General features: G+C 62.6%; 54 protein-coding genes (2 of these 54 running past the window's edge). 26 read left to right on the top strand and 28 right to left on the bottom strand.

All coding sequences use genetic code 11. From position 1 onward, the window contains the following. The 3 genes in view from ACELLULO517_RS06740 to ACELLULO517_RS06730 are tightly spaced (at most 9 nt apart) and all read left to right on the top strand, a layout consistent with a single transcriptional unit that may run on beyond the window. Positions 1-435, top strand: partial view of an ABC transporter ATP-binding protein gene (locus tag ACELLULO517_RS06740; RefSeq protein ID WP_227306535.1) — the 3' end only. 1,131 nt of this gene lie to the left of the window's left edge; the window shows 435 of its 1,566 coding nt (coding positions 1,132-1,566); its start codon lies off the left edge, out of view; the stop codon is at positions 433-435. Positions 436-444: 9 nt separating this feature from the next. Continuing rightward, positions 445-1,548 carry an ABC transporter permease gene (locus ACELLULO517_RS06735; RefSeq protein ID WP_227306534.1) on the top strand — a complete coding sequence of 368 codons (1,104 nt, stop codon included), beginning with the start codon at positions 445-447 and terminating at the stop codon, positions 1,546-1,548. Beyond that, entirely contained in the window at positions 1,545-2,471 is a 927-nt protein-coding gene (locus ACELLULO517_RS06730; protein WP_227306533.1) for an ABC transporter permease, read from the top strand. Before ACELLULO517_RS06735 ends, ACELLULO517_RS06730 begins: the two co-directional genes overlap by 4 nt. Here the strand turns inward: ACELLULO517_RS06730 and ACELLULO517_RS06725 are convergent, their stop codons facing one another. The 6 genes from ACELLULO517_RS06725 to ACELLULO517_RS06700 form a co-directional block, all read right to left on the bottom strand. Further along, entirely contained in the window at positions 2,472-3,983 is a 1,512-nt protein-coding gene (locus ACELLULO517_RS06725; RefSeq protein WP_227306532.1) for a sensor domain-containing diguanylate cyclase, read from the bottom strand. Between the two features lie 171 nt (positions 3,984-4,154). Then, positions 4,155-5,447 carry an amidohydrolase family protein gene (locus tag ACELLULO517_RS06720; protein WP_227306531.1) on the bottom strand — a complete coding sequence of 431 codons (1,293 nt, stop codon included), beginning with the start codon at positions 5,445-5,447 and terminating at the stop codon, positions 4,155-4,157. 3 nt (positions 5,448-5,450) lie between these two features. Then, positions 5,451-6,404, bottom strand: a complete 954-nt coding sequence (locus ACELLULO517_RS06715) for an isopenicillin N synthase family dioxygenase (protein WP_227306530.1) — start codon at positions 6,402-6,404, stop codon at positions 5,451-5,453. A 40-nt stretch (positions 6,405-6,444) separates the two neighbouring features. Beyond that, positions 6,445-7,107 carry a hypothetical protein gene (locus tag ACELLULO517_RS06710; RefSeq protein ID WP_227306529.1) on the bottom strand — a complete coding sequence of 221 codons (663 nt, stop codon included), beginning with the start codon at positions 7,105-7,107 and terminating at the stop codon, positions 6,445-6,447. Further along, complete coding sequence (locus ACELLULO517_RS06705) at positions 7,107-7,526, bottom strand: RusA family crossover junction endodeoxyribonuclease (protein WP_227306528.1); 420 nt, start codon at positions 7,524-7,526, stop codon at positions 7,107-7,109. Before ACELLULO517_RS06705 ends, ACELLULO517_RS06710 begins: the two co-directional genes overlap by 1 nt. 77 nt (positions 7,527-7,603) lie before the next feature. Next, positions 7,604-8,827, bottom strand: coding sequence for a CaiB/BaiF CoA transferase family protein (locus ACELLULO517_RS06700; RefSeq protein WP_227306527.1), 1,224 nt, complete (start codon positions 8,825-8,827; stop codon positions 7,604-7,606). Positions 8,828-8,990: 163 nt separating this feature from the next. Between ACELLULO517_RS06700 and speB the strand changes: the two genes are divergently transcribed. Together speB and ACELLULO517_RS06690 are read left to right on the top strand one after the other, a co-directional pair. After that, positions 8,991-9,959, top strand: coding sequence for an agmatinase (gene speB / locus ACELLULO517_RS06695; protein ID WP_227306526.1), 969 nt, complete (start codon positions 8,991-8,993; stop codon positions 9,957-9,959). After that, positions 9,956-10,567, top strand: a complete 612-nt coding sequence (locus ACELLULO517_RS06690; RefSeq protein ID WP_227306525.1) for a flavin reductase family protein — start codon at positions 9,956-9,958, stop codon at positions 10,565-10,567. Before speB ends, ACELLULO517_RS06690 begins: the two co-directional genes overlap by 4 nt. A gap of 55 nt (positions 10,568-10,622) precedes the next feature. On the opposite strand, the gene ACELLULO517_RS06685 is transcribed toward ACELLULO517_RS06690, so the two are convergent. Then, positions 10,623-11,117 carry a hypothetical protein gene (locus tag ACELLULO517_RS06685; protein WP_227306524.1) on the bottom strand — a complete coding sequence of 165 codons (495 nt, stop codon included), beginning with the start codon at positions 11,115-11,117 and terminating at the stop codon, positions 10,623-10,625. A 177-nt stretch (positions 11,118-11,294) separates the two neighbouring features. Between ACELLULO517_RS06685 and ACELLULO517_RS06680 the strand changes: the two genes are divergently transcribed. From ACELLULO517_RS06680 to ACELLULO517_RS06670, 3 genes are read left to right on the top strand one after another with little or no spacing between them, the layout of a single operon-like run. Then, a complete protein-coding gene (locus ACELLULO517_RS06680; RefSeq protein ID WP_227306523.1) occupies positions 11,295-12,608 on the top strand; it encodes a paraquat-inducible protein A in 1,314 nt (437 codons plus the stop codon). Then, on the top strand, positions 12,605-14,299 hold the full coding sequence (locus tag ACELLULO517_RS06675; RefSeq protein ID WP_227306522.1) for a PqiB family protein: 1,695 nt from the start codon (positions 12,605-12,607) through the stop codon (positions 14,297-14,299). Before ACELLULO517_RS06680 ends, ACELLULO517_RS06675 begins: the two co-directional genes overlap by 4 nt. Then, positions 14,296-14,874 (top strand): PqiC family protein, encoded by a 579-nt coding sequence (locus tag ACELLULO517_RS06670; RefSeq protein WP_227306521.1) that lies wholly within the window; start codon positions 14,296-14,298, stop codon positions 14,872-14,874. The genes ACELLULO517_RS06675 and ACELLULO517_RS06670 overlap by 4 nt, the downstream gene beginning before the upstream one ends. Here the strand turns inward: ACELLULO517_RS06670 and ACELLULO517_RS06665 are convergent. Together ACELLULO517_RS06665 and iolG are read right to left on the bottom strand one after the other, a co-directional pair. Then, positions 14,871-15,695, bottom strand: a complete 825-nt coding sequence (locus tag ACELLULO517_RS06665) for a sugar phosphate isomerase/epimerase family protein (RefSeq protein ID WP_227306520.1) — start codon at positions 15,693-15,695, stop codon at positions 14,871-14,873. The genes ACELLULO517_RS06670 and ACELLULO517_RS06665 overlap by 4 nt on opposite strands. 15 nt (positions 15,696-15,710) lie before the next feature. Continuing rightward, entirely contained in the window at positions 15,711-16,703 is a 993-nt protein-coding gene (gene iolG, locus ACELLULO517_RS06660; protein WP_227306519.1) for an inositol 2-dehydrogenase, read from the bottom strand. A gap of 257 nt (positions 16,704-16,960) precedes the next feature. Here iolG and ACELLULO517_RS06655 point away from each other — a divergent pair, with 257 nt between their 5' ends. The 9 genes from ACELLULO517_RS06655 (at position 16,961) to ACELLULO517_RS06615 (ending at position 29,376) form a co-directional block, all read left to right on the top strand. Further along, the gene (locus ACELLULO517_RS06655; protein ID WP_227306518.1) at positions 16,961-17,911 is read left to right on the top strand and encodes a MurR/RpiR family transcriptional regulator; all 951 of its coding nucleotides are present in this window, start codon (positions 16,961-16,963) and stop codon (positions 17,909-17,911) included. 119 nt (positions 17,912-18,030) lie between these two features. Then, positions 18,031-19,944, top strand: coding sequence for a bifunctional 5-dehydro-2-deoxygluconokinase/5-dehydro-2-deoxyphosphogluconate aldolase (locus tag ACELLULO517_RS06650; RefSeq protein WP_227306517.1), 1,914 nt, complete (start codon positions 18,031-18,033; stop codon positions 19,942-19,944). A 26-nt stretch (positions 19,945-19,970) separates the two neighbouring features. Next, positions 19,971-21,842 (top strand): 3D-(3,5/4)-trihydroxycyclohexane-1,2-dione acylhydrolase (decyclizing), encoded by a 1,872-nt coding sequence (gene iolD, locus ACELLULO517_RS06645; protein ID WP_227306516.1) that lies wholly within the window; start codon positions 19,971-19,973, stop codon positions 21,840-21,842. Between the two features lie 284 nt (positions 21,843-22,126). Beyond that, positions 22,127-23,011 carry a myo-inosose-2 dehydratase gene (gene iolE, locus ACELLULO517_RS06640; protein WP_227306515.1) on the top strand — a complete coding sequence of 295 codons (885 nt, stop codon included), beginning with the start codon at positions 22,127-22,129 and terminating at the stop codon, positions 23,009-23,011. Further along, positions 23,011-23,811: a 5-deoxy-glucuronate isomerase gene (gene iolB / locus ACELLULO517_RS06635; protein WP_227306514.1), complete on the top strand. Its 801-nt coding sequence runs from the start codon at positions 23,011-23,013 to the stop codon at positions 23,809-23,811. The genes iolE and iolB overlap by 1 nt, the downstream gene beginning before the upstream one ends. A gap of 53 nt (positions 23,812-23,864) precedes the next feature. Continuing rightward, on the top strand, positions 23,865-25,358 hold the full coding sequence (locus ACELLULO517_RS06630) for a CoA-acylating methylmalonate-semialdehyde dehydrogenase (protein ID WP_227306513.1): 1,494 nt from the start codon (positions 23,865-23,867) through the stop codon (positions 25,356-25,358). Between the two features lie 190 nt (positions 25,359-25,548). Continuing rightward, the gene (locus tag ACELLULO517_RS06625; RefSeq protein ID WP_227306512.1) at positions 25,549-27,135 is read left to right on the top strand and encodes a sugar ABC transporter ATP-binding protein; all 1,587 of its coding nucleotides are present in this window, start codon (positions 25,549-25,551) and stop codon (positions 27,133-27,135) included. A gap of 177 nt (positions 27,136-27,312) precedes the next feature. Further along, positions 27,313-28,314 carry an ABC transporter permease subunit gene (locus ACELLULO517_RS06620; protein WP_227306511.1) on the top strand — a complete coding sequence of 334 codons (1,002 nt, stop codon included), beginning with the start codon at positions 27,313-27,315 and terminating at the stop codon, positions 28,312-28,314. A 99-nt stretch (positions 28,315-28,413) separates the two neighbouring features. Continuing rightward, on the top strand, positions 28,414-29,376 hold the full coding sequence (locus tag ACELLULO517_RS06615) for an ABC transporter substrate-binding protein (protein ID WP_227306510.1): 963 nt from the start codon (positions 28,414-28,416) through the stop codon (positions 29,374-29,376). 104 nt (positions 29,377-29,480) lie between these two features. Here ACELLULO517_RS06615 and ACELLULO517_RS06610 read toward each other — a convergent pair whose 3' ends face one another. After that, positions 29,481-30,605, bottom strand: coding sequence for a Gfo/Idh/MocA family protein (locus ACELLULO517_RS06610; protein WP_227306509.1), 1,125 nt, complete (start codon positions 30,603-30,605; stop codon positions 29,481-29,483). A 134-nt stretch (positions 30,606-30,739) separates the two neighbouring features. Between ACELLULO517_RS06610 and ACELLULO517_RS06605 the strand changes: the two genes are divergently transcribed. Further along, positions 30,740-31,813, top strand: a complete 1,074-nt coding sequence (locus ACELLULO517_RS06605) for a threonine aldolase family protein (RefSeq protein ID WP_227306508.1) — start codon at positions 30,740-30,742, stop codon at positions 31,811-31,813. A 59-nt stretch (positions 31,814-31,872) separates the two neighbouring features. Here the strand turns inward: ACELLULO517_RS06605 and ACELLULO517_RS06600 are convergent, their stop codons facing one another. After that, complete coding sequence (locus ACELLULO517_RS06600; protein WP_227306507.1) at positions 31,873-32,652, bottom strand: CbtA family protein; 780 nt, start codon at positions 32,650-32,652, stop codon at positions 31,873-31,875. 15 nt (positions 32,653-32,667) lie between these two features. Then, complete coding sequence (locus tag ACELLULO517_RS06595) at positions 32,668-32,874, bottom strand: CbtB domain-containing protein (protein WP_227306506.1); 207 nt, start codon at positions 32,872-32,874, stop codon at positions 32,668-32,670. Positions 32,875-33,065: 191 nt separating this feature from the next. Between ACELLULO517_RS06595 and ACELLULO517_RS06590 the strand changes: the two genes are divergently transcribed. After that, a complete protein-coding gene (locus tag ACELLULO517_RS06590) occupies positions 33,066-33,644 on the top strand; it encodes a histidine phosphatase family protein (RefSeq protein ID WP_227306505.1) in 579 nt (192 codons plus the stop codon). Between the two features lie 42 nt (positions 33,645-33,686). Then, on the top strand, positions 33,687-34,394 hold the full coding sequence (locus ACELLULO517_RS06585) for a glutathione S-transferase (RefSeq protein WP_227306504.1): 708 nt from the start codon (positions 33,687-33,689) through the stop codon (positions 34,392-34,394). Here ACELLULO517_RS06585 and ACELLULO517_RS06580 read toward each other — a convergent pair. The 3 genes from ACELLULO517_RS06580 to ACELLULO517_RS06570 all read right to left on the bottom strand — a co-directional run bounded on the left by ACELLULO517_RS06580 (position 34,384) and on the right by ACELLULO517_RS06570 (position 36,734). Beyond that, on the bottom strand, positions 34,384-34,872 hold the full coding sequence (locus ACELLULO517_RS06580) for a CreA family protein (protein WP_227306503.1): 489 nt from the start codon (positions 34,870-34,872) through the stop codon (positions 34,384-34,386). The two genes, ACELLULO517_RS06585 and ACELLULO517_RS06580, sit on opposite strands and share 11 nt — an antisense overlap. 18 nt (positions 34,873-34,890) lie before the next feature. Further along, positions 34,891-35,517 (bottom strand): LysE family translocator, encoded by a 627-nt coding sequence (locus ACELLULO517_RS06575; protein WP_227306502.1) that lies wholly within the window; start codon positions 35,515-35,517, stop codon positions 34,891-34,893. Positions 35,518-35,594: 77 nt separating this feature from the next. Continuing rightward, positions 35,595-36,734, bottom strand: a complete 1,140-nt coding sequence (locus ACELLULO517_RS06570; protein ID WP_227306501.1) for a ceramide glucosyltransferase — start codon at positions 36,732-36,734, stop codon at positions 35,595-35,597. Positions 36,735-37,019: 285 nt separating this feature from the next. On the opposite strand from ACELLULO517_RS06570, the gene ACELLULO517_RS06565 reads away from it, so the two are divergent. Continuing rightward, positions 37,020-37,556, top strand: a complete 537-nt coding sequence (locus ACELLULO517_RS06565) for a hypothetical protein (protein WP_227306500.1) — start codon at positions 37,020-37,022, stop codon at positions 37,554-37,556. A 62-nt stretch (positions 37,557-37,618) separates the two neighbouring features. Here ACELLULO517_RS06565 and ACELLULO517_RS06560 read toward each other — a convergent pair whose 3' ends face one another. After that, positions 37,619-38,749, bottom strand: coding sequence for a M20/M25/M40 family metallo-hydrolase (locus tag ACELLULO517_RS06560; protein ID WP_227306499.1), 1,131 nt, complete (start codon positions 38,747-38,749; stop codon positions 37,619-37,621). A 264-nt stretch (positions 38,750-39,013) separates the two neighbouring features. Between ACELLULO517_RS06560 and ACELLULO517_RS06555 the strand changes: the two genes are divergently transcribed. Then, on the top strand, positions 39,014-39,862 hold the full coding sequence (locus tag ACELLULO517_RS06555) for a hypothetical protein (RefSeq protein WP_227306498.1): 849 nt from the start codon (positions 39,014-39,016) through the stop codon (positions 39,860-39,862). Between the two features lie 300 nt (positions 39,863-40,162). On the opposite strand, the gene ACELLULO517_RS06550 is transcribed toward ACELLULO517_RS06555, so the two are convergent. From ACELLULO517_RS06550 to ACELLULO517_RS06505, 10 genes are all read right to left on the bottom strand, one after another. Further along, the gene (locus tag ACELLULO517_RS06550; protein ID WP_227306497.1) at positions 40,163-41,059 is read right to left on the bottom strand and encodes a LysR family transcriptional regulator; all 897 of its coding nucleotides are present in this window, start codon (positions 41,057-41,059) and stop codon (positions 40,163-40,165) included. Between the two features lie 72 nt (positions 41,060-41,131). After that, the gene (locus ACELLULO517_RS06545) at positions 41,132-42,505 is read right to left on the bottom strand and encodes an amidohydrolase family protein (RefSeq protein ID WP_227306496.1); all 1,374 of its coding nucleotides are present in this window, start codon (positions 42,503-42,505) and stop codon (positions 41,132-41,134) included. Positions 42,506-42,508: 3 nt separating this feature from the next. Beyond that, positions 42,509-43,171 (bottom strand): aspartate/glutamate racemase family protein, encoded by a 663-nt coding sequence (locus tag ACELLULO517_RS06540; RefSeq protein ID WP_227306495.1) that lies wholly within the window; start codon positions 43,169-43,171, stop codon positions 42,509-42,511. 3 nt (positions 43,172-43,174) lie between these two features. After that, positions 43,175-43,972 carry an ABC transporter substrate-binding protein gene (locus ACELLULO517_RS06535; RefSeq protein WP_227306494.1) on the bottom strand — a complete coding sequence of 266 codons (798 nt, stop codon included), beginning with the start codon at positions 43,970-43,972 and terminating at the stop codon, positions 43,175-43,177. 5 nt (positions 43,973-43,977) lie between these two features. Continuing rightward, on the bottom strand, positions 43,978-44,862 hold the full coding sequence (locus ACELLULO517_RS06530) for a polysaccharide deacetylase family protein (protein WP_227306493.1): 885 nt from the start codon (positions 44,860-44,862) through the stop codon (positions 43,978-43,980). Next, a complete protein-coding gene (locus ACELLULO517_RS06525; protein WP_227306492.1) occupies positions 44,849-45,670 on the bottom strand; it encodes an ABC transporter substrate-binding protein in 822 nt (273 codons plus the stop codon). The genes ACELLULO517_RS06530 and ACELLULO517_RS06525 overlap by 14 nt, the downstream gene beginning before the upstream one ends. Before the next feature lie 19 nt (positions 45,671-45,689). After that, positions 45,690-46,457, bottom strand: coding sequence for an amino acid ABC transporter ATP-binding protein (locus tag ACELLULO517_RS06520; RefSeq protein WP_227306491.1), 768 nt, complete (start codon positions 46,455-46,457; stop codon positions 45,690-45,692). Then, positions 46,454-47,314, bottom strand: a complete 861-nt coding sequence (locus ACELLULO517_RS06515) for an amino acid ABC transporter permease (RefSeq protein ID WP_227306490.1) — start codon at positions 47,312-47,314, stop codon at positions 46,454-46,456. The genes ACELLULO517_RS06520 and ACELLULO517_RS06515 overlap by 4 nt, the downstream gene beginning before the upstream one ends. Further along, positions 47,311-48,138, bottom strand: coding sequence for an ABC transporter substrate-binding protein (locus ACELLULO517_RS06510; protein WP_227306489.1), 828 nt, complete (start codon positions 48,136-48,138; stop codon positions 47,311-47,313). Before ACELLULO517_RS06510 ends, ACELLULO517_RS06515 begins: the two co-directional genes overlap by 4 nt. Before the next feature lie 29 nt (positions 48,139-48,167). Beyond that, positions 48,168-49,109, bottom strand: coding sequence for an N-carbamoyl-D-amino-acid hydrolase (locus ACELLULO517_RS06505; protein ID WP_227306488.1), 942 nt, complete (start codon positions 49,107-49,109; stop codon positions 48,168-48,170). Between the two features lie 343 nt (positions 49,110-49,452). On the opposite strand from ACELLULO517_RS06505, the gene ACELLULO517_RS06500 reads away from it, so the two are divergent. Next, entirely contained in the window at positions 49,453-50,943 is a 1,491-nt protein-coding gene (locus ACELLULO517_RS06500) for an MFS transporter (RefSeq protein ID WP_227306487.1), read from the top strand. A 72-nt stretch (positions 50,944-51,015) separates the two neighbouring features. Here the strand turns inward: ACELLULO517_RS06500 and ACELLULO517_RS06495 are convergent, their stop codons facing one another. Both ACELLULO517_RS06495 and ACELLULO517_RS06490 read right to left on the bottom strand, forming a co-directional pair. Beyond that, positions 51,016-51,435, bottom strand: coding sequence for a GNAT family acetyltransferase (locus ACELLULO517_RS06495; protein WP_264481365.1), 420 nt, complete (start codon positions 51,433-51,435; stop codon positions 51,016-51,018). Between the two features lie 35 nt (positions 51,436-51,470). Continuing rightward, positions 51,471-52,070 carry a TetR/AcrR family transcriptional regulator gene (locus ACELLULO517_RS06490; RefSeq protein ID WP_227306485.1) on the bottom strand — a complete coding sequence of 200 codons (600 nt, stop codon included), beginning with the start codon at positions 52,068-52,070 and terminating at the stop codon, positions 51,471-51,473. Between the two features lie 86 nt (positions 52,071-52,156). On the opposite strand from ACELLULO517_RS06490, the gene ACELLULO517_RS06485 reads away from it, so the two are divergent. The 3 genes from ACELLULO517_RS06485 to ACELLULO517_RS06475 all read left to right on the top strand — a co-directional run. Next, a complete protein-coding gene (locus tag ACELLULO517_RS06485; protein ID WP_319796416.1) occupies positions 52,157-53,188 on the top strand; it encodes an NADP-dependent oxidoreductase in 1,032 nt (343 codons plus the stop codon). A 141-nt stretch (positions 53,189-53,329) separates the two neighbouring features. Further along, positions 53,330-54,205 carry an MBL fold metallo-hydrolase gene (locus ACELLULO517_RS06480; RefSeq protein ID WP_227306484.1) on the top strand — a complete coding sequence of 292 codons (876 nt, stop codon included), beginning with the start codon at positions 53,330-53,332 and terminating at the stop codon, positions 54,203-54,205. Between the two features lie 881 nt (positions 54,206-55,086). Beyond that, on the top strand, positions 55,087-55,767 hold the 5' portion of the coding sequence (locus ACELLULO517_RS06475) for a GDSL-type esterase/lipase family protein (protein WP_227306483.1). Its footprint extends 51 nt past the window's final position; the window shows 681 of its 732 coding nt (coding positions 1-681); its start codon is at positions 55,087-55,089; the stop codon falls past the right edge of the window.

The following is a 55,767-nucleotide window of genomic DNA, read 5'->3' as shown; positions in this document are numbered from 1 at the left end:
GTGCCGGCATTGTCCGGCCGCAGGCCCGAGAAACGCTATTGGGTGACGAAGGGCTGGATGCGCGGCAGGGCCGAAGGCTCCATCCGCGATTACGAGATCGCGGGCGGTGTCGCCGATACCCAGGCGCGGCTGCTCTCGGGCGGCAATGCCCAGAAGCTGATTCTGGCGCGTGAGTTCGAGGGGGATTTTTCCATCCTCATCGTCCATTCGCCCGTGCGCGGGCTGGACGTGCGGGCGGCGGCCGCCGTGCAGAACCGCCTGCTGGCGGCGGCCGCGCGCGGCGTCGGCGTGCTGATGATTTCCGAGGACCTGGACGAAGTGCTGGCCTTGTCCAGCCGCGTCGCGGTCCTCTCTCACGGCCGGCTGTCAGACGCCATGCCGATCGAGCAGACCGACCGCGCCGAGCTTGGCCGGTTGATCCTGGAAGGTCACTGAGTGTCCGTGATGCCCTATCGCCTTGTTTTGTCGCCGCGCCTGGCCGTGCCGCGCTGGCTGACGGCCGCGACCCTGATCGGCGGCATCGTCTTCGGGCTGTTCTGTTGCGCGATCTTTCTGATCGCCTTCGGCGTGCCGGCCAGCGATCTAGGGAACGAGTTTGTTCTCTATGTCTTCGGCAATAGCGCTGGGCTTGACCAGACATTGACCCGGGCGATTTCGCTGACCCTCGTTTCCATGTCCGTTGCCCTTTGTCTGCGCATCCGCTTCTGGAATATCGGCGTCGAAGGTCAGCTCTGGATGGGCGCGCTGGCGGCCACCGCCGTCAGCATCTATCAGATCGGCCCCTGGTTCCTGCGCATGCCGCTGATGATCGTCGCGGCCATGGTGGGCGGCGCCTTGTGGTGCGGGCTCGCGGCTGTCGCCAAGGTGCGGCTGCGCGCGGATGAGGTGATCACCACGCTGTTGCTGAACTATGTCGCCTATCTGCTCGCGCAGGATCTGCTGTACGGCCATTGGCGCAACCAGGCTGACCAGTTCCCGACGACGCCGATCTTTCCGAAATTCGAGCAACTGCCGAATTTCGGCGGCTGGCATTTGCACTACGGCGTGTTTATCGCGCTCGTCGTCGTCGTCTTCTGCTGGTGGCTATGCCGCTACAGCCGGTTCGGCCTGCTGTCCAAGGCAGTCGCGGAGAACCGCACCGCGTCGCGCGCGCTGGGCATTCCGGTGGCCCGTATCACGCTCACGACGGCCTGCCTGGCCGGCGCCGTCTCGGGCCTGGCCGGGTTCAGCATCATCTCCGGCGAGGAGCACAAGCTCACGCAATTCGTCGGCAATGACTTCATTTTCCCCTCCATCGCCATCGCCTATCTGGGCCGCGCCAATCCGATCGGTGTCTTGATCGCCGCACTCGCCGTCGCGGGCCTCTATACGGCAGGGGATTCGCTGAAAGCCTTCTACCAGCTGCCCGATACGGTGGTGGTGACGATGGAGGCTTTCCTGCTCATGACCGTCGCGGCCTTTGACGTTTTCGTCCGCTACCGTATTTCCATTCTGCGCCAGCGACCGAAAGCGCCCGTTGCGGTACCTGTCGAAGGACAGAAAGCATGAACGGCTTTCTGGGCGATTGGATCGGCGCCATTCCTGTCTTCGCCGCGCCCTATCTGCTGGCGACGACGGGCCTGATCATCAACGAACGGGCCGGCGTGATGAATCTGGGCGCCGAGGGCATCATGTCCATGGGCGCGGTCGCGGCCGTCATCGCCATGCTGTCCGGCCTTGGCCTGCCGGCGGCGATCCTGCTCGGCTGCGTCGCGGCTGTCGGCATGACGCTGCTGTTTGCATTGCTGGCGGTGGTGCTGCGGCTGGAACAGGTTCTGTCCGGCCTGGTCATCTTCGCCTTCGGCGTGGGGCTGAGCGGCGTCATTGGCGACAGTTTCGCCAATCAGCCGATCAAGGCGCTGGGGCCGGTCTTCCCTTCGGCCTTCGCGGGCATGCCACGCTGGCTGGCGCATCTGCTCGATCAGGATCCGCTGACCTATTTCGCCTTCATCCTGCCCTTCATCGTCTGGTGGGTGATGGAACGGACCGAGCTTGGCCTGCGCTTGCGGTCGGTGGGGGAAAATGCCCCAGCGGCCGACGCGGCGGGCGTGAATGTCATGGCCATGCGCATAGGCGCGGTGCTGGTCGGCGGCATCGTGCTCGGCCTCGCGGGCGCCCATCTCAGCCTTGTCGGCAGCCAGGTCTGGGTGACGGGCATGGTCAGTGGCCGTGGCTGGATCGCCGTCGCTTTGGTGACCTTCTCACGCTGGAATACCTTGCGCGCCATCGGGGCGGCGGTGCTGTTCGGCGCCGTGCAGGCGGTTATTCCGCTGCTGCTGTCGAGCGGACTGCATGTGCCGATCTATCTGATCCAGATGATGCCCTATCTGGCGACAATCGCGGTGCTGGCGGCTTCCGGCATGGGCCGGCTGCGGGCCAGCGCCCAGCCGGAAGATCTGGCGCGGCCCTTCCTGCGCGAGGAACGGCGATAATCAGCGCGGGCGGCTGCGCCTCTCGGGCGCTGCCGCATCGGCCGAGCCGCTATAGTAGCTCTGCTTGGCGTCATACATGGCCTGGTCCGCGATGCGGATCGCCTGTTCCAGGCGCATGCCCTCCCGCGCGGTCGCGCAGCCCATCGCGGCCCGCAGCGGCGTGCTGTAGAACTGGTTATTGATCGCGAAGAGTTCCTCGATCTGCATCATCAAAGTATGGGCCGCGGCCTCATCCGCCTTTGGCATCAGGATTGCGAATTCGTCGCCGCCGATGCGGCAGGCGAAGCTGGGTTCGGCCACCGCCTTGTTCAGCACTTCGCCCGCGCGGCGCAGTAAGGCGTCCCCGGCCTGATGGCCCCAGTCGTCATTGACCTCCTTCAAGCCGTTGAGGTCGATCATGATGATGGAGATGGGATATTGGCCCCGACGCTCCAGCCGGTTGATCTCCTCGACATGGAAGGACCGGTTGTAGAGCTTCGTCAGTTCATCATGCTTGCCGAGGAATTCCAGATAGGCCTCGGCCTTCTTGCGTGCCGTGATATCGGTCAGCGCGATCAGCACCATGGCCCAATCATCCTCATGTCCGGGCATGACGGAGAATTGCAGGTGGAGATAGATCTCCTCGCCGGTCAGGCTGTAATTGATCACCTCAAGCTGATGAAACAGATGGCCGTCCCAAAGATGCTTCAGCTGCTCGGCAAAAGGCCGCTCCATCCTGTCCCGGAAGATGTCACGCGTGCTTTCCAGCAAAGTCTGCCGATCCGGCGCGCGGAACAGGCGCAGCGTATAGTCATTGACGTCGATGACCCGAATTTCGCTGATGCAGCGATGAATGAATTCGTTGTGGACATCGAGGAAGACGGGAAAGTCGACGATGCCGCGCTGCCGTACTTCGGTCAGAAGTCGGCGAATGGCGCTGAAATCCTCGACCCAGAGTGAGACCGGGGAGAATTCAAAAAGCCCGCGCGCATAGCGCTCACTTGTCAGAAGCTGGCGGCGCGCCTGTTCGCGCTCGGTGATATCCTGCACGGCGACCAGAACGCGCCCAAGGCTTCGTTCGTAGCCGGGCAGGACGGTGCCCTTGATCTCCACATCCAGCCGCCGGCCGGACAGCGTGTAGTTCACGGTCCGGCTGGAAAACGCGGTTTGGCCGTTCCAGAGGGCGACAAGCTCCGTCGCATGAACGGCGAGGGAATCGACGCCGAAGACGCGATCCAGATTACCGACCAGATCGTCCAGCCCCTGGGCCTCGAACAGATCCAGCGTGCACTTGTTGACCTTGATGACATGCAGCCGCGCCGCGCAGGCGCTGATACGCGCGGCGTCTTCCGCGAAATAATCGGCCAGCGAGGTCACGCCCTGGACGCGCAGCGCCTCGAAATGGGCCCTCAGATCGCTATAATCTTCAAGCCAAAGAGAGACCGGCGCGAGATCGAAGGCGTCCGTGTCGAAGGCGGTGATAAGATCAGCCACCAAAGTCTCGCCCTGCTTATCTTGGACTTGGTCAACCATGGCGCCGTTTCATTGCAGTGAAAAATGATGGGAATGATAGCATCGCCGATGGGACTAGGCCAACAGCAGGGTAAAGCCATCGCCCATCACTTTGTGACCGCAAAGACCTCCCGACTGATCGGCAGGCTGGGAATCTGGTTTAATCTCTGATTCAGCGCATTATCCGCGGGGCTAAGAGCAGATCCGCGGCGCATAGCTGGCGGGGTTCACATGCGCGGGCCTGCCGGGCAAGGACAGCACAGCTTCGCGCGGCGGCGTGCGCGCGATCACGCGGCCGGCGCGAATAACCGCCAGCCGCGTCGCGCGCAGCCGGATCGCTTCCACAGGATTGGCCGCCTGCAGCAGTACCATATCGGCCTTGCAGCCGGGTGCGATGCCGTAGCCTTCCAGACCCATGGTCTTGCCGGAATGCGTCGTCACCGCCTCGAAACAGGTCGCCATGGCATCTTGAGAGGTCATCTGTGCGACATGGACCGCCATATGGGCCACCTCCAGCATGTCGCCTGATCCCAGCGAATACCATGGGTCCAAGGCGCAATCCTGGCCGAGCGAGACGTTCACCCCGGCGGCCAGCAGTTCCGGCACCCGCGTCATGCCACGGCGCTTGGGATAGGTATCGTGCCGGCCTTGCAGGGTGATGTTGATCAGCGGATTGGCGATGACGTTCATGCCGGATTCCGCGATCAGCGCGATGAGTTTGGAGGCGTAGTAATTGTCCATCGAATGCATCGATGTGGTGTGGGATGCGGTGACACGGTCGCCCAGCCCGTAGCGCACCGTCTCGGCCGCCATGGTCTCGACATGGCGGGACAGCGGGTCGTCGCTTTCGTCGCAATGAATGTCGACGCGCAGACCACGGTCAGCCGCGATGCGGAACAGCGCTTCCACCGATTGCCGTCCGGCCTCCATCGTCCGCTCGAAATGCGGAATGCCACCGACGATCTCGATGCCACGGTCAAGCGCTTCGTTCAGCAGAGCGACGGCGCGGGGCGCGCGGTAATAACCGTCCTGCGGGAAAGCGACGAGTTGCAGGTCGATATAGGGTTTCACACGCTCCCGCACGTCCAGCAGCGCATCGACGGCGATGAGCGAGTCACTGATATCGATATGGCTGCGAATGGCGAGCAGCCCTTGTGCCACGGCCAGGTCGCAATAGCGCATTGCGCGCTCCACCAGTGCCTCATGCGTCAGTAGCGGCTTCAACTCGCCCCAGAGGGCGATGCCTTCCAGCAATGTGCCGGACCGGTTGATGCGCGGGATGCCGAGCGACAGCGTCGCATCCATATGGAAATGCGGATCGATGAAAGGCGCCGAGACCAGCTGGCCGCCAGCCTCGATCACCTCGGCAGCCTCGGCCGTGATAGCGCGCTCGACCGCGACAATGCGTCCGTCGCGCATTGCGATGTCCTGGCTCGTGCGGCCGTCGGGCAGGGTGGCGCCGCGAATGAGAAGGTCGAGGGTCAAGCGTCAGTTTCCGGTCTTGAGATGATCGTAGGTGGCCGTCAGTCGTTCGCGCAGATAATCCGCGCAGATAATGGCGGGATAGCGCGCTGCCTCCCCCGGCGCCAGACAGGTCGGCAGCGTTTCGACCAAGGCATCGGGATTGGCGTCCGCGAAGAAGGCGACCGAATAGCGCTCGGCCTTCGGCCGCAGGACGCGATGCGGGGTCGAGACATAGACGTCGTTCGTCCAGCGCATCAGGCAGTCGCCGATATTGCAGACGAAGGCGCCGTCGATATGCGGGGCATCCAGCCAGACGCCGTCACGGCGTTGCACCTGCAAGCCCGCAACGCCGTCGGTCGCGAGGATGGTGACATTGCCGTAATCGGTATGCTGGCCGGCGCCGATTTCAGCCCCTTCGCTGGCCTCGCCCGCCGGGTAATGCAGCAGGCGCAAGGTCGCGATCGGCCGATCCATCTTATCGGCGAAGAAATCCTCGGCGATCCCAAGGTCAAGCGCGAAACCGCGATGAATGGTCAATTGCAAGGTCATGCAGGCGTCGTAATAGGCCAGAACCTGATCGCGCCAGCCGGGAATGTCGGGCCAGAGATTGACGCCGCGAAAGGGTTTGCCGGCGAGAACGTCAGGGTCATCGGGCGGCAGTTCGAAACCGATATTGAAGGCCTCCTTCTGGTCGGGGCTTGCCTTGGCATCCAGCCGCTCGCCCGCGACACCGACATAGCCACGATTATGCGCCGAGCGTTTGATGGACAGCTGTTCTTTCGTTTCCGGTGGCTGTGCGAACAAGGTTCGGGATGCATCGAAAATGCCGCGCGCGACCTTGTCCGGGATGCCGTGGTTCTTCACGTAGAAGAAGCCGACGTTCCGGCAGGCAGCACCCAGCGCCGCCGCCGCCGCACGGCGTTCCTCCAGGTCCGAAGAGCGCAGACCGGCAAGGTCGATGATCGGGATGTCGGTCATGGGGCGTTCCGTGGGGCGTCGGGATAAGAGATCTTACCTATCAAACAGCGTCGGCAGGTTCGGTCAATTCCAGCAGGACGCGGGTCACGGCGATAAGCTGTTCCAACTGTGCCGGCGTTATCGTGACATCAAGCTTGCCATGAGCAGCCTGATTTCTTCTCCGCCCTAAATCTCGGAGCAGATCCGCCTCATCCGGCGTTACGGCACCGCTGAATGCCAGCGTTTCCAGCATTCGGGACGGTGATTGCGGCCGCTCAAAATCATCAGGCATAAGCCGCCGAGCCGCAGCTTCGAAAGCGGACCAGCCCGTCAGCAACGCGGCAACAGCCCCACCTTGATCGAGAAGAGACGGCAAGCGGCGTAGAGTGGCGAAGATTGCCTCTTTCGGTTCCGGTGCAAGATCAGGATCGGAAGAGGAGGGAGGTGCGTAGAGAATCTGAAACTCCCAATCGCGCTGGGAAGCGAAGATTGCTTGTATTTTCTGTAACGCTGGACGATTAGGCCTATCGCCGCCACCCGCCGTGACTTCGATCGCAATCTTTCGTCCCGGTTTCAAGGCAATGGCGTCGGGCCGGTAGCCCGCCATGAAAGGGGGCAGAAGTTGAGCGCCCGGTTGAAGGAAGACCTCGAAACCTTCAGCCTCCAGACCGGGAATGACGGCTTGCAGGACCGCGCGCTCCCGCTGTCTTGGCGATTTGGTCATCAGCTTAGTTCCTCTGACGGATCGTCGGAAAGCCTCACGTAAAGCAGCGGTTTCGGCGCCTTGATCGCCTGTTCGAGGATAGGCGAGGCTTCCCTGAACGCGAAGGTTTTTTCCGGGTCGAATCTCTGTATCAAAATCCGCTCCACCTGTCTGTCATCCAGGTAGATGTGCTGAGAGAAAGCATCGAGGACCGGTTTGACGATATTATCGATATCACCCTGCATATCCTCCAGGGGGAAATAGAACAGCGTGACCGAAATACGGCCAGCGCTGCAGAAATGCCCCTCAGGGAGGGCGCTCATGCTGGCCCTGCGGATTTTGGCTTTCCACGCATCCTTCGCGGCGCTGCGCTTCGTCTGCAAAGACACCGGCGTCCCGTCAACAACAAACTCCAAGGGGAAAGCAATTTCCACGGTCATCGTCAGGCCTGGATCCAGTTCTGCCCTTTGCTGGTGGCACAAAACCGCAGGAAAAGAAAATTCAATTCGATAGCAGATCAAACAACCCCCTTCGCGATCAGCAGCGCGATCGCTGCCTCATCCAGGCCGAGCTTTTCCGCCAGAACGGCTTTCGTGTGCTGGCCCAATGTCGGCGGGGCGCTGCGGTATTCCGGCGGGGTTTCGGACATGCGGATGGGATTGGCGACCAGCGCCACATCCACGCCCGCCGCATGGGGCAGGGTGACGCGCGTGCCGCGGCTGATCACCTGCGGGTCCTCGAAAACCTCGGCCAAAGTATTGATAGGCCCGCAAGGCACGCCGGCGGCCTCAAGCGCGGAAATCCAATCCTTGGTCGTGCGGGTTATCGAAACAGCCGTGAAAGCCGCCACGAAGGCGGCACGATTTTCCACCCGCGCGCGATTGGTGGAAAATTCCGGCTTCAGCGCCCAGTCCGGATGCCCGGCGACGATCGCGAGCTTGGCGAATTGCCCGTCATTGCCGACCGCCAGGATCATGGCGCCGTCCAGGGTCGGGAAATCCTGATAGGGCACGATATTCGGATGCGCATTGCCCATGCGCTGCGGGCTGCGGCCGGTGGTGAGGTAGTTCATCGTCTGGTTGGCAAGGCTCGCCACCTGCACATCCAGCAAGGCCAGATCGATATATTGCCCGCAACCGGAAATATCCCGGTGGAGAAGGGCGGCCAGGATGGCGTTGGACGCATAAAGCCCGGTCATCACATCCGTCAGCGCCACGCCCACCTTCTGCGGCCCGGCGCCGGGCTCCCCCTCGCGCCGTCCGGTAATGCTCATCAACCCGCCCATGCCCTGGATAAGAAAGTCATAGCCCGCGCGCTCGGCATAAGGACCGGTCTGGCCGAAGCCGGTGATGGAACAATAGACGAGGCCGGAGTTGATCGCGGCGAGGCTCTCATAATCGAGCCCGTATTGGGCGAGGCCGCCGACCTTGAAATTCTCCAGAACCACGTCCGACTGGCGGGCGAGGTCGCGCACCAAAGCCTGCCCCTCGGGCTTGGTGAAATCGACGGTGACCGATTGCTTGTTGCGATTGGCGCAGAGGAAATAGGCGGCGTCGCGCGTATCCTGGCCCTCGGAATCCTGCAAAAACGGAGGTCCCCAGGCGCGGGTATCGTCGCCGCTGCCCGGCCGCTCGATCTTAATGATCTCGGCGCCCAGATCGCCCAGCAACTGGCTGGCCCAGGGGCCGGCCAGCACGCGGGACAGATCAAGCACCCGAATATGAGACAGCGCACCGGCCATTCCTGACTCCAATCCCAGACCCGCCTGCCGATCAGGCGCAGGTGACTGGATAGCACGGGCCGCCGTTGATCAAGACAGTCGTTGATCACGAGGGGCGTTGCCCAGGAATGGGGCGCATGCTCTGTGGCCGTCAGACGCTTGCGATGGATCGAGGAACAGCCCGATGACGAATTTCAATCAGCCGGTCGATGCCGCGCTCGTGCCGCGCTTCGCCGGCCATTCCACCTTCATGCGCCTGCCGGCGGTGGAAAGCCCGGGCGGATTGGACGTCGCGCTGATCGGCGTGCCGTTCGACGGCGGCACCACCAACCGGGCCGGCGCCCGTCATGGCCCGCGTGAGATCCGCAACCAGTCCAGCCTCATGCGCCGCGTCCATCACGCGACCGGTGCGGCGCCCTATGACACGCTGCAGGTGGCCGATCTGGGCGATTGCCCGGTGAACCCGATCGATCTGCGGGACGCACTGGCGAAGATCGAGGCGTTTTTCGCCGAGGTCGTGGCGGCCGGCGCCTTGCCGCTGTCGGCGGGGGGCGATCACCTCATCACCCTCCCCATCCTGCGCGCGGTCGGTAAGCGCGCGCCCGTCGGGCTGATCCATTTCGACGCGCATTCCGATACCAACGACACCTATTTCGGCGATAATCCCTTCACCCATGGCTCACCCTTCCGCCGGGCGATCGAGGAGGGCGTGCTGGACCCGAAGCGTATGGTGCAGATCGGGCTGCGCGGCTCGCTTTATACGAGTGACGATCACGGCTGGGCGCAGGCGCAGGGCATCCGCCAGATCTATATCGAGGAATTCGCCAGGCGCGGCGTCGATGACGTGATGGACGAAGCGCTGGCCATCGCGGGTGACGCGGCCACCTATATCTCCTTCGACATCGACAGCCTGGACCCGTCCATGGCGATCGGTACCGGCACGCCGGAGATTGGCGGCTTCACGACGCGGGAAGCGCAGTTCATGCTGCGGCGGCTTGGCGCCGTTAACATTGTCGGTGCCGATGTCGTGGAGGTCGCACCGCCCTTCGACCCGTCCGGCCTGACGGCGCTGACCGGGGCGACGATGATGTTCGAATTGCTGTGCGCCATCGCCGCCGGTCGGGCGGCGGCAAGACAGGAGGCTTTGGCATGACCGAGACCCATTTCTACCAGCCCGAACAGGGCCATCGCCTGCCGCATGATCCGCTGAAGGCGATCATCGCACCCCGGCCCATCGGCTGGATTTCGACCGTCAGCACATCGGGGCACGTCAACCTCGCGCCCTATAGCTTCTTCAATATGGTCTCGGACATACCGCCGATGGTCATGTTCAGCAGCAACGGCTGGAAGGACAGCGTCCGCAATGCCGAGGAGACCGGGGAATTCGTTGCCAATCTGGCGGTGGAGGCGCTGGCGAAGCAGATGAACGAAAGCTGCGTCGCGGTGCCGCATGACGTGGATGAGTTCGAACTGGCGGGGCTCGCCAAGGCGCCATCTGTCCTTGTCGCGCCGCCGCGCGTGGCGATCGCCCCGGCGGCGTTGGAGTGCAAATGCGTCTCCATCCAGCAGTTGCAGGGGCTGGGTGGCGTGCCGTCATCCAACTACATGGTCATCGGCCAGATCGTCGGCGTCCATATCGACCCGGCTTTTCTCAAGGACGGAAAATTCGATACGGCGGGCGCTATGCCGCTGGGCCGCTGCGGCTATCGCGGCGACTATGTCTCCGTCTCCAGCCTCTTCGAGATGGTACGCCCGCGCTGAGACGGGCCGCCCGGCGAGGCTGGCCTCGCCGGGAATTTCGCGTTATTTGCCTGCGCTATTTGAAGGTGATGACCACGACATCGCCGCCCAGGCTGAGCATCAGTCCCGTCCGCTTGGCGTGCAAATGCAAAATCACGCCATCATTATTCTTCAGCCATAGATCGCCGCTGCTTTTGTCGCCAAAGGCAAAGCCGTAGCGTCCCTGCACGTAGGAGCCGGGAAACTGCTTGACGGTTTTCAGCCCATAAACCTCGCCGGTCGCATCGATGGTGGAAGCACCGATGCCGCCGATGCCCAAGCCGCCCACGTTGAAGTTATAGCTCTGACCTTGGTAATTCAGCGTGCCGTAGCCGCCATTGCCGCTGCCGATGAAAGCGGCCTGGACCTGGTGCATGACCAGCGTGCCGTCCGGCGTCTGTCCGTCGACGGTCTTCGGCCCGGCGCCGGAATGGCTGCAGGCGGGCAGGGCAGCGACGGAGAGAAGGCCCGCCAGCATCAAGCCGAGACGGATTGCCTTTTTGCTGCTGCGGCCTGTGCTTATGGTCGTCATGTCTCGTTCCCTTTTCACACCGTTTACCGTGCCGCGGGATAATCCCCAGAGGTCAACCCGCATCATCGTCGCAACTTCGCTTGACACCCGTTTGTGATATCTATCATTTCGAGCATAGGGTGAATAGGAGCTTCGGCTTCCAAATGCGGAGAGCGACGTGAGATTCGGGCGGGCGCTATGACGCATTGGCCGCCTTCGATGGTGACCGAAGATGCTGTCGGCGACATTAGTCCTTCGCACCCGATCATCTGTCGATATTGCGGCTTATTGCAGCAGGTGCCCGCACTTGTCGCGCCGGCGACGGCGTCCTGCGCCCAATGCGGCGTAACGCTCCGCCGCGTGCAAAGAAACGCGCTGGGTCGCGCTTTGGCTTTCTCGCTGTCAGGTCTCATGCTTCTCCTTATGTCCTGCATCATGCCGCTGATGCAGGTCAGCACGTTCGGCATCGTGCTCGGGGCGGATATGTTTTCTGGCCCCAGACGGCTGGAAGACCAGGGCGTGTGGGAATTGGCGCTGGTGGTCCTATTCACGACCGCCATCGCCCCGCTTCTGAAACTGGCCGGTACTGCCTATGTTCTTCTGGCAATACGTCTGCCGCAGCCGCCGAAGCATGCGCGTGTCGTCTTCACCTGGATGGGCAAGCTCGGCGCCTGGTCCATGGTGGAAGTCTATCTCCTCGGCGTTTTCGTGGCCTATGTGAAGCTTGTCGATATTGTGCATATCGATGTCGGCGTCGCGGTCTTCGGCCTGGTCGGCGTGATGATCGCGACGGTCGCCGCCGATGCCTTCCTGGATCGTCAGGCGGTGTGGGAGACGTTGGAGCGCAAGGGCGTCGTCGCGCATCGTTTTGTACCGGCGATGGTCAGCACGCCGCAGACAGGCACCGCGTCATTCCTTGCCTGCGAGACCTGCCAGAAAGTGTCGCGCGTCGTGGGGCAGGGCGGTCATGACTGTCCGCGCTGCGGCAGCCATCTGCATGCGCGTAAACCGAATGGTATTGTCCGCTGCTGGGCTTTGGTGATGGCGTCGATCGTTCTCTATATCCCCGCCAATCTTTACCCGGTGCTGACGGTGGTGCAGATGGGCGCGGGTGAGCCCAGCACCATTCTGGGCGGGGTGGAGGAGCTGTTGGCGGCCAAAATGTATCCGCTGGCGGCACTCGTGTTTTTTGCCAGCATCATGGTGCCGATGCTCAAACTCGTCGGGCTCATCATCCTGTTGTTGATGACGCAGTTCGGCAGCGCGGCGCGGCTGCTGGATCGCGGGCGTTTATACCGCATCGTCAGCGTCATCGGACGCTGGTCGATGATCGACATTTTCATGATATCGATCCTGGTGGCCCTGGTGCATTTCGGAGCCCTCGTCACGATCGAACCCGGCCTCGGCGCCGTCGCCTTTGCCGGCGTCGTCATTCTTACGATTTTCGCTGCCGAATCCTTCGACCCACGGATGATGTGGGACGCGGCAGCCAGCCCAGGCGAACGCGCATGAGCGATATGTCATCTCAGATCCCGAGCGCCGCAGTCCAGAAGAAGGGACGCAAACGGGTGTCCCTGATCTGGGGCATTCCCGTCATCACCGTGCTGATCGGCGGCTGGCTGGTTTGGGACACCTATTCCAAGCGCGGCCCTTTGATCAGCATTACCTTCGACCAGGGGATGGGGCTGACGGCCGGACAATCCGTCGTCAAGCATCGCGATGTGACGCTCGGTACCGTCACATCCGTGAAGCTGACGCCCGACATGAACCATGTCGTCGTGAAAATTCAGATGACGCGGGATGCGACGCCGCTGATTTCGGACAAGACGAAGTTCTGGATCGTGCGGCCGCGCTTTTTCGCCGGCAGTCTGTCGGGGCTCGGCACTTTGCTCAGCGGTCCCTTCATCGATCTGCTGCCGTCGCCGGACGCCGGCAAGCCGCAGACGACCTTCGTCGGGTTGGAAGATCCGCCGGTGCTGCAATCCGTCGTGCCCGGCCGCAACTTCGTGCTGCAGGCCGATCACATCGGCTCGGTGTCTCTGGGCGCGCCGATCTTCTACCGGGATCTGCAGGTCGGCCAGATCCTCGGCTGGGATATCGGTGACATGGCGAAAAGCGTCACCATCCATGCTTTCGTCCGCGCCCCTTATGACGCCTATGTGCATGCGGATTCGCGCTTCTGGAACGCATCCGGCCTCGCCGTGAAGCTTGGCGCGGATGGTGTGCAGGTGAAGATACAGTCGTTGGATGCTTTGCTGCTGGGCGGCATTGCCTTTTCCACTTCCGATGATGACGCGACCGGGACCGAAGCAAAATCGGGAACAAGCTTTCCGCTTTATGACAGCCAGGACGCGGCCGATCAGGCGAGCTATGATCGCCGGGTGCCCTTCGTCGCCTATTTCTTGGGATCCGTCGCGGGGCTTGGGCCGGGTTCGCCCGTCACCTTCCAGGGCTTGAGGATCGGCGAGGTCAAAAGCGTGGATATGGAATATGACGGCGCCACCAACACCGTCCGCGCGCCTGTGCGGTTTGAGGTGCAGCCGCAACGCATCAAGAACATCAACACGGTCGCCGCGCGTGGGCCCTTGGCCAATGTCCAGCAGCTGGTTGCCAGCGGGTTGCGCGCACAGATCCAGAAGTCGAATTTTTTGACCGGACAAAGCGAGATCTCGCTGGTCATCCTGCCGAATGCGCCTAAGGCCAGCGTGACCTTTCAGAATAATGAGATCGTCTTCCCGACGTCATCGGGTGCCTTCGATTCCATCACCACATCGGTCACGACACTCCTCGCTAAGATCAACAATATGCCCTTCGATCAGATGTCGGCCAGCCTGACCTCGGCCTTGGCGGGCCTGTCCAACCTCACCAATGGGCAGCAGACGAAACAGGCTGTCGCGTCGCTTGCCGGCACGCTCGCGGCCTCCCAGGATCTGGTAAAGAACCTGAACGCCGAGGCTGGCCCGGCGCTGAAAAGCCTGCCCGCACTGGCCAAGCAGCTGAAAGCGGCCTCCGGAAACCTCAATCTCTTGCTTGTCTCGGCCAATAGCGCCTATGGCGGCGACAGCCATTTCAGCCGTCAGCTGGAACAGCTGATGACGCAGCTGAACGATATGGCGCAATCCTTCCGTGCGCTGTCCGATCTTTTGACAAGCCATCCGGAAGCGCTGATCCGCGGGCGCGCCAATTCAGGGGTTGAGCAATGATGATCTCGCGACGCTCTTTTTCCTTGGCCTCTCTGGGGCTGGCGGTCTTGCCGGCGGCCTGTGCCTCGACCGCGCCGGTGCTCTATACGCTGGATGCGGCGCCGGGTGCGGTGCTGACTGGCGCGCCGCGCGTCATCATTCTGCAGGATGTCGGCCTCGCACCTTATCTCAATCGCAAGCCCATCGTGCGCTCCTCCGGCGGCTACCAGATTGCGGTCGAGACCAATAATTGGTGGGGTGAGACGCTGTCATCCATGATCGGCCGCGTGCTGGTGGCGGAGCTTGATCAGCGTCTGCCGGCGAGCCAGGTCTTCTCGGAAAGCAGCACGGTGACACCGCAGGCGCAGGCGACGGTCGCCCTGAACGTCACGCGGTTCGACCGGAATGAGAGTGGTGCGGTGGTTCTGGCCGCACAGCTTGAGGTGACGCGCACGGACGGTTCCAAGCCGCCTGTGGTGGACAGCCTGCGCTTCGTCGCACCCGCATCGGGTACGGATATTCCAAGCCAGGTTCAGGCGATGAGCGTGGCGCTGGGGCAATTGGCGGATGCCATTGCCCAGGCGCTGGCCGGCTAACGCGCCGCCAGCCAGGTCCGGCTTTCGCCCAGGAACATTTCCAACTCTGCCACGTAGTCTCCATCCTTCACCGGCGTGAAGGGATTGGGGCCGGACGCCGTGCATTCCACGATGATCGACCCGCTATACCCGATGTCATCCAGCGCCTTCAGCACGGCGTCGAAATCCGTATGCCCGCGCCCGACCGCTTCGCGGTTGGAATCGGCGACATGGAAAAGGCCCAGCGCATTGCCCACCGCGCGGATTGTCGCCGGCAGGTCCTGTTCCTCGATATTCATGTGGTAGGTATCAAGCAGGATGCGCATCGCCCTTGCGTCGGCATCCTGAAGCAACTTCAAAGCCTGCCGGCCCGTATTGATAAGATGGGATTCGTAGCGGTTAAGGACTTCATAGACCATAGGCACGCCAGTGGAGGCTGCATAGGCATCGACCGCGCGCACGCTCTCGACCAGATAGCCATATTCGGCCTCCTGGCTTTTCACGGGCTTGATGCGCGTGACCTGGCCGTGGAATGACACGATCGGCTGGCTACCGGTTTCCTGGCGCACGGCAGCCGCGAAGTCGATCAACTCGCGATAGTAGCCGATCGCGGCTTTGCGCGTACCGGCATCGGGATGGGCCGGATCACAATCGGCCGGTGTCAGGGACAGGATGGAAAGACCATGATCGGCGAGAAGGCGCGCGGTCTCAACGGCGTCGAAACTGCCAAGATCGCCGTGCAGTTCCACCCCGTCAAAGCCGAGCCGGGCGAGGGAGGCGGCGACCTCCGACAGCGCACGAGGGCCATAGGTCCAGGTGCAGACACCAAGTTTGCGTTTCATGGCGTTTATCTCCGCTTAGCCGAGCTTGACGACGCGGCCGGTGTTGAAGCTTTCCAGCGCGGCATCCGCCAGGCGCAACGCTTCCGCGCCATCCCGGAAGCTGGTCAGCGGCGTCTTGCCGGCCGCCACGCTCTCGACGAAATTCCCGATCTCGGCCGCATAGGCATCGGCATAGCGTTCGATAAAGAAGGGCAGCACGACATCGCCCTGCGCTGTGCCGGCGGCCGAGAAGGACTGCACGCTGGTTGCGGTCTTGTTGCCGGCGATCAGCATGCCCTTTTCGCCGAAGGCTTCCAGCCGCTGGTCATAGCCATAGGACGCGCGGCGGCTGTTGTTGATATGGATCAGCACGCCGGAGGCCGAGCGCATCGTCACCATGGCCGCATCGATATCGCCGGCGGCCTTGATTGCAGGATCAACCAGATTGCCGCCGAAGGCTTGAACCTCGACGATGTCACCCGCGAAATAACGGGCGAGATCGAAATCATGGATCGTCATGTCGCGGAATAGCCCGCCGGAGACGTTGATATAGCTGATCGGCGGCGGTCCCGGATCGCGGCTGGTGATGATGAGCTGTTCCAGCTTGCCGATTTCGCCGGCCGTCATGCGGTCATGCACGGCGCGGAAGGAGGGGTCGAAGCGGCGATTGAAGCCGATCATGACGGTCGCGTTCAGCGCGCTGATTTCCGCCCAGCAGGCCTTGACCTTTTCCATGTCGAGCGCGATCGGCTTCTCGCACAGGATCGCCTTGCCGGCGCGCGCGGCGCGGGTGATCAACTCCACATGCGTATCCGTGCTGGTCGCGATCAGAACCGCGTCGACCTCGCTATCCGCCAGAACCTCATCCACCGATTGCGCGGCGCGGACACCGAGTTCGGCCGCCATGGCGTCGGAGGCTTTCGTGAAGACATCGAAGACCGAGACAAGCTGCGCCTGGGGGTGGCGTGCCAGATTGCGCGCATGCATGGTGCCGATGCGGCCGCAGCCGAGGACGGAGAAACGAATCATGGAAGGCTCTTTCTTGTCGGACGATTCTTATTGAGACGGCCTTACCTGCCATCGAAACGACACCCCAGGCCCGCAGTCATCTCACAGTGTCGTGTGACATGATCGGAATGCGCCTATGACGGCTTGTGCAGGCGACGGGGTATAAGCGGCTAAGGTCCCCTTGCGCTTGGAGCGTCTTGATTTCTTGATGGAAGATATAGAAGAGATATTCCATTTGGGGTATCTCTTGTCAACGGGAGAACGTTTGGATTGGGGCGATGACTGACAGCGACGGCGAGCCGCAGACGATGAGGGATGACGAGGTGCTGTCCGCCGACATCGGGGCGGAGTCCGCGCCGCGTGATTTCCGTACACTGCGCGCGCTGATCGTGGAGCGGCGCGGCCAATTGCCGAAACGGCTGGTCCAGGTTGCCGATTTCGCGGTTCAACATCCGCAGGAGATTGCCTTCGGCCGTGTCGCGGAACTGGCGAAGCGCGCCAATGTGCAGCCTTCGACCATGATTCGCTTCGCCCAGGCGCTCGGCTATTCCGGCTTTTCGGACCTGCAGCTCGTTTTCCAAAGCCATGCCCGCGACCGTTGGCCCGATTACAATGTGCGGTTGGAAGCGCTGCATGACGGCAATCAGAACGGCGATGTCTTGAGCCTGTTGGATGGTCTGGTCGAGGCGTCCTGCGCTTCCGCGCGGGATTTTCGTCAGAGCATCGATGTCGAGGCCTTGGAACTCGCGGTGCAGCGTCTGGCCGCGGCGCGTACCATATATGTGGTGGGTGTCCGCCGCGCCTTTCCCGTCGCCGTCTATCTTGTCTATGCGCTGCAGAAGCTCGGCGTTCGGTCCGACCTCGTCGATCAATTGGGTGGTCTTGGCGGTCGGCAGACCGATCTGATCACGCCCGAGGATGCGCTTCTGGCGCTTAGCTTTACGCCCTATGCGACCGAGACCTTGACCTCGGCGCGTGCGGCCTTTCAACGCGGCGTGCCGGTGATCGGCATTACCGATTCGCCCTTCTCTCCGCTGGTGCAGGTCTCGACGACCTGGCTGGAAGTGGCGGAGGCCGATTTCGGCGGTTTCCGCTCGCTCTCGGCGTCTTTCGCGCTGGCGACGACGCTGTCCATCGCACTCGTCAGCCAGCGCACGGGTGATCTGCCGCCGGTTAACCTGCGGAACAAAAAGGAATATAAAAACCAGATTGACGAAAATTTGGAATAATGGTTTTATTTACCCCTAAGCAAAAGCGGCGCCAAGCCGTTTAGTCAGGAAACGTCCGGCCGTTTGATGAGGCTCTTTCGGTCTTGGCCGGGCCGCTCCTCCAGAAGAAGGGGTTTCCCATGGCCGCACCGATGCTCGACCTGATCACGATCGGGCGATGCTCCCTGGATCTCTACGGCCAGCAGATCGGCGGGCGGCTGGAAGATATGGGGTCCTTCAGCAAGGCCATCGGCGGTTGCCCGGCCAATATCGCGGTCGGCACGGCGCGGCTGGGCTTGCGGTCCGCGCTGTTGACGCGGGTGGGTGACGAGCAGGTCGGCCGCTTCATCCTGGAACAATTGGCGCGGGAAGGGGTGGAGACCAAGGGCATTGCGGTCGACCCCAAGCGCCTGACAGCCCTGGTGCTGCTCGGCGTGCGCGACAGCAGCACATTCCCGCTCGTCTTCTATCGCGACAATTGCGCCGATATGGCGCTGTGCGAGGATGATGTGGATGAGGCTTTCGTCGCCTCCGCCGGCGCTGTCGTGGTCACCGGCACGCATTTCGCGACAGCAAGCACGGCGGCCGCGCAGAGCAAGGCGATCCGCATCGCCAAAGCCCATGGTCGGCGCGTCATCTTTGACGTCGATTACCGCCCCAATCTTTGGGGTCTGGCAGGCCATGATGCGGGGGAAAGCCGCTATATTCAATCCGATGAGGTGACCGCTCATCTGGCGCCCGTTCTGGCGCTTTGCGACCTCATCGTCGGCACCGAGGAGGAGTTGCATATCGCCGGCGGATCGCAGGACACGCTGGCGGCCATTCGCGCCATCCGTGCGCAGTCCGCGGCCGTCATCGTCTGCAAGCGTGGCCCGATGGGATGCGTGGTTTTTCCGGGTGAGATTCCGGCAAGCCTGGATGACGGCGTGCGCGGCCCTGGCTTTCCGGTCGAAGTCTACAATGTGCTGGGTGCGGGCGACAGTTTCATGTCCGGCTTCCTGCGCGGCTGGCTGCGCGGTGAGACGCTGGAAACCTGCTGCGCCTATGCCAATGCCTGCGGCGCCTTCGCCGTCTCCCGCCTGCTATGCTCGCCGGAAATCCCGACCTTTCCGGAACTGGAATACTTTCTGGCGCATGGCAGCAAGCACCGCGCGTTGCGGCATGACCAGGATATCAACCATATCCATTGGGCGACGACGCGCAGCGCCAGCCCGCCCGGCATCATGGCGCTGGCCATCGACCATCGCATCCAGCTGGAAGCGGTGGCGAAGGAGGTCGGTGCGCCCTTCGAGAGGATTTCCGCTTTCAAGGTTCTGGCCGTGCAGGCGGCCGCGCGTGTGGCCAAGGGCCGCCCAGGCTTCGGCATGTTCATCGACGGGCGCTATGGGCGCGAGGCGCTGTTTCGCGCGGCCGACCACAAGCTTTGGGTCGCGCGTCCGGTGGAGCGCACAGGGTCGCGCCCGTTGGATTTCGAGGCCGGCGGCAGTCTGGGCGCGCATCTGACGGAATGGCCGCTGGCGCAGGTCGTGAAATGCCTGTGCTTCTATCACCCGGATGACCCGGAGGAGCTGCGCCTGCGGCAGGAGCGGGAGCTGGCGCGGGTCTATGACGCCTGCCGCAGCACGGGCCGTGATGTGCTGATCGAAATCATTGCCGGCAAGCACGGCCCGCTGCTGGATGACACCATCCCGCGCGTCGTTCAGCGCCTGTACGATCTCGGCATGAAGCCCGATTGGTGGAAGCTGGAGCCGCAGACAAGTGCGGCCGCCTGGACCCAGATCAATGACGTCATCACCCGCAATGACGGCTATTGTCGCGGCGTGCTGGTGCTGGGGCTGGAAGCGCCGATGGCCGATCTGGCGGCGTCCTTCCGCGCTTGTGCCGGCGTGCCGGTCGTGAAGGGCTTCGCGGTCGGCCGTACCATTCATATCGACCCCGCCCGTGCCTGGCTTTCGGGTAAGATCACGGATGAAGAGGCCCTGGACCAGATGGCCAGCCGCTTCCAACAATTGGTGGATGCCTGGCAGGACGCGCGCCAGGTCAAAGCCGCCTGAGACAAAGAACGGGATAGAGACGAGCGATGCGCACAATTCGCCTCACCATGGCTCAGGCTTTGGTTCGCGCTATGGCCGCCCAGAAGACGGTGGTTGAAACCGAGGACGGGCGGGCGAGCACGCTGCCCTTTTTCGGGGGCGTCTGGGCCATTTTCGGCCATGGCAATGTCGCGGGGATGGGGGAGGCGCTGTACGGCATCCGCGACAGCCTGCCGACCTTCCGCGCGCATAACGAACAGGCCATGGCCCATGCCGCCATCGCCTATACCAAGGCGCTGCGCCGCCGCCGCGTCATGGCCTGCACCAGTTCCATCGGGCCGGGCGCGCTGAACATGGTCACGGCCGCCGCCGTCGCCCATGTCAATCGCCTGCCGTTACTGCTGTTGCCGGGGGATGTCTTCGCGACCCGCCGGCCGGACCCGGTTCTGCAGCAGATCGAGGATTGGCAGGATGGCACGGTCAGCGCGAATGACGCTTTCCGTCCGGTCTCCCGCTATTTCGACCGCATCACGCGGGCCGAGCAGATCATCCCGGCCTTCGCGCGCGCCATGCAGGTGTTGACCGATCCCGTGGAATGCGGCCCGGTGACGCTCGGCCTCTGTCAGGATGTGCAGACCGAGGCTTACGATTTCCCTGTTTCATTCTTCGACGAGAAAATCTGGGTGCCGCGTCGTCCGCGCCCTGATGCGTCTGAACTGGCGTCGGCCGTCAGCCTGCTGCGGGAGGCGAAACGCCCCTTCATCGTCTGCGGCGGCGGCACGCTTTACGCGCAGGCTGAGGGTGATCTGGCCGCTTTCGCGCTGACGCATGGCATTCCGGTGGGGGAGACCCAGGCCGGCAAATCCGCGCTCGCGACCGGTCACCCGATGAATATGGGCGCCATCGGCGTCACCGGTACGGGCGCGGCCAATGCCATGGCGGCCGAAGCCGATGTGGTGCTGGCGGTCGGCACGCGGTTGCAGGACTTCACCACCGGGTCCTGGGCTTTGTTCCAAGGTGAGGGGCGGCGGATCATCGGTCTGAATACCCAGCCTTTCGATGCCGGCAAGCATCAGGCGCAGCCGCTGGTGGCCGATGCGCGGGCAGGGCTCGGGGAGCTCGGCGCGGCGCTCGGCCCATGGCGGGCGGATAGCGTGTGGACGATGCGGGCCGAGAGGGAAAAGTCGACCTGGTATGAGACGGCGGCGGCCTATACCGACGCGCCGGCCGAGAGCGGCAATGCGCTGCCGTCCGACGCGCAGGTGGTGGGCGCGGTGCAGCGTCAGGCGCAGCCGTCCGACGTCGTGCTGTGTGCGGCGGGCGGTCTGCCGGGCGAGTTGCACAAGCTGTGGCAGGCTGGCGCGCCCGGCGGCTATCACATGGAATACGGCTTTTCCTGCATGGGCTATGAAATTGCAGGTGGTCTGGGCGTGAAGATGGCGCAGCCGGAGCGTGAGGTCTTCGTCATGATCGGTGACGGGTCATACCTCATGCTGAATTCCGAGATTGCGACCAGCGTCATGATTGCGCGCAAGCTGATCCTCGTCATTCTCGACAATCGCGGTTTCGGCTGCATCAACCGCTTGCAGCATGCGACCGGCGGGGCCGGCTTCAACAACCTGTTGCAGGACAGCCGGCATGAGGTGATGCCGGAGGTCGACTTCGCGCTGCATGCGCGCAGCCTGGGCGCCGTCACCGAGAAGGTCAGCGATCTGGCCGCACTCTCCCAGGCCCTCGTGCGGGCGCGGGCCAGCGACCGCACCTATGCCGTCGTCATCGATACCGATCCGCTGATCTCCACCGATGCCGGTGGCCATTGGTGGGATGTAGCTGTGCCGGAAGTCTCGACACGCAGCGAAGTGCAGAGCGCGCGGGCTGATTATGTCGCGGCTTTGACGCGCCAATTCGTCGGCAATTGAATGGGCGCGGAGCCTTAAAAACGGTCAGCCGCGGACTTGTTCCGCGGACCTACCCGCGGCGGCGGCACCAGGTTCTGCCCGCGGCAAGGGTTAGACCCGCGGGTCAAGCCCGCGGGCGACTATTTCTAGAGCGTTTCCTGTTCGCTTACGCTCACAGATACCGCTCTAGATTATTGTTTTTGCGAGCATCTTCACCCGGCCAGATGATTCCATCTGACCGGGATCTGCTCTAGATGGTTGGACGACATGGACAAGAACAAGATCAACAAAGGGCCTTTCGTGCGATGACCATTCGTATCGGCGCCAATCCCATCTGCTGGGCCAATGACGACATGCCCGAGTTGGGCGGCGACACGACCCTGGAAACCATCCTGACCGAGGCCAAGCAGATCGGTTTCGAAGGCATGGAACTCGGCAAGAAATTCCCCCGCACGCCGGACGGGCTGAAGGCAGCGCTCGCGCCCTACGATCTCGCCTGCATCTCGGGCTGGTATTCGGCCAAGCTGCTGACGCGCGACGGCGACGCGGAATTCGACGCCGCGCAGAAGCATTTCAATCTGCTCAAGGCGCAGGGATCGACCGTCATGGTTGTCTGCGAAACCTCCAATACCATTCAGGGGGAGATCGACACCCCGCTCTCCCGCCGCCCGATGCTGACCGGTGATGCGTGGCAGACCTTCGGCGCGCGGATGACGGTCTTCGGCGACCGGCTGGCGGCACAGGGCATGCGCATCGTCTACCATCACCACATGGGCAGCGTCGTGCAGAGCCCGGAGGATATCGACGCCTTCATGGCCCATACCGGACCTTCGGTCGATCTGCTGCTCGATACCGGCCATGCCGTCTGGGGCGGGGATGACCCGGCGCGCCTCGCCACCCGCTATCGCAGCCGTATCGGCCATGTCCACACCAAGGATATTCGGGAAGCGGTTCGCGCGCAGAGCGAGGCCGAGGATTGGAGCTTCCTCAAAAGCGTCCTCAACGGCGTCTATACCGTGCCGGGTGACGGCAGGATCGATTTCCGCGCGATGTTCCGCGCTTTGCCGGGCTATTCCGGCTGGGTGGTGCTGGAAGCCGAGCAGGACCCGGCCAAGGCCAATCCGTTTACCTATGCGAGCCTGGGCTACGCCAATCTGAAGACCTATCTGCGGGACGAGGGGCTTATCTGATGGCATCGAAACTTCTCGTTCATCCGCATGCGCCGGACCGGGATGGGTTTATCCACCACATCACCCCAGCCTCCGCCGGCTGGTTCCATGTTGGCTTCTCGGTCCTGCAACTGTCGCCGCAGAAGGTCGTCTCCCGTCCCACGGAGGGGAACGAGGTCTGCCTCGTCATCCTGTCGGGCCGCGTGCGCATCAGCGCCGGGGATATCGATTTCGGGCTGCTGGGCGAACGGGAGTCGGTCTTCGACGGCCTGCCCTGGTCGGTCTATATCCCCGCCAAGTCGAGCTGGACGGTAGAGGCGGAAACGGCGGCCGAAGTCGCGGTCTGCGCCTCACCCGCCGAGGGGAAGCTGCCGGCCCGCATCATTCCGCCGAGTGAGGTGGGGGAGGAGGTGCGCGGCAAGGGCACCAATACCCGCCACGTCCGCAATATCCTGCCCGATACGGCGGTCGCGGAATCGCTTCTGGTCGTGGAGGTGGTGACGCCGGGGGGCAACTGGTCTAGCTACCCTCCTCACAAGCACGATGTGAACGACCCGCCGCGTGAGACCTATCTGGAAGAGACCTATTACCATCGCCTCAAGCGCGGATCGGGCTTCGCCCTTCAGCGCGTCTATACCGATGACCGCTCGTTGGATGAGACCATGGCGATCGGTGACGGTGACGTGGTTCTTGTTCCGCGTGGCTATCACCCGGTCGGTGCGCCGCACGGGTTTGATCTTTTCTACCTCAATGTGATGGCGGGACCTGTGCGCGAATGGCGCTTCACCATGTCCCCAGATCACGCTTTTCTGACGTGGTAGCAACTCACGCCTGGTAACTGCCAGGCGTCCGCCGCCTTAATTCGGAGACGATCATGGACATTGTTCAGCATTATATCGGGGGGAAGCTTACCTCCGGCACCTCAACCCGAACGGCCAATGTCTATCAGCCGGCCGATGGCTCGGTCGCGCGCCAGGTCGTGCTGGGCAATGCCACCGACGTCGATACCGCGGTGAAGGCGGCCGAGGCGGCGTTTCCGAAATGGGCGGCGACCCCGCCGCTGGCCCGCGCCCGCGTCATGTTCCGCTTCCGCGATCTGATCGAGCAGAAGGCGAAAGAGATCGCCGCGATCATCACCTCCGAACACGGCAAGGTCCTGTCGGATGCGCTGGGCGAAGTGACGCGCGGCATGGAAGTGGTGGAATTCGCGACCGGCGTGCCGGAACTGCTGAAGGGCGATTTCACCGAGCAGGTCGGCCGTGACATTGACGCCTATTCCATGCGTCAGCCGCTCGGCGTCTGCGCCGGCATCACGCCCTTCAACTTCCCGGCCATGGTGCCGCTGTGGATGCTGCCGACCGCGATCGCCTGCGGCAATTGCTTCATCCTCAAGCCGTCCGAGCGTGACCCTTCGACCTCGCTGTTCATCGCAGACCTGTTGAAGCAGGCTGGCCTGCCGGACGGTGTCTTCGGCGTCGTGCATGGCGACAAGGAAGTGGTGGACGCGATCCTGGACCATCCCGGCATTCATGCCGTGAGCTTCGTGGGCTCCACCCCCATAGCCGAATATATCTACACCACCGGCACCCGCAACGGTAAGCGCGTCCAGGCTTTGGGTGGGGCGAAGAACCACGCCATCATCATGCCAGATTGCGATCTGGATAAGACGGTCGATGCGCTGATGGGCGCGGCCTACGGCTCGGCCGGTGAGCGTTGCATGGCGATTTCGGTCGCGGTCGCCGTGGGCGGCATCGGCGACAAGCTGGTGGAGACCATGGCACCCCGCGTGCGCGCGCTGAAGATCGGGCCGGGCACCGATAACAGCAATGAGATGGGTCCGCTGGTCACCAAAATCCATCTCGACAAGGTCAGCGGCTATATCGATGCCGGTGAGAGCGAGGGCGCCAAGCTGGTTGTGGACGGGCGCGGGCTGAAGCTGCAGGGTTATGAGGACGGCTATTTCATCGGCGGCACGCTGTTCGATGACGTGACGCCCGAGATGAAGATCTACAAGGAAGAGATCTTCGGGCCGGTTCTGGCCGTGGTCCGCGCCGATACTTTCGATGAAGCGCTCGACCTCGTGAACAAGCATGAGTTCGGCAACGGCACGGCGATCTTCACGCGCGATGGTGATTCCGCCCGTACTTTTGCCAGTCGCGTGCAGGCGGGCATGATCGGTATCAATGTGCCGATTCCGGTGCCGATGGCCTTCCACAGCTTCGGCGGCTGGAAGCGCTCGCTGTTCGGTGATCACCACATGCACGGGCCGGAAGGCATTCGTTTCTTCACGCGCTACAAGGCCGTGACCGCGCGCTGGCCGACGGGCATCCGCTCCGGTGCTGAGTTCATCATGCCGACTCTGGGATGATGTAAATGCTCTGCCGCGTGCAAAAGCCCGCACGCGGCAGTCCTGTCTTTACTGCGCTGCAACATGATATAAGACCTGCGTTTTTTGGCAGGTGACTTGACTTTGCTCCGGACGACTTGACTTTACTGCAGGGACTGCCAAACGTCCTTCAAGACTAAAAAGTCAGGGCAATTGCCCGGGGAGACAGGAAATGACCGGCCAGACAACAAAAGTGCTGGACAATGTGCCGCCGGCCCCGGCTGTTTCCGGGCAGCGTTCCGTCGCGCTTGAAATGCGCGGCATCAGCAAGACATTCGGCCCTGTTCGCGCTTTGGCCGATGTTTCTCTCACCGCTTATTCCGGTGAAATTCATGCTTTGATGGGAGAAAATGGCGCCGGCAAATCGACATTGATGAAAATCCTGTCCGGTGCCTATCACGCCGATCCGGGCGGTGAGATCAGGATCGACGGCAAACCCTTGCAGATCGGCAGCCCGCTCGCCGGCCGCCGCAGCGGCATTGCGGTGATCTATCAGGAACTGGCGCTGGCGCCGAACCTGACGGTCGCCGAGAATATGTTCCTGGGCGAGGAGATGCGGCGCCACGGCATGATTGACCGCACATCGATGAACGCGGCGGCACAGCCCTATCTGGATCGTCTGGCGGCGCCCTTCAGCCCGTCTTCCAAGGTCGCGTCCCTGTCCATCGCCGAACGCCAATTGGTCGAAATTGCCCGCGCGCTGGCGGGGCATCCGCATATTCTGGTGATGGATGAGCCGACAACGGCATTGTCGGCGCGTGAGGCCGAGAAGCTGTTCACCATTATCCGCACGCTGAAGGATGAAGGCATCGCCATCATCTATATCAGCCACCGCATGGCCGAGGTCTACGAACTATCAGACCGCGTCAGCGTTTTGCGCGACGGCAGCATGGTCGGAACCTTGATGCGGGACGAGCTGAACCCGCAGGCGCTGGTGCGCATGATGGTAGGGCGTGAATCGTCATCCTTCTACAAGAAGGAGCATCGCGCACCGCTGAGCGACCGCAAGATCGCGCTGGAAGCGCGCGGCATGGATGACGGCAACCGTGTCCATGATTGTTCCTTCAGCGTCGCGGAAGGCGAGGTTTTGGGTATCGCCGGCCTTGTCGGCTCGGGCCGGACAGAATTGGCGCGGTTGATCTATGGCGCCGACCCCAAGAAGCATGGCCAGGTTTTCGTCAACGGGCAGGAGCGCAGCATCCATAACCCGCGCGACGCGATCGATGCCGGCATCGTCTACCTAACCGAGGACCGCAAGGTCCTGGGTCTGTTTCTGGACATGAGCATCAACGGCAACGTCAATATGAACGTGCTGGATGAGGATGCGCGCGCCGGCGGGGTCTTGAACCTTGCCGCCGCCAAGCGGCGCGCGAATGAGGCCATCAAGAAGCTCGGCGTGCGCGCCCCCAATGCCGAGATCAATGTCGGCAGTCTCTCGGGCGGCAATCAGCAGAAGGTTCTGTTGTCTCGTCTCCTGGAAACCAATCCGCGCGTGCTGATCCTGGATGAGCCGACGCGCGGCGTCGATATCGGTGCCAAGTCGGAAATCTACCGCATCATCGATCAATTGGCGCGGACGGGGGCGGCGATCGTCGTCATTTCCAGCGAATTGCCGGAAGTGATCGGCGTGTCCGATCGCGTCGTCGTCATGCGTGACGGCCATCTGGTGGGCGAGGTGGTGGCGCAGGCCGAAGCGCCGATCACGCAGGAAGCGATCATGGCCATGGTGACCGATATGGGGAGCGCGAAAGCCGCTTGATTGACGCATGGCTTAGCTCCGGTTTGGTACTTTATGCCAAGCCGGCTGGCGTGTATGGTTCCGGAAATTGCCGGCACTAACCGGATGACGTGACGGAAATTACAATAAGGCTAAAACCGGTCAAAAGGCCGGGATATCGCGGCTCACGCGAAACGATTGCAGTGGTGAGGAAGTTCTATGGCTGACGTTGCGAATGAAACCGTGGCGACACGGCAGGCGTCGATATCGCACCAGCAGCGCCTGCGCAATCTGCTCCAATATGCGGGCATGTTGCCGGTGCTTATTATTCTGTGCATCGGCTTCGGTTTAGAGAATGAACGTTTCTTCAGCCTGACCAATGCTTCGATTGTTCTTCAGCAGGCCGCGATCAATACTGTGCTCGCGGCCGGCATGACCTTCGTCATTCTGACCGCAGGTATCGATCTCTCCGTCGGCTCCATCCTGGCCGCCTCCGCCATGGGCGCGCTGCTCGTCTCCCTGGTGCCCGATGTCGGCATGCTCGGCATTTTGGCCGGTCTTCTCATCGGTCTCGGCTTCGGTGCCATCAACGGCTTTCTGATCGCGGTGATCAGGCTGCCGCCCTTCATCGTGACATTGGGGTCGCTGACCGCCGTGCGCGGCATGGCGCGTCTGCTCGGCGCGGACCGCACGGTCTTCAACCCCAGCCTGCCTTTTGCCTTCATCGGCAATGCGACCCTGTTCGGCGTCTCCTGGCTTGTCATCATCGCCATGATCGTGGTGCTGCTGTCCTGGTTCATTCTGCGACGGACCGTGCTGGGCACGCGCATCTATGCGGTCGGCGGCAATCCGGACGCGGCAAGGCTGACGGGCATCAAGGTCGGCCGCATCCTGATGTTCGTCTATGCAACCTCGGGCCTGCTGGCCGGGCTCGGCGGCGTCATGTCGGCCTCGCGTCTTTATGCCGCGAACGGATTGCAGCTTGGCCAGAGCTATGAACTTGACGCCATCGCCGCCGTCATCCTGGGTGGCACCAGTTTCACCGGCGGTATCGGCTCCATCTGGGGCACGTTGATCGGTGCGCTGATCATCGCCATCCTGACCAATGGTCTGGTGCTCTCGGGCGTCTCCGACATCTGGCAATTCATCGTCAAGGGCCTGGTCATCATCGGCGCCGTGGCGCTCGATCGTTATCGCCTGGATCACAAGGGTCGCACCTGACCCGATCCATGCTCAGACATTCGCATGCGGAGACAGCGTTATCTCCGCGTGAGAACAAGCGCCGACAATAACAACAATATTCTCAAGTGAGGAACGACCATGAAGCTTGCACGTTATGGATTGTCGCAGATTGCGCTGGGCGCGCTATTGACCGCCGGCCTGTCGGGCACCGCGATGGCGAAGGATATCACCACCGTCGGCATTACCGTGGGCTCCCTCGGCAACCCGTATTTCGCGGCGACCGATAAGGGTATCGAGGCGCGGTCCAAGGAAATCACCCCCGGCGCCAAGACCATCGCGGTCTCGTCGGATTACGATCTCAACAAGCAGTTCACGCAGATCGACAATTTCATCGCGGCCGGTGCGCAGGTCATCATGGTCAATGCGGCCGATCCGGTAGCGATCGCTCCGGCGTTGATGAAGGCGCATAATGCCGGCATCGCCATCGGCGCTTTCGACGTGGCCGCGACGGGCGCCGACGTCACGGTGATGACGGATAACGTCAAGGCGGGTTCCCAGTCCTGCCAGTATATCCTCGATCATCTGCCGAATAAGACGGGCAATGTCGTCATCGCCAATGGCCCGCAGGTCTCCTCCGTCATCGATCGCGTCAAGGGCTGCGAGGATGTGCTGAAGGCCGCGCCGGGCATCAAGATCCTGTCCGACAATCAGAACGCCATGGGCTCCCGCGACGGCGGCTTCGCCGTCGGCCAAAGCCTGCTGACGCGCTTCCCCAAGATCGACGCCGTTTTCGCGATCAACGACCCGACCGCGATCGGGTTCGAACTGGCGGCCAAGCAGCAGAACCGTAAGGAGTTCTTCATCACCTCCGTCGACGGCGCGCCGGATATCGTGCCGGAAATCAAGAACAAGGACGGTCTGATCAAGGCCTCCTCCGCGCAGGACCCTTACGGCATGGCTGGCAAAGCCTATGCCTATGCGGTTGACGTCGCCAACGGCAAGGCACCGCCGGCCAAGGTTATTCTGCTCTCGCCGACGCTGATCACCATCGACAATGTCGACAGCTACAAGGGTTGGGACCCGACCGCCGCGACGAAGTGATTCTTTCGTTGGAATGATGTGTCATCCCCGGGCTTGATCCGGGGATCCACTCTTTGGTTCCGCCCGCGAAAGCGGATGACAAAGAAAATTGCGGCGTTACTGCCCTACAGCCTGACCCAGGCCTCGTTCTTCGAGGATAGCAGCGCGGCATCGATGACGCGCTGCACCTCGTAGCCTTCGCGGAAATCCGCGAAGGGCTTTGGCCCGCCGGCGAGGGCGCTCAGGAAATTGCGGATTTCGATGACCTTGAGGTCGTTGAACCCGATCTGATGGCCGCCCGCGATGCAGAAGGCGCCGTAAGGTGCGTGTTCCGGCCCTGCCAGAATGGTGCGGAAGCCGTTGCGGCTGCGGTCGGCCTCGGTCTTGTAATAGCGCAGCTCGTTGAAACGCTCCTGGCTGAAGACCAGCGCACCTTTCTCCCCGATCACCTCGAATTCCAACTGCATCTGCCGGCCGGAGGACAGCCAGCTGGTTTCCAGCGTGCCGCGGCAGCCATTGCCGAAGCGCAGCAGCAGCCTTGCCTGATCGTCCACCGCGACCGCGCGCATCTCATCCGGCTGGCCGGGCAGGGGGCGGCGGTCGATCACCGTCTCCACATCCGCGCAGACGGCCGCGATGGGTCCCAGCAGAAACCGCGCCATGCCGATGATATGGCTGCCGATATCGGCAATGGCACCGGCGCCGCCGGCCGGGTCCAGCCGCCAGGTCCAGGGCGTCTGGCGGTTGGCCATGAAATCCTCGGCATGGATGCCGCGAAAGCCCCAGACCTGACCCAATTCGCCGGAAGCGATCATCTCCCGCGCCAGAACCAGCATGGGGTTGCAGATATAGTTGAAGCCGACCTGCGTCACGACGCCGGCACGCTCGGCGGCTTCCGCCATAACCCGCGCGTCCTCGGCGGTCGGCGCCAAGGGCTTTTCGCAATAGACCGGCTTGCCCAAAGCCAGTGCGGCCAGAGCGATCGGCGCATGCAGCTTATTGGGCGCTGTGATATCGACGACATCGACGGCAGGGTCCGCGACCAGCGCCTGCCAATCGTCGGTTGCGCGGGCAAAACCGAAGCGCGCGGCCGCAGCCTCGGCCAAGGGCCGCGTCGCATCGGCCAGAAGTTCCAGCTTCGGCACCAAGGGCAGATCGAAAATCCGGCCGACGCTGGCCAAGCCCAGCGCATGCGTGCGCCCCATGAAGCCCGAGCCGACGAGGCCGATGCCGAGTGATTTCTTATCCAAAATTCCATTCCTCCGGATTTTTGGAATTCTTGTCGCATAAAGCGCGGCGCCGGTCATGCGAATTTGGGAAAACGACCGGCTCGTGGCAGGCTGTTTGGACGATTTATCGGTCAGACTGGTTGGAGTGAGATCGCGTGGCGACTGTCGGCAAGAGCGACTGGAATTTTTGCAGTGACAACGTGGCGCCGGTCGCGCCCGAAATCCTGGCCGCCATGGGCCAGGCCAATCAGGGCAATATCTCCTCCTACGGCGAAGATCCCTGGACCGAGGCGCTGACGCAGGATCTGCGCCGCATCTTCGAGAAACCCGATCTGATCGCTTTTCCGGTCGCGACCGGCACGGCGGCCAATGCGCTGGCCGTCAGCACCATGGTGCCGCCCTATGGCGGGATCATCTGCACCGAGGACGCCCATATCAATACTGACGAGTGCGGCGCGCCGGAGTTTTTCAGCGGCGGCGCCAAGCTGCTCTCGGTGCCGTCCCCCGACAGCCGGTTGAGCCCGGCGCAGATTACGGCCCGCGTCCAGGCGGCGCGGGAACACGGCGTGCATGTCGTGCAGCCGCATGCCGTCAGCATCACGCAATCCACCGAATGGGGCGCGGTCTACGGGCTGGACCAGTTGCGCGCCATCGGCGATGTGGCTGCCAGCCATAAGCTCGGCCTGCATATGGATGGCGCGCGTTTCGCCAATGCCTTGGTCCATATCGGCTGCTCGCCGGCCGAGATGACCTGGAAGGCGGGCATGACCTCGCTCTCCTTCGGGGCAACCAAGAACGGTGCGATGGCGGCGGAGGCGGTGATTTTCTTCAACCCGGCGCAGGCACGCGGCTTTGCCGAACGGCGCAAGCGGGCTGCCCATCTCTGGTCCAAGCAGCGTTTCATGAGCGCGCAGCTGCTGGCCTATCTGAAGGATGATCTCTGGTTGCGGAATGCCCGCCACGCCAATGCGGTCGCGCAGATTTTCGCACATGGTCTGGCGGCTATTCCGGGTGTCCGGCTGCTGCATGAGGTTCAGGCGAACGAGGCCTTTGTCGTGTTGCCGGAAGGCGTCGTCGCGGCGTTGGAGGGGGAGGGGTTCGGCTTCTATCGCTGGCACGCCGACACAGCGCCGGGTGAGGTCGCGATCCGCCTGGTGACCTCCTATGCCTCCGCGCCCGAGGCTGCTCAGGCCCTGGTCTCGGCGGCTGCGCGCTTCGGCAATCGCTGACCTGTTTACAGAAAAGGCCCCGGCATGCCGGGGCCTTTCATCCGTTTCGCGTTTGGCGATTACCGCCAGACGAGCTTCGGGGTCAGGCGTGGATGATAGAGACCCTTGGCCAAGAAGCTGCGTTCCGTCAGCGCGCCGAAGCCAAGGCCGAGAACCGCCCACATGATCGCCTGCATCGTCAGGCTATCGATGCGGAAGTGCCAGAGAACGACCGCCGGGAAATCCGACGGCACTTCGTTGATCGGCGGCAGGATGGCGGCTACCACCAATACAGCGATGACGTAGAAAGCTGCGCCGATCAGCGCGGCTTCCCAGGCGCCCAGCTTGGGCGCCAACCGTTTGCGCAGCACCGCCGCCACAGCCATGGCCGCGATCGAAAGTGCCATCATCGCGAAGTAGAGTTCCGTGCGGATGGTGATGCTATCCGGATGTCCGACCGAAGGCGGATTGGCCGGGTATTTGAGGTTCGGCACCATATAGAAGGCGATGAAACCGGTCAGCGCCAGCAGGGCGGAGACGGCACGCGGCCCCAGGTTGGTGGCGCGTCCATTGGCGAAGGCGAAAACCAGCGCGAACAGACCGCCGAAGGCCGTCGAATAGACCATCACGCCGGTCAGCAGGCCGAAGCTCGCCTGCATCGGGCGGCTGACGAGTTCCGGCTCGGGCATGTCATGAATGCCCTTCGCGGCGTCAGCCTTCATTTTGGCATCGTCCATCGCCGTCTCGAAGGCGATGGCGTGATCGACCTGCGGTTCACCGAAGACCTTGGCGAAGCCGAAGACCAGCAATCCCGCGACAAAGCCGACCAGCATGCCGCGAATGAGAAGAGATCTGACCATGATTGGTGCTCCCCGTCAGTGGCAGGGGAAACCAAGCAGATGACGGCTGTCATGCACCCATTCATGCACATACATGCCCTTGATGATGGAAGTGGCCCCTTCCTCGGCGCCGACGAAATAAATCGCCAGCATCATCACTAGGCCGAAGATGATCCAGGGCAGGATCTCGCGCACGGGAATCGGTGCCGAAACGGAATCGGGGCCGATAATGCGATCGGACAAAGCTTTTACTCCCAGGGATCCAGCGTCCCGACGGATTGATGTGAGCCATGACCGGGTCTGACTTTCGGAAGACGAAGCATTCGGCTTCCGATTACAGTGGCGCGACCGTGCCGGGCTTTCACCGGCTTCCGAACCATGACTGTTACCAGTGCTAGGGGCCGGCCGACCGGCTGTCAAACGGATTAGCAACGATGAGCCTTCGCCTGACCCTGATCGCCCATGCGGCAAGCACCGCCACACGCCAGGCGTCTTTCCCCTTGGACGAGGGGCTGGAGCCGCAAGGATGGCAAAAAGCCCAGGCTTTGGCCGGCTCTTTGGGCCGGGTCGATGGCGCCTGGACTGCCCCGTCGCTGCGGACGCGGCAGACGGCGCAGGTCCTGGGGCTGGTCGCGCAGATGGAACCGGCCTTGGCGGATATCGACCTTGGCGCCTGGGCTGGCCGCGCCTTGGCCGAGGTGGCCGCGGCGGAACCGGAAGGGCTTGCACGATGGACGGCAGACCCTGCCGCCGCGCCGCACAGTGGCGAATCGGTCCTGGACCTTCTGGCGCGCGTGGCGTCCTGGCTCGCGGGGCTGCAGGGACAGGACGGACGCTTTGTCGCTATCACCCATGCGGCCGTTATCCGCGCTGTTCTGATCTCGGTACTGGAGGCCGATCCGAAATCCTTCTGGCGGATCGACGTCGAGCCGCTGTGCTTCGCGCGCCTGCAGGCCCATGCCGGGCGCTGGACCTTGCGTTCCCTGGGTTGGAATGCTGGCGAGGCGGCATAATCTAACGGATCGGCTGCCATTCTTTGCGGGGAAAGACCTGAGATGTCCGATTACGATCTCTATTACTGGTCCGTGCCGTTCCGCGGTCAGTTCGTGCGGGCCGTTCTGACCCATGCCGGCAAGACCTGGCGGGAAGGCGGTGACGAGGCGATCGTGACGCTGATGGGCAAGCCGGTGACTGAAATGCCGGTGCCCTTCATGGGGCCGCCGTTGCTGATCGACAAGGCAGCGGATGTCGCCATCGCCCAGATGCCGGCGATCATCCTCTATCTGGGGGAAACGCTGGACCTGCTGCCGAAAACACCGGCGCTGCGGGCCATGACCATGAAGATCGTCCATGACGCGAATGACGTGATCGATGAGATCACGCTCGATGGCGGGCGCGAGATGTGGACCGAAAAGCGCTGGCATGACTTTGTGCCGCGCCTGACGAAATGGATGTCCTTTTGGGAGGAAACCGGTAGCCGCCACGGTCTGACCGCGGAAAGCGGCTTTCTGCTCGGTGGCGACAAGCCCGGTATCGCCGATGTCGTGACGGCCGTGTTGTGGTCGACCATGACCGAGCGCTTCCCGACCATCGGCGCGCTATTGGACGAAACGGCGCCAAAAACCGCCGGTCTGGCGCAGCGGGTCAGCGCTTTGCCGCCTTTGGCGAAGCTCGCTACCCGCGCCCGCAAAGACTACGGCGATGCCTATTGCGGTGGCCAGATCGAGGCATCGCTCCGCAAGGTTCTGACGGTTAAGGCGTAGGCCCGGTCGGTACCGCCGTGATGGAGTTATAGGGGCTGCCGTCTTTCAACCGGCTGCTGATGACGACATAGAGGATCACCTTTTTGTCCGCGTCCAGCAGCCGGTAGACTTCCAGCGTCTTGAAGAAGACGGAGAGGGAGCTTGTGAAGATGCGCTGCTTCTTGGGCAGGTTGGTCGGCCAGGAAACCGGCCCCACGGCCCGGCAGGCGATGGAGAAGCGCGACGGGTCCTCGGCCAGGCCCAGGCTGCCCTTCACGCCGCCGGTTTCGGCGCGGGAGACGTAGCAGGAGACGTTGGGCACGTCTGGATCGTCATAGCGATCGATCACCACCCGATCATTGGAGCCGAGGAAGCGGAAGGTTGTATCGACCCCGCCGATACGGGTCTGCGCCTTTGCCACCGTGCCGCTGAACACAAGGCCAAGCGCCAGCGCCGCTGCCAGATATTTCACGCCAAATCCTCCGCCGGTCATCGTCATCGGCGATGCCTTAGCACATCAGCCGGTCGCGCGGCGCCATCCGGCAGCGAAAAGCCCGGCCCCGATGAGCAGTGATCCGCCGGTGCGGTTGACGGCGCGCTGCACGCGTGGCGCGCGCAGCCTCTCCCGCGCGGCTGCCGCCAGAAGGGCGAACATCGCGGCATTCAAGGTCGCCAAGGTCACAAAAGTCGCCTCCAGAATAACGACCTGATGCAGGAAGGGGCGGCTTGCCTGGAGAAACTGCGGCACGAAAGCGACGAAGAAGATGATGCTCTTCGGGTTCAACGCGGTCACTGCATAGGAATGCGCCAGCATGCGGAGAGGATTGGCTTTCGGGCTATCCGCCAGCGCCGCGCTTTGCACCGGCGCGCGCCACAGCTTGATGCCGAGATAGATCAGATAGGCGCCGCCAATCCACCGCAGCGCGGTGAAGATGACGGCCGAGGTCGCCAGCACGGCACCGAGACCGAGCATGGAGGCGGTCATGGCCGTCAGATCGCCGAGTGCGACGCCGGCGACGATGGCCGCCGCCGGCTTGCGGCCATGGCCGAGCGCGTAGGAGATTATCAGCAGCACGGTCGGCCCGGGGATTGCCAGCAGCACGGCCGAGGCCGCCACAAAGGCCAGCCAGTGATCGAAGGACATGGTTCGCTCCCTATAGGAAGCCGAGCCATCCACAGGCTTGCGCTATAAGCAAGCCCTTCGCAGGGAGACGGGCTGGACTATTCCAGTTCTTCCGCCACCACCTGTTTCACATTCACCGTATTGCCGCGCCAGACGTAATCCTGTTGCAGCCAGGCCACGACCCAAAGCGGCGGCAGCAGGAAATCCCGCAGTGCGCAGGCCAGCAGCATGCGGGAGGAGAAGTGCCAGCCGGCGATGCGGGCCAGCAAAGCCTCGGACCCGAACCACAGCGCGGCCAGAACCGCGGCCACCACCGCGACGTTCACATTCGCGTCCCAGGCGGCATAGATGCCGGCGACGATGGGGAAGAAACCGCCGGTCACCAATTCGGGCAAGTACATCAGCGGAAAGGTCTTGCGGCGCAGCATCGCCCAGCGCGCCTGACGGGACCAGACTTCCTGACCGGTGCGTGCGCCCAGTGGCTGGGCGAAGGGCGCATTGACCAGATGCACATGCAGCCCCGACTGGCGCACCAGCTTGGTGAAGGCCGCATCCTCGGCGATTTCAGCGCCCAGCGTCTTCAGCAAGCCGCCGCCGGCCTCCACGATATCGCGGCGCATCAGCATGGATTTGCCCTGGGCGAAGCCTTGGCCCAGGCTCTCGCCGACATATTGCCAACGCGCCTGAAAGGTATTGAGGAAGGCGCATTCGATCTCGGCCCAGAAATTATCGGGGCGAGTGCCGATGGGCATGGAACAAACCAGGCCGGTCTTCTCCGTCCAGCGGCCCATCATCTGCTGGATATAGTCGGACGGCATCAGCACATTGCTGTCCGCCATGATGATCCAGGGGTTTTCGGCTGCGTCCCAGCCCTTCAGGCAATTATTGAGCTTGGGGTTTTTGGTGCGCCGTTCCTGCCCGATCAGCAATTGGGCCCGAACCTCCGGGAATTTTTCCATGAGGTTGTAGACCAGCCCGGCCACTGGATCATTGCCGTCTTCCAGGCAGAAGATGATGTCATAGCTTGGGTAATCGAGCATGAAGGTGGAGGCGAGCGTCTCCCGCTCGTAATTATTGATGCGGCAGAGCGGCCGGATGATGGTCACGGCCGGCGCATCGGCGGGTGTCGGCCGCGGCTTACCGCGCGGGCGCAGTCGCACGGCGGCGATGGCCAGGCCGCCGAGATTGAGGGCCGTCGCCACCAGACAGAAAGCCGCGGCGCAAAGGGTGAACGTCATTCGCCAGACCACTCCAAACTTGGGCGCCGCTGCCTTCGACCCACGTAGCGGTGATTCGAAAAGCCCGTGTTTTGAGCCAGATCGTCCCAGTTTTGTCCAACGCTTCCGCGCATTTTCGCGTGACAAACGGAAGACATTCGCAAGGTCCTGCGCGGAACGGGTGCGGCTTCCGCCAAGATCCCCTCACGGCCTGTTGAGGCTGAGATGGCAGTTTTTCCATGCGTCGCGGGTTACGCTGCGGCCTGTCGCACGCACATGACGAGCACAAATTCGTCAGGAGGTGACATGCGTCGGAACGCTATTGTGCTCGCGACCCTCGCGTTGACCGGATGTGGCTATGGGGCGTCCCGTGACGCGCATCTGGCGCAGATCAGTATGATCGGGATGAGTTCCGCCGATCTTCTCTCCTGCGCAGGGCCGGCAGCCAAATCAACCAAGATCAATGATGTCGCGCATGTCGACACCTATCTATACAATCCGGCGGCGACGGGGGGCTTTAACGTCACTCTGCCGCTCACTTTGGGCGGCGTGTCCTTGGGCGGATCGGGCACCGGTTGTATCGCGGATGTCCGTGTCGTTCACAATAAAGTCACTGAGGTCCATTATACCGGACCCAATGATATGACAATCGGCAGCGACGGCGTCTGCGACCCCATCTTCCGTGGTTGCCTCCGTCAGCCGGAAGCGACGATGCAGCCGGTCAACGGTACCGACTACGACCATTCCTCCGGCTTCCATTCGCCGGCCGTGCCGCCGCAGACGAGCGAGGCCGAGGATACGGAAACCACGACCACACCAGCGACCACGACGCCCAAGAAGTAGCATCTGCGTCGCGGGCCGACCGGGTATCGTTGTGTCATCAGCGATACCCGGTGGATGACAGATCAGCTCAGTTCAAGCAGCAGCCCCGCCATCAGCCGCGCGCGTTCGGCCAGGCTCGCGATCTCGACATGTTCGGTCAGAGTATGACCGCCGCCGCCGACAAGGCCGAGCCCGTCCAGGCTGGCGAGGCCCAGGGCGCCGGTGAAATTGGCGTCGGACCCGCCGCCGGCGCTGTGATGCGGCAGCGTGAGGCCGAGGCGCGCGGCCACCGTTTGCGCCGTCTCATACAGGGCCATGCAGGCATTGTTCGGCTCCCAGACCGGGCGGGTGACGGTGCGGGTGGCGGTGAAGCGCGTCTCGGGCGTGCTGCCCGTCAGTGCCAGCATCTTTGCCACGCCGGCATCCAGATCGGCCTGGCGCTTGGCCATGCTCAGCGCTTCGCCGACACAGGTCGTCGCCACGCAATTGACCCATTGGCCGCCATGCACGACGCCGACGCTAAAGGTGCAGTCGGGCGTCGTCATCTCCTCGATCGCCAGGATCTGCTTGGCCATTTCCCGAATGGCCGAGCGGCCTTCGGCGAGCGTGGCACCGGCATGGCTGGGCCGGCCGCGGCTTTCCAGGTGGAAGCGGGCGATGGCATAGCGGCCGGTGATGACGCCACGGTCCTGCGTCGCGGGCTCCGGCACCAGAATATAGCGATGGCGCCGTCCTTCCGCCTCGATCAGATCGCGGGTCGAGGGGCTACCGACTTCCTCGTCGCTCGTCAGCAGCAGGGTGACGGGCAGGGGGCTTTGCAGCCCGGCGGCGGCCAGGGTGCGCACGGCCTCCAATGCCGCGAAAGTGCCGCCCTTCATGTCCCAGATGCCGGGGCCGAAGCATTGTCCGGCCTCTTCCCGAAAGGGCAGGTCAGCCAGCGTGCCGATAGGATGGACGGTGTCGAGATGCGCCATGATCAGGATGCCGGGCGTGCCGGCTTTCGGATGGGGAAAGCTTGCGCGGATGCAATCCCCGAAACCCATGCGGCCCGGAATGCGCTCGACGCGGGCGCCGCTACCCACCAATTCCCAGGCCGCCAGATCCATCATGCGACCGACGGCGGCCGGATCATGGGTCGGGCTTTCGCACAGAATCCAGGGTTTCAGGCGCTGCAGCATCTCTGCGCTATCGAAAGTTAGGCTATTCAAATCCATCACGGCTCATCCTGGTAGTGAACGGTTTCGAGGATTAAGCCTGACGGCAGCGCCTCGACGCCGATTTCCTAGCAGGTTTCGTGCCTTCCGCGATCACGCGCTCGGGAATGGTATCGCCCCCAAGGACATCTAGGAATGCGAAGCGCGCATCCCACCTTCTGACGACAAACAACAGGAGGAAGCGATGCCCATTCTTCTTTGGCTTTTGGGCGTTCCCATCCCGATTATTCTGATTCTTCTTCTGCTTTGGCATTAGGAGCGGTCATGTCTTTCACAAGCACCGAACCTGGGCTCCGGCTTGCCGCACGCCCGGGTCTGTCCTGGGGCGCGGTTTTCGGTGGCGCGGTGGTAGCGACGGCCGTGACTGTCATGTTGACGGCGGCGGGCTCGGCCTTTGGTCTCGCCTGGATTTCTCCGGTTTCCAGCGACAATCCATCGCCGGTGACATTTACCGTGGTGGCCGCGATCTGGCTGATCATCGTGCAATGGGTCGCGTCGTTCTTCGGCGGTTATCTGGCGGGGCGCTTACGCCCGGCACTGCCCGATATTCATCGCGACGAAGTAACGTTCAGGGATACGGCATCGGGCTTCGTTGCCTGGGCGGTTACCGCTCTGTTCATCCTGGGCCTCGTCGCCTCGGGCATCGGGTCCTTCGCGGGCTCATTTGCCAAAGCGGCTGCCGCGGTCACGGCTTCCGTCGATGCGGGATCCGCCTCGATCGCCGCACAGCCTGGTGCGCCGACCGGTTACGACCTCGATAAGCTTTTTCGGCCGAGCCGGAATTCCGCCCAGACCAGCAACCCGCAGGCCAAGGCGGAAGCCGGCCGTATTCTGGCGACGGCGGCGGTCGGTTCGGTGAGCCAGCCGGATCATGATTATCTCGTCCAACTTGTCGAAGCGCAGACGGGTTTGGCCCAGGCCGATGCCTCGGCCAGAGTCGATCAGGCGATCATTGACGAAAACCAGATGATCGCGAAGGCGAAGCAGGTCGCCAATGCAGCGCGCAAAGCGGCGGGGTCCTTTGCGGCCTATACCTTCTTTTCGATGCTGATCGGCGCCTTCATTGCTTGCGTGGCTGGTGCCATCGGCGGGCGCCAGCGCGACGCTTTTTGAGGTGATTCCCCTCCGAAGGCGGAAGCCAGGAGGGGGTCTGCTCATCAATCGGCAAGTCTCAAAAAATTTACATTGAAGGATTGCCGTTTTTTAGAGGAAAACTCTCCATAGTTTTCGCACAAAAAAATTATTGCCTTAATGATGGACTAATCTAATTGACAGATAAGTCTAGATCGATAGGTCTAAACTAGCTGCGGCGGCGCCACTGGCTAAGTAAGCCGCCGGCCTTCTATCGGCGCAGGCAGACAACGTGCTTGACATTAACCAATCTGTCTTCCTGTCCGCGGCGTCTTCCCTCTTTCAATCCAATAGGCCGTCAGTTCTGGCCGCTTGCCTGACTTCCCGGATGAAGGTCTGGCAGGTGCGGGAGAGCGGCCTCGCTTCCGACCATAAGACATGCGCCTTCACCGGTGTCACCGGACGGAAGGGGCGGATCGCCAATTGCCTATTATCGCCTTGATGCGCGGAGAAGGGATCGACGATCGCGACGCCCACGCCGCTCGCCGCCAGGGTGCAGGCGGTATTGCAATAACGCACCTCCACGCTCGGACGAAACGTGACATCGACGCTGTGGAAGCTGCGGCGCAATGCGTCCCCCAATCGGGTGCCGCGCTCCAGCCCGATCAAGGGATAGTCCGTCAGATCGGCGGGTGACACCTCCGACAGCTGGCTCAACGGATGGCCCGGCGGGCAGACGCAGACCATCTCCCCCGCATGCAGCACTTCCGAGCCGAGACCAGGCTGCCCGGAAAAGCCAAGCACGAAGCCAAGCTCAGCGACATGGCTCAGCACGGCTTCGACGACGCCTTCGAACCGACGGACATCGAAAAAGACCTGCAGACGCGGTCGCGTATGGAGCAGTTGCTTCAGCGCTGGCGGAATGATGCCCGAGGCGACGGGCGGGGTCGCGACGATGCGCAGCTGACCGGACCGGCTATCGCGCAAGTCGCGCAGCCGACCCTCCAACCTGGCATGGAGCGAGAAGATGGCTTCGGATTCCCGAAACAGCGTCATGCCCTCAGGGGTCGGATGCAGGCGGTTGTTCACCCGCTCGAACAGCGCGAAACCGGCCTGCGTCTCCATCGCTTTCAGGGCGTTACTGATGGCAGGCTGGGACAGGCCCAGATCCTGCGCGGCGGCGACCGTGGTTCGGTGCAGCACAAGGGCGCGCAGAATTTCCAATTGACGCAAGGTCATCATCACCCCGGCGAATAGCTTCCCTTGAAACTGTTAGGCGAAGTGATGATCGCTGGCGAGGGATACGGCCCGTCAGCCGGCAAAGGCGGCCTGGGCTTCCGGCAGATCCCAGATGCGCTGAATGGCCGCCCGGCCAGCCGCGACGATCTCAGTTTCCGGGGCTCCGGTATATTGGCCTTGGGAGACGAGAAGCTGACCGTCCACGATCACCGCATCGATATTGGCGCGGTTGGCGAGGGCCACCAGCCCACGTCGCGGGTCCGACAGCGGCTGCAGATGCGGGTGCGACAGATCGACCAAGGTCAGATCGCTGGTGGCACCGACGCGGATCTCGCCCAGATCCGGCCGATGGATGGCGGCGGCGGCCGTCGCCGTCACCGCGTCGATCAGCATCGGTGCCGGCGCGGCCTCGGGATTTCCGGATATGACCTTCGAGATCATGCTGGCGGCGTTGATCTCACCAAGCAGATCCATGTTGTAGCCATCCGTGCCGACCAGGGTCCGCACGCCATGTTCCACGAAACGAGAGAAGACCGCTGGCTTGCCGCTGCGGGCGAAGACACGCGGGCAGTTCAGAACCGTCGCCCCGCGCGCGGCCATCAGCCGCAGGTCGTCATCGCTGCTGGCGATGCAATGGGCGGCGAGCAGATCCGGCGCCAGCAGGCCGAGCCAATCGAGATATTCGGCGGGCGTGCGACCGTCATAGCGCGCAGCGATGGTCTCCACCTCACCCGTGCTTTGCGCCAGATGCGTGGTGATCGGCACGCCCAGCGCGCGGGCCTCGGCCGCACAAGCCCGCAGAAGATCGGGGCCGCAGGTATCGGTCGCATGCGGGCTCATGGCCAGGCCGATGCGGCCGTCGGCCTGTCCCTGCCAGCGATCGTACAGCCCGCGCCAGGTTGCCAGATCAGCCGCGCCGTCATCGCCGTGATATTGAACCGATCCGTCGGCGCCGGCCTTGGCATTGCTGGTCGAGAACAGATAGGGCGCGCCATAGAAGCGGATGCCCATCTCCGCGGCAGCGTCGAACATTTCGGGGATGCCGTTGCGGAAAGGCTCCATCACCGTCGTGGCGCCGCCCTTGAGCAATTGCAGAATGCCGAGCCTTGCGATGGCCATTCGCTCGTGCGGCGTGAGAATATCGAGCCCGGCGCGCGTCAGCGGCAGCAGCACCGTATAGATGACGCTCTGGTTGTTGCGGCGACCATTGCCGTCTTCCGTATGGGTGCGCGCCACAGCCTCGCTGAAGCAATGGTTATGCAGGTTGAGCAGGCCGGGCAGGACGAAGCGATCCGGCCTGTCCAGCACGATATCGGCGGCCGGCTTGCTTGGCGTCACCGCCGCGATCTTGCGGCCTTCCAGAAGCACCCAATGGTCGCGCAGCACCTGCTGCACGCCTTCGGAGCGCGTCAGAACGTAACTGCCGAAAACCGCTGTCGTCGTCATATCTCAACTGTCCTTCAGCAATAGGGCGGAGATGGCGACGGCCACCGCCTGTTGCGTTGGCTCCACAACCGGGCGCCTGATGGCCTCCTCCACCGCGCGCCGGTGAGAGGCCATGCCGGCGCAGCCGAGCACGACGACGTCGGCACCACGCTCCCGCACCAGACAGGCGCCTGCCGCGATCAGCCGGTCCCGCATCGCGGGGCTTGCGGTATCCGCTGCCATGGCGTCGACGGCGGTGCTGCCGGCATAACGCCCGTCGATACCCATCTGCCGCACATAGCGCTGCTGGCGGCGGATGCTGGCGGGGGATAGCGCAATGATGCCGAAACGCTCACCCATCGTCAGCGCGCGCAGCAGGCCCCATTCCGCGATACCCATCACCGGCCTGCCGCCGGCCGCCTCGCGGACAGTATGCAGGCCCGGGTCACTGAAACAGGCGAGGACGAAAGCATCCGCGTCATCCCGTTTCACCCAGTCGGCGAGCGGAAGAATGACGCTGTCGGCGTCACGCTGGCTGGCGATGCCGATCGGGCCTTGCTCCAGACGCGCGACCACAATCTCCGGCCCCGCGCTCAGCCGCAACGGGGTGAGGGCGGTGTCGATCGCCTCCGTTACCGCGACGGAGGAATTCGGGTTGATGACCAGAATGCGCGCGCGCCGGGACATGCCTTATTCCGCCTGATCGATGGTTGCCTTGGCAATCGCGGCATTGGCCGGCAGGCCGGATGTCTGGACAAGGGACTTGTAGCTGCCGTCATCCATCATGCTCTGCAAAGCCTTTTGCAAAGCGATCTGCAGAGCGGTCGCGGACTTGCCGACGCCGATACCCATCACCGTGGTATCGAAGGGCTGGCCGAGGGTCGCGTAGACACTGACCTCCTGCGATTGGACGTAAGGAATGGTCAGGCTGTCCTGCACCATGGCATCCGCGCGGCCCTGTTTCAGTTGCAGTCGCGCGTCGATATTATTGTCGGCATCGAGGAACCTGATGCCGGGCTTGCCGGAAGCGACGCAATGGGTCGCGCTCCAATCCGCGATCTGCTGCGGCAGGGTGGTGGAGCGGCTGCCCGCAACCGTCTTGCCGCACAGATCCTCCGGCGTGCTGTAGGTTTTGGCATCCGCCGCGCGGACCATGAACTGCGTGCCCGACCGCAGGTAGTCCACGAAGCTGATCGTCTTCTCGCGGGCCGGCGTGTCGTTCATGCCGTTGAAGAAGAGGTCGATCCGGCCGGTTTCGACCGAGGCAATGAACTGCGCGAAACTCGTCTCCTGCAAGACCATGGTGCTGCCCATGCGCTGCGCCAGCGCCTGACCCAGGCTGACATCGAAGCCGCGCAAGGTGCCGGTGGCCGGGTCCTTCATGTCGAGCGGCGGATAGGACGGATAGACGCCGACCGTGATCTGCTTCGGCGCCGGGGCCGCCGCCATCAAAGCGAGGGAGACTGCCGCAACAAGTCGCTTCATCATCTTGGTCAGGCCCCAGCGGTTTCGTGATGGATGTAGTTGGCCGCGATCTCTTCGCCCGTCGCGATCCACACATCCCCGCAATTCTTGGTATAGGTCAGGAAGTCGCGCAACAGGCGCAGGCGCATCGGGCGGCCGCTGCATTGCGGATGCAAGACGGTGGTGACCATCGCACCCCAATCGCGCGTCTCATCCAGCTCATCCTTCCACATCGACAGCACATGCTCCTTCGGGAAAATGGAGCGGGCGCTGAAGCGGGTGGAAAGCCCGTGCATCCAGTCGTCATAGCTGGCCGTCACCGGCAGTTCGATCGTCCCACGCGTGCCATCGGCCAGCAGATGGCGGTAGGGGCGCACATCGTCGCGGAAGGAACTGCTATAGGTGATGCCGTGGCGCACCAAAGACTGGCGCAACTCCTCGGTGAATTCGCCGGACGGCGCGCGATAGCCGGTCGGCACCACGCCCAGGCGGCGCTTCAGAACCTCGAAGCCGCGCTCAAGCTCTTCCTGAAGGAAGGGTTCGTCCGGGTCGGGCATCAGATGGTAATAGCCGTGATGCCCGATCTCATGCCCGGCGGCCAGGATGCTCTCGGCCATGGCAGGATGCGCCTCGACAGACCAGCCGGTGATGAAAAAGGTCGCGCGCAGATCCAGCTGGCGCAGCATGTCCAGCAGTTTCGGCGTGCCGACGCGCGCCTCGAACCCGCCATAGCTCATCGTCACCAGACGCTCGGCATGCTGGGCGTTCTTGGCCGTCCAGGCGGATTCCGCATCGACGTCGAAGGACAGGAACATGGCGCTGGTGAAAGGCGCGGGCCAAGGAAATTCCGGTGCCGGCGGCGCCATATTGGCCGGCTGCAGCGGAATCCGCGCGAGGGAGTTACTGTCCTGCATCGATCGTCACCTTATCAACACCATCGGGGCCGAGACCCCATTTCGCCGTCAAAGCCTGGTAGCTGCCGTCCGCGATCATCGCGCCGAGCGCGCCCGCAATCGCGGTGCCCAGGGTCAGGTCATCATGCGCGACCGCCAGACCGGTGAACTGGTACAGGATCGGCGTCCCGACCAGGGCATAAGCACCCGGTTCCTGCTTCATGATATAGGGCAAGGTCTCACCGCCCTGCACCGCGACATCGATACGCCCTTCCTTCAGCTGGGTGCGGGCATCGGCCGAGCCATTGGTGCCGACGAACATGACCGGGGTGCTGCCGCAATGCGCGACGCTCCAGGCCGCGATCTCCTTGGGGAAGGAGGTGCGGCTGCTGGCGCCCACATGCTTGCCGCAGACGGCATCGATGGTCGGGTATTTTGCGGCATTGGCGGTGAGGACGAAGAATTGCGGGCCGGACCGCAGATAATCCACGAAATGCGCGACCGCATGGCGGGTCGCCAGATCGCCCATGCCGGACAGCACCGCATCCACGCGCCCCGTGGTCAGCGACGGCAGCATCTGATCGAAACTCGTCTCCTGCCAGTCGATCTTGAGGCCGAGTTTTTTGCCCAGCGCTTCACCCAGATCGACGTCGAAGCCTTCCAGCGCATTCGTCGCCGGGTCGCGGAATTCCATCGGCGGATAGTTCGGGATGATCGCGACCGTCAGGCTGCCTTTGGCCGCAATCGCCGGCGGCAAAGCAGGGGTTGCGGCCGCGGCCGTTCCCAGGGGAAGCCCGATCAGCAGGGCCAAGGCCAGAAGATGTCTCATCAAATAGACCCTCATTTATTCAGATGATGACGGCGGAGAGAAAATCCCTTGTGCGCTTTTCCGTCGGCGCACCTAAAATCTGGGCTGGCGGCCCGTATTCCACGATGCTGCCGCTATCCATGAAAGCGACGCTGTCCGCCACTTCGCGCGCGAAGCCCAGCTCATGCGTCACCACCATCATGGTCATGCCGCTCCGCGCCAATTCGCGCATCACCGCTAGAACCTCACCGACCAGTTCCGGGTCCAGCGCGCTTGTCGGCTCATCGAACAGCATCAGCTTCGGTCGCATGGCGAGCGCGCGCGCGATGGCGACGCGCTGCTGCTGGCCGCCCGAAAGCTGGGACGGGTAATTGCCGGCCTTGTCGGCGAGGCCGACGCGGCTCAGCAGCTCCATGGCGTCCTTGCGCGCGGACGCCTTGTCGCGACCCTGCACCTGAACCGGGCCTTCCATGACATTGCCGAGCGCCGTCAGATGCGGAAACAGATTGAACCGTTGGAAGACCATGCCTGTCTTCAGGCGCTGGCGCGCGATTTCGCGCTCCGGCAGGCGATGCAGCTTGCCGCCCTCATGTCGGCGGCCGAGCAAGTCGTCCTCCAGCCAGATACCGCCGCTATCGGGCTGGATGATCTGGTTGACGCAGCGGAGCAGGGTGGTCTTGCCGGAACCGGATCCGCCGATCAGGCAAAGCACCTTGCCCTGAAAGACATCGAGCGAGACGCCACGCAGCGCCTGATAGAGGCCGAAGGTTTTGGTGACATCGCGAATGGCGAGAAGCGGCTTGCTCATCTTGTCATCACCTGCGTTCCGCGCGCGAAGCGCTTCTCCAGCAGATGCTGCAGCGGCGAGAGGATGGACACGACAAGCAGATACCAGAAGCCGGCGACGATCAGCAGTTCGATCACGCGGGAATTCGCGTAATAGATATTCTCGGCATTATGCAGAATCTCGGGATACTGAATGACGCTCGCCAGCGAGGTCGTCTTGATCATGCCGATGAATTCGTTGCCGAGCGGCGGAATGACGACGCGCATGGCCTGCGGCAGGATGATACGGCGTAGTGCCCGCAACCGGCCCATGCCGATGGCTTGCGCCGCCTCATGCTGTCCGGCATCGACGGACAGAATGCCGGCGCGCATGACCTCGGATGTATAGGCACCCTGATTGATGCCGAGGCCGAGCAGCGCGGATAGGAAGGGCGTCATGATATCGACCGCGCGACCGCTCCAGACACCGGGAATGCCGATCGTGGGGAAGACGAGCGCGAGATTGAACCACAGCAGCAGTTGCAAAATCACCGGCGTGCCGCGGAACAGCCAGACATAGAAGGCCGCGCAATAGGACAGGACCGGATTGGGCGAAAGCCGCATGACCGCGACGATGACGCCGAGCAGGATGCCCAGCGCCATGGCCAGCACCGACATGATGACCGTATTGACGATGCCGGTCAGGATCACCGGCACCGTCAGAAACTGCCCGACCACCGGCCAGTCGATCTGACCATGGGCGAAGGCACGGACAAGGGCCAGCAGGACCAGGATGATCGCCAAGGCCGCCGTCCAGCGTCCCCAATGCGTGCGGCGTGCCATCGGCACGCCGGTGAGGTCAGGAAAGCCGGACGTCAGCACTGGCCCCGCTGTCGTCATCGCGTGGCGCCGTTGACCGTCGGGGTCGTCAGCGCGTTGCCGCTTAAGTTGTAAGTCTTGAGGATGGCGGCATAGGTGCCGTCCGCGATCAGACCCTGCAGCGTCTGCAACACCAGGCCGCGTAGCTGCGTCTCATCCTTGCGGAAAGCGATGCCCTGATAGCCGGTCGCGAAATTCGTCCCCAGGGTGCGGTATTTGCCGCCCGAGGTCTGGATCAGATAGGGCAGCGTCTCGCTGCCCTGCACGGCGCCGTCAATCCGGCCTTCCATAAGCTGGGTATGCAGGTCCGGCGAATTCTCGGCCGGCACATATTGCATCGCGGGCTTGCCGGCGCCGACGCAATATTGCTGGCTCCAGGCGGCAAGCTCGGCCGGAAAGGTCGTGCTGCGCACCGTGCCGATATGCTTGCCGCAAAGGTCGCTCGGCTGCTGCGCCGTGCTCGACGTCTGCACGTAGAATTGCGGGCCGGTCTTGAAGTAATCGATGAAGTCGAAACTGGCTTCGCGGGCCTTGGTGTCCGTCAGGCCGCTGATCACCATATCGGCGCGGCCGGTCTGCAGATCGGGGATAAGCTGAGCGAAGGCGACGTCGCTCCAGACGATCTTCACGCCGAGCTTGGTGGCGATGGCATTGGCCAGATCGATATCGAGCCCGACCAGCTTATTGGTCGCCACGTCATGCGATTCCATCGGCGGATAGGTGCCGTTGACGGTCAGGTTGAGCTTGCCGGCGCTTTGGATTGCGGCGGGCAGGTCGGCAGCCTGCGCTGTCTTCCAGGCCAAGAGGGCAGCGAGGCAAGGCAGCAGGATGCTGAGACGAGACAAGGGCGTACTCCGCTTCAAAGAATGAGGGATCATGACGGCTCGATGACGCCCGCGCGTTCGGTGATCGCGGCGTAATGCGCGGGGCGGCGATGGGCCGCGAAATTGAACATCTTGTCCTTGCCCTGGCGGCAGAGGTCGAGGTCGCAATCGGCGATGATGATCTCGTCGCCCAGCGTCTTTGCCTGCGCGACCACAAGCCCGTTGGGATCGACGATGCAGGACCCGCCGATGAGGCCCGATCCGTCTTCCTCGCCCGCCTTGGCGACAGCGACGGCCCAGGTGGCGTTCATATAGGCATTGGCCTGAGCGACGAGGGTGGAGTGGAAGGTGCGGAGCACCGCATCCTCGGTCTTGCCGCCGTTCGGGTCATAGGCGGCCGAATTATAGCCGAGGCAGACCAGTTCCACGCCCTGCAAGCCCAGCATGCGCCAGGATTCCGGCCAGCGGCGGTCATTGCAGATCATCATACCCGTGACGGCTTTGTGCCAGTCCTCGCCGGCGCGGAAGGCCGGGAAGCCCAGATCGCCATATTGGAAATAGCGCTTTTCCAGCTGCTGGTACAGCGCGCCGGGCCGGGGCTCGACGGAGCCCGGCAGATGGACCTTCCGGTATTGACCGAGAATGGAGCCATCCGGTTGCACCAGAATGGCGGTGTTGAAGTGCTGGCCCTCAGGCGTCGCCTCGGCATAGCCGAGGTAGAAGCCGATGCCCAAGGCGCGCGCGCGGTTAAACAGCGGCTGCACATCCGCATTCGGCATGCTGTGCTCGAAATAGCCGTCCAGTTCGGTGCCGGCGATCAGCCAGCGCGGGAAGAAGGTGGTGAGGGCCAGTTCGGGGAAGACCACAAGCTTGGCGCCCTGGGCGGCGGCGTCTTCCAGCAGACGGAGCAGCCGCGCCATCGTGTGGTCTCGGCTGTCGGCTTTCTGGGTCGGGCCCATTTGCGCGCCGGCAACGCGTATGATGCGGCTCATAATGCCTCCTATTTAAGCAGTCATCCCGTAATGTTCGGCTTCCGGGATGAATTGCTTAAAATACTGGCACGAAGGTCGGGCCGAAACAATTCGCCAACCTATCAGATTTTGGCGTTATCTATTCGTTGAATGAATAGTGGCAAGGCCGCCGGGTCTGACGGCGGTTGTCGTGTCAGCGGCACTGCCGGCACGCGGCGGCGCCGAAAACCCGGCTGCATAGGCCAGGATTCAGCGATGACCTGGCCGATTTGGCCCGCTGAAGCCTCAGAAAACGTCATCATTAAATAACGTCAATCTTCCGTGCGCGGCATTAGAATGCTGCGACGGCATAATGAGGCGTATAATGAGCCAGGCGACTTCAAAGAAGCGAGCGGGTCGAACCGTTCAAGACTATATCGACGAAATTCCGGTTTGGCCCGATGGGACCAAGCTCACGAAACTGCCGCTGACCGGCATGCAGTGGCGTATCTGGAGCTTGGCGGTTGCCGGCAAGTTCTTCGAAGGCCTGGTCGTCTTCATGACCGGTGTGGCGCTGCCTTTGCTCGACAAGACCTTCCATCTCGGCGCCTACGAGAACAGCATCGTGACGGCCGCGACCCTGTTCGGCATTCTGATCGGCGCCACGGCGCTGGGCGGCATGGCCGATATCTTCGGCCGCAAGACCATGTTCATCGCCGAGATGATCCTGTTCGTCGTCTTCCTGGTCGCGATGACGCTGTCGCAGAGCTTCGCGATGCTGGCGGTCTGCCTATTCGGCATCGGCCTTGCCCTCGGCTGCGACTATCCGACCGCGCATATGGTCATTTCCGAGGCTGTCCCCAGCCGTGGCCGTGGCGGCCTGGTTCTGGGTGCCTTCGCCTTCCAGGCGATCGGTGCCATGTGCGGCGCCGGCCTTGGCATTCTGATCCTGTCCGTCGACCCGCAGCTTGACGCCTGGCGCTGGATGTTCGCCGCCGCGATCATTCCCGCGATCGTCGTCGTCACCGGCCGCTTCTTCGTCTGCGACAGCGCGCATTGGCTGGTGTCACGCGGACGCCTGAAAGAGGCCGAGGCCGAGACGCACAAGCTGCTGAAGCGTGAGCCGCAATACCCGAAAGTGGTTGAGCTGGATGACCCGCATGTCTCCGAGCATAGCGGCGTGCGTGAGGAGCCGAAGCGCCACATGGGCGTGCTCTTCAACAAGCAAAATCGCCGTGCGACCTATCTCGCGTCGATCCCCTGGTTCCTGCAGGATCTCAGCACCTACGGCATCGGCATCTTCACGCCGGTCATCCTCGCGGCGACCATCGGCACGGCGGCCGCGACGGCCGATACGGCCGGCATCGTCAACAAGGTGCTGACCGCCGCCAAGGGCACGATGATGCTCGACGTGCTGCTCATCGTCGGCATTCTGGCGGCGGTGTTGCTGGTGGAACGTGCGGGCCGCATTCAGCTGCAGATCGTCGGCTTCATCGGCTGCGCCGCCGGTCTGGCTCTGGCGGCTCTGTCGCTGGTCGGCGGCGGGCATGACATGCCGCTGCTGTTCCTTGGCTTCATGCTGTTCAACTTCATGACCAATATGGGCCCGAATGCGCAGACCTATCTGCTCGCGGGCGAGGTCTTCCCGACCGCCATTCGCGGCTATGGCGCAGGGTTCGCGGCGTCCTTCGCCAAGATCGGCGCGGTCGCCACGGCCTTCCTGTTCCCGATCCTGCTGAAGTCGATCGGCACGCAGGCTCTGCTCATGGGGCTGATCGTCGCCTCGCTGCTCGGTGCCGTCGCGACCTGGATCTTCCGGATCGAGACGCGCGGCGTGCTGAAGGACACGACGGTCGCGGATGTTCCGCTGACCTGACCTTCGCTTGATCGTCTGAAATGCCCCGCCCCTCAAAAGGCGGGGTTTTTTCGTTTTGGGGCGGCGCCGCGTTCAGCCCAGCTTTTTGCTCAGCACGACCCGGGGCGAGATCTCGAAACCGAGATGCTCGTAGAAGGACACAACCTGGGTATTGGTGTCCCGCACCAGAAGTTGCGCTTTCCAGACGCCGCGATCGCGCAGCCAGTCCTCGGCTGCCTGCACCATCTGCCGGCCGATGCCTTGGCCTTGGGCGCGTGGTGCGGCCGCGACGTAGTAAAGCCAGCCGCGATGGCCGTCATGCCCGACCATGACGCTGCCGTTGATCTCTCCCGCTGCATCGGTGCCGACCAGGACCGCCGAGGTTTCCCCGGCCAGGGCGAAGCGAAAATCCACGCCCGGGTCATTATAGCTCACCACCAGACCGCAGGCTTTCCAAAGGTCGGTCGTGTTTGCTTCGTCTGCGGGCAAGGCGGGTCGGATGGTCAGCGTCAAGGCGGCTCTCCTGGGCATCGTTAAAAAGGCAGCGCTCAGGCTTGCTTCAGCAAACCTGACGCCAGCGCGAGAAAGCTTTCGATCGCCTTGGCCGAGACCGCACGCGGATCTTCGGCACTCGCGATCCAAAGCGCGGCGCTGAGTGCCGCGCCATTGACGAGGCGCGCGGCGACGTCCGGGTCGACCGGCTTGACCTTGCCTTCCGCGATCAGGCGCCTGAGGCTATTGGCCGTACTGTCGACGCAGGAAATCTGGCTGGCCCAGCGGGACGGATCGCCCAGCACCGCGGGGCCGTCGAGCAGGACGATGCGCTGAATCTCAGGCTCCAGCGCCATTTCGATCCAGGCGACGGATTCGTCGATGAAGGCATCCCAGGCGGTATCGGCTTCATCGATGACAGTGCGCAGGCGCCGCGCCATCTCGGCGTCGATCTGCGCGATGACGGCCTCCAGCAGCCCCTTCTTATCGCCGAAATGATGATAGAGCGCGCCGCGCGTCAGCCCGGCTTCCGCCGTGAGATCGTCCATGGACGCAGCCGCATAGCCTTTGGTCGCAAAGGCCTGTCGCCCGGCAGCGATCAGCTTGCCGCGCGTCTCCGCGATCATATCCGCGCGCCGCTGGGGCGATTTCGACATTGACATACGTTCCGTATGTCTCCATGTGGTTTGCATACGCTTCGTATGTGAGGCGCCTTCCATCAATGTCATACTGGGGTTTGATCATGTCTAAAATCCGAAACCAGCGGGTCGTCCTGGCCGCACGCCCCGAAGGCCGGCCGGTGCCGAGCGATTTCCGGCTGGAGGAGGTCAGTGTTCCAGCGCTCGGCGCGGGCGAAATGCTGCTGGAAACGATCTTTCTGTCGCTCGATCCCTATATGCGCGGGCGCATGGGATTGGTGAAATCCTATGCGCAGCCGGTCGAAATCGGTGGGGTGATGGTCGGCGGCACGGTGGCCAAGGTCGTGCAGTCCCGTCACCCGGATTGGGCCGAGGGCGATATCGTCGTCGCTTATTCCGGCTGGCAGCGCTTCGCGGTCTCGGACGGCAGCGGGCTGCGGCGGATCGACCCGGGCGCGGCCTCCTTGTCCTCGGCGCTCGGCGCCCTCGGCATGCCGGGCTTCACCGCCTATGCCGGCATGCGGAATATCGGCAAGCCCAAACCCGGTGAGACCGTCGTGGTGGCGGCCGCCAGCGGGGCGGTCGGCTCTGTCGTCGGGCAGATCGCGCGCATTCATGGCGCGCGGGCCGTCGGTATTACCACCGGCGCGCATAAGCTCGATTTCGTGCGCGATGATTTGGGCTTCGATGCCGTGGTCGATCACAAGGCGCCGGATTTCGCGGCGAAGCTGGCGGAGGCCTGCCCGGACGGGATCGACGTCTATTTCGAGAATGTCGGCGGTGCCGTGTGGGACGGGGTGTTTCCGCTGCTCAACCCCTTCGCGCGCGTGCCCGTCTGCGGCCTGATCGCCCAGTATAATCATGGTGCGGAGCCTCAGCCCGGCCTTGACCGTCTGCCGGTGACGATGCGCGAAATCCTATCGCGCAGTCTGACCATACGCGGCTTCGTCATGACGGAATTCTGGGACAGCCAGCGGGATGACTTTCTGCGCGACGCGACGCAATGGGTGGCAGACGGCCGGCTGCGCTGGCGGGAGGATATCGTGCAAGGGCTGGCGCGCGCGCCGGACGCCTTCATCGGGCTTCTGGACGGGCAGAATTTCGGCAAGCTCGTCGTGCAGCTCGGCGAAGGTTAGAGTTTTCGGCCGGATATGAAGAATGCGAGGCTAGTCTCGCATTTCTTCATGCGCTCCCTTATATGCCAGCGGGCGGCCAGGGCCTATGCCTTGGCATTGCCCGCCGGCGGGGATCGCCCCCGGCTTTGAGGAGAATGATCAATGACGGATACCAGCGCGCAAACGCCCGCTTTCTACAAGTGGATGGTGGGTGACATCGAGGTGATTGCCCTGCATGAGGGTTGGCTGGCGCATGACATGCCCAAAGGCTTCGCGATCAATGCGACGGATGAGGCGGTGGCCGAGGCCTATGCCGCCGCCGGCATGCCGGCCGACAAGCTGACCATCACCTTCACCACGCTCGCCGTGCGCACCGCCGGCAAGGTTGTGCTGATCGACACCGGCCTGGGCGAATTCGGCCCACCGACGACCGGCCGCATGCTGGGCAATCTGGCGGCCGCCGGCATCCAGCCGGAAGAGGTCTCCACCATCGTCATCAGCCATCTGCATGGCGACCATATCCTCGGCCTGCGCCGCAAGGATGAGTCGATGGTCTTCCCGAATGCCGAAATCCTCGTGCCCAATAAGGATTGGGAATTCTGGATGGATGACGCGAAGATGGAAGCCGCCCCCGAAGCCATGAAGGGCAATTTCGGTGCCTGCCGCATGGTCTTCAGCGCATTGGCCGACAAGGTCCGTCACTATGCCTGGGATGAGGAGGTCGCGCCTGGCCTGACCGCCGTCCGCGCCAATGGCCATACGCCGGGCATGTCGGCCATCCGCATCGCTTCCGCCGGTGAGACCATGATGTTCGTGGCCGATATTACGAACAATCCGCTGGTTTTCGCCCGCCATCCGGACTGGGCCATCATGTTCGACATCGATCCGGTGGAGACGGTCGCTACCCGCAAGCGCATCCTGGATCTGGCTGCCGCCGAAAAGATGCGCGTCTCCTTCTATCACGCGCCGTTCCCGGCCACGGGTTTCATCGTGAAGACCGCGACCGGCTATGAATTCCTGCCGGCGCTCTGGCAGTAAGTTTTTGACCCAGGGGCAGGCCGCGCAGGCGGTCTGCCCCCTTGGGTGATCCTATTTCGACCGGAGCAAAGGCGGTCAGCGGCCTGGCTTCGTGGCGGCGCTGGCACAGGCGTCGATCGCACGTCAGAGCTGACTTGCCCTTCAATGGCCAAATCGTAAGCTCGCCCCGTCAGCCGATTAGGCTGCTCAGGATTTCGGCTCGACTTTGGGCATCGAACACCGCTGAAAAACACAAAAGCAGAATAGTGTGATTGAGAAGCCAGACAACCGTTGAAGTCTTGGCCGATTTCACAGCCACCTCGTTTGTCAAACATAAGTAGTTGTTACTCAATTTAATACTTTATTCTCGATGCTTGTCCTTATTGACTTACTCTATGGCAAGCGCCAACTTCTCGGAAGAGATGCAGTGTCAATATGGTTTGCACGCATGTCGACGCACCGAACGTAACGTCTGATGGAATCGCTCAGTCTATCGCGTTAATTTTATGTTGGTGTTAGAATTTATCTGTATGTTTAGTGTTATTAGTCATAACATTATCGTAAATCATTGAAAATAAATTAAAATATAATACGAGGTCGAGATGCTTCCAACTTCTCCCCGAAAGACGTTCAAACAGCCTCGGCTTCGACATAAAATTGCCTCGGGTAGTGCAGACTGCTTGGACTAGTCATTCGGTATAGTCTTAAAAAGTTGGTATTAAAACTTAGGTCTCTGTTCGTAGAGCAGCAAAAAATCGACGCGAAATAACAATAAATTCAACAAGAAACGTTTCGATTAAATCATTTTATTCTGTTCGATACGATGACTTGGCTTCTGTCATTTCGCTTTGCCAGAAAGGGAAAGCTAGACAGAAAAGCCAGAGCAATGCTTTATTGTGTTAATGAAATTTCCTATCCTCTTCCTCTGCGCATTCGCCCTGACAACCGCAGGGCTGATTTGGCCTTCGCTGGCTGAAAGCGTTTTGGCCCGAAGCTGTGACCCTTATGCCATTCAGGTCACAACGACCCCGATCCCTGAACAGTCATCGGGAGCGCTTTACTACGCTGAAAGGCTCAAGAAATTTTTGCCGGCTAGGGTAGGTCTCGTCATTTTGGGGGATTCCCAGGCGGCGAACTGGCCAAAAGATCTTGCCGCATCGCTTGATCCAGGAGCAGCATTGCTCAATCTCGGGGTCGCGGCCGACCGCACACAAAACGTGCTCTGGCGTCTCCAAGACTTAAGCTTCAGACCATTGGATCCATCAAATGTCGTTTTGCTAATAGGACGCAACAATATTGATGCGGGTGATAAGCCTTGCTCGGTCGCAATTGCGACAGCGAGCATTGCGAAAACGATCGGCCTGATTTGGCCTCAAGCGCATATCATGGTCCTAGGTGTGACACCTCGCCGGATAATGACAGAACAACAAATATCTGACTTAGCCGATTTAAAGTCAGACACGTTATCCCTTCTTCAGCCAATGAAAAGGGTGACCTATATTGATGTTTCATCTGCATTATCGTGTTCTGGGCAAAGCTGCGAAAATTTTCTGCAGGATGGAATGCACTACACGAAAAATGGT

Source organism: Acidisoma cellulosilyticum, from assembly GCF_020621385.1.
In the GTDB taxonomy this organism is placed as follows: Bacteria; Pseudomonadota; Alphaproteobacteria; order Acetobacterales; family Acetobacteraceae; genus Acidisoma; species Acidisoma cellulosilyticum.
The sequence above is the reverse complement of the archived record's forward strand: the minus strand, read 5'-3'. Positions and strand labels throughout refer to the sequence as shown.

Excerpts from the sequence above, each read along its gene's own strand:
- iolD (WP_227306516.1), top strand. The coding sequence starts at position 19,971 with ATGCGCACAATTCGCCTCACCATGGCTCAGGCTTTGGTTCGCGCTATG.
- ACELLULO517_RS06575 (WP_227306502.1), bottom strand. The coding sequence starts at position 35,517 with ATGTCCTTCGATCACTGGCTGGCCTTTGTGGCGGCCTCGGCCGTGCTG.
- ACELLULO517_RS06540 (WP_227306495.1), bottom strand. The coding sequence starts at position 43,171 with ATGTCCCGGCGCGCGCGCATTCTGGTCATCAACCCGAATTCCTCCGTC.
- ACELLULO517_RS06530 (WP_227306493.1), bottom strand. The coding sequence starts at position 44,862 with ATGCAGGACAGTAACTCCCTCGCGCGGATTCCGCTGCAGCCGGCCAAT.
- ACELLULO517_RS06680 (WP_227306523.1), top strand. The coding sequence starts at position 11,295 with ATGACGCATTGGCCGCCTTCGATGGTGACCGAAGATGCTGTCGGCGAC.
- ACELLULO517_RS06735 (WP_227306534.1), top strand. The coding sequence starts at position 445 with ATGCCCTATCGCCTTGTTTTGTCGCCGCGCCTGGCCGTGCCGCGCTGG.
- iolB (WP_227306514.1), top strand. The coding sequence starts at position 23,011 with ATGGCATCGAAACTTCTCGTTCATCCGCATGCGCCGGACCGGGATGGG.
- ACELLULO517_RS06715 (WP_227306530.1), bottom strand. The coding sequence starts at position 6,404 with ATGACCGACATCCCGATCATCGACCTTGCCGGTCTGCGCTCTTCGGAC.
- ACELLULO517_RS06630 (WP_227306513.1), top strand. The coding sequence starts at position 23,865 with ATGGACATTGTTCAGCATTATATCGGGGGGAAGCTTACCTCCGGCACC.
- ACELLULO517_RS06700 (WP_227306527.1), bottom strand. The coding sequence starts at position 8,827 with ATGGCCGGTGCGCTGTCTCATATTCGGGTGCTTGATCTGTCCCGCGTG.
- ACELLULO517_RS06710 (WP_227306529.1), bottom strand. The coding sequence starts at position 7,107 with ATGACCAAATCGCCAAGACAGCGGGAGCGCGCGGTCCTGCAAGCCGTC.
- ACELLULO517_RS06560 (WP_227306499.1), bottom strand. The coding sequence starts at position 38,749 with ATGGATTTGAATAGCCTAACTTTCGATAGCGCAGAGATGCTGCAGCGC.
- speB (WP_227306526.1), top strand. The coding sequence starts at position 8,991 with ATGACGAATTTCAATCAGCCGGTCGATGCCGCGCTCGTGCCGCGCTTC.
- ACELLULO517_RS06565 (WP_227306500.1), top strand. The coding sequence starts at position 37,020 with ATGCGTCGGAACGCTATTGTGCTCGCGACCCTCGCGTTGACCGGATGT.
- ACELLULO517_RS06520 (WP_227306491.1), bottom strand. The coding sequence starts at position 46,457 with ATGAGCAAGCCGCTTCTCGCCATTCGCGATGTCACCAAAACCTTCGGC.
- ACELLULO517_RS06580 (WP_227306503.1), bottom strand. The coding sequence starts at position 34,872 with ATGACGATGACCGGCGGAGGATTTGGCGTGAAATATCTGGCAGCGGCG.
- ACELLULO517_RS06685 (WP_227306524.1), bottom strand. The coding sequence starts at position 11,117 with ATGACGACCATAAGCACAGGCCGCAGCAGCAAAAAGGCAATCCGTCTC.
- ACELLULO517_RS06515 (WP_227306490.1), bottom strand. The coding sequence starts at position 47,314 with ATGACGACAGCGGGGCCAGTGCTGACGTCCGGCTTTCCTGACCTCACC.
- ACELLULO517_RS06590 (WP_227306505.1), top strand. The coding sequence starts at position 33,066 with ATGAGCCTTCGCCTGACCCTGATCGCCCATGCGGCAAGCACCGCCACA.
- ACELLULO517_RS06570 (WP_227306501.1), bottom strand. The coding sequence starts at position 36,734 with ATGACGTTCACCCTTTGCGCCGCGGCTTTCTGTCTGGTGGCGACGGCC.
- ACELLULO517_RS06705 (WP_227306528.1), bottom strand. The coding sequence starts at position 7,526 with ATGACCGTGGAAATTGCTTTCCCCTTGGAGTTTGTTGTTGACGGGACG.
- ACELLULO517_RS06650 (WP_227306517.1), top strand. The coding sequence starts at position 18,031 with ATGGCCGCACCGATGCTCGACCTGATCACGATCGGGCGATGCTCCCTG.
- ACELLULO517_RS06505 (WP_227306488.1), bottom strand. The coding sequence starts at position 49,109 with ATGAGCCGCATCATACGCGTTGCCGGCGCGCAAATGGGCCCGACCCAG.
- iolE (WP_227306515.1), top strand. The coding sequence starts at position 22,127 with ATGACCATTCGTATCGGCGCCAATCCCATCTGCTGGGCCAATGACGAC.
- ACELLULO517_RS06655 (WP_227306518.1), top strand. The coding sequence starts at position 16,961 with ATGACTGACAGCGACGGCGAGCCGCAGACGATGAGGGATGACGAGGTG.
- ACELLULO517_RS06585 (WP_227306504.1), top strand. The coding sequence starts at position 33,687 with ATGTCCGATTACGATCTCTATTACTGGTCCGTGCCGTTCCGCGGTCAG.
- ACELLULO517_RS06665 (WP_227306520.1), bottom strand. The coding sequence starts at position 15,695 with ATGAAACGCAAACTTGGTGTCTGCACCTGGACCTATGGCCCTCGTGCG.
- ACELLULO517_RS06555 (WP_227306498.1), top strand. The coding sequence starts at position 39,014 with ATGTCTTTCACAAGCACCGAACCTGGGCTCCGGCTTGCCGCACGCCCG.
- ACELLULO517_RS06545 (WP_227306496.1), bottom strand. The coding sequence starts at position 42,505 with ATGACGACGACAGCGGTTTTCGGCAGTTACGTTCTGACGCGCTCCGAA.
- iolG (WP_227306519.1), bottom strand. The coding sequence starts at position 16,703 with ATGATTCGTTTCTCCGTCCTCGGCTGCGGCCGCATCGGCACCATGCAT.
- ACELLULO517_RS06550 (WP_227306497.1), bottom strand. The coding sequence starts at position 41,059 with ATGACCTTGCGTCAATTGGAAATTCTGCGCGCCCTTGTGCTGCACCGA.
- ACELLULO517_RS06675 (WP_227306522.1), top strand. The coding sequence starts at position 12,605 with ATGAGCGATATGTCATCTCAGATCCCGAGCGCCGCAGTCCAGAAGAAG.
- ACELLULO517_RS06670 (WP_227306521.1), top strand. The coding sequence starts at position 14,296 with ATGATGATCTCGCGACGCTCTTTTTCCTTGGCCTCTCTGGGGCTGGCG.
- ACELLULO517_RS06480 (WP_227306484.1), top strand. The coding sequence starts at position 53,330 with ATGACGGATACCAGCGCGCAAACGCCCGCTTTCTACAAGTGGATGGTG.
- ACELLULO517_RS06485 (WP_319796416.1), top strand. The coding sequence starts at position 52,157 with ATGTCTAAAATCCGAAACCAGCGGGTCGTCCTGGCCGCACGCCCCGAA.
- ACELLULO517_RS06500 (WP_227306487.1), top strand. The coding sequence starts at position 49,453 with ATGAGCCAGGCGACTTCAAAGAAGCGAGCGGGTCGAACCGTTCAAGAC.
- ACELLULO517_RS06620 (WP_227306511.1), top strand. The coding sequence starts at position 27,313 with ATGGCTGACGTTGCGAATGAAACCGTGGCGACACGGCAGGCGTCGATA.
- ACELLULO517_RS06625 (WP_227306512.1), top strand. The coding sequence starts at position 25,549 with ATGACCGGCCAGACAACAAAAGTGCTGGACAATGTGCCGCCGGCCCCG.
- ACELLULO517_RS06725 (WP_227306532.1), bottom strand. The coding sequence starts at position 3,983 with ATGGTTGACCAAGTCCAAGATAAGCAGGGCGAGACTTTGGTGGCTGAT.
- ACELLULO517_RS06600 (WP_227306507.1), bottom strand. The coding sequence starts at position 32,652 with ATGGTCAGATCTCTTCTCATTCGCGGCATGCTGGTCGGCTTTGTCGCG.
- ACELLULO517_RS06690 (WP_227306525.1), top strand. The coding sequence starts at position 9,956 with ATGACCGAGACCCATTTCTACCAGCCCGAACAGGGCCATCGCCTGCCG.
- ACELLULO517_RS06535 (WP_227306494.1), bottom strand. The coding sequence starts at position 43,972 with ATGATGAAGCGACTTGTTGCGGCAGTCTCCCTCGCTTTGATGGCGGCG.
- ACELLULO517_RS06490 (WP_227306485.1), bottom strand. The coding sequence starts at position 52,070 with ATGTCGAAATCGCCCCAGCGGCGCGCGGATATGATCGCGGAGACGCGC.
- ACELLULO517_RS06615 (WP_227306510.1), top strand. The coding sequence starts at position 28,414 with ATGAAGCTTGCACGTTATGGATTGTCGCAGATTGCGCTGGGCGCGCTA.
- ACELLULO517_RS06730 (WP_227306533.1), top strand. The coding sequence starts at position 1,545 with ATGAACGGCTTTCTGGGCGATTGGATCGGCGCCATTCCTGTCTTCGCC.
- ACELLULO517_RS06525 (WP_227306492.1), bottom strand. The coding sequence starts at position 45,670 with ATGAGACATCTTCTGGCCTTGGCCCTGCTGATCGGGCTTCCCCTGGGA.